Source organism: Glycomyces paridis, from assembly GCF_004912155.1.
GTDB classification, from domain to species: domain Bacteria; phylum Actinomycetota; class Actinomycetes; order Mycobacteriales; family Micromonosporaceae; genus Glycomyces; species Glycomyces paridis.
On the sequence record NZ_STGX01000013.1, the window covers coordinates 1 to 55,062 of the forward strand.

56 protein-coding genes and 1 tRNA gene are annotated in these 55,062 nt (G+C 72.1%); 28 read left to right on the forward strand and 29 right to left on the reverse strand.

All coding sequences use genetic code 11. The features are described 5' to 3' along the window. Nucleotides 1–331: 331 nt before the first annotated feature. The 4 genes from E9998_RS16855 to E9998_RS16870 are packed head-to-tail and all read right to left on the reverse strand — an operon-like array spanning nt 332 to nt 3,869. Nucleotides 332–898 carry a LutC/YkgG family protein gene (locus tag E9998_RS16855; RefSeq protein WP_136531030.1) on the reverse strand — a complete coding sequence of 189 codons (567 nt, stop codon included), beginning with the start codon at nt 896–898 and terminating at the stop codon, nt 332–334. A gap of 41 nt (nt 899–939) precedes the next feature. Next, a complete protein-coding gene (locus E9998_RS16860; RefSeq protein ID WP_136530866.1) occupies nt 940–2,385 on the reverse strand; it encodes a lactate utilization protein B in 1,446 nt (481 codons plus the stop codon). Then, on the reverse strand, nt 2,382–3,077 hold the full coding sequence (locus E9998_RS16865; protein ID WP_136530867.1) for a (Fe-S)-binding protein: 696 nt from the start codon (nt 3,075–3,077) through the stop codon (nt 2,382–2,384). Before E9998_RS16865 ends, E9998_RS16860 begins: the two co-directional genes overlap by 4 nt. Nucleotides 3,078–3,131: 54 nt before the next feature. Continuing rightward, complete coding sequence (locus E9998_RS16870; RefSeq protein WP_136530868.1) at nt 3,132–3,869, reverse strand: GntR family transcriptional regulator; 738 nt, start codon at nt 3,867–3,869, stop codon at nt 3,132–3,134. 186 nt (nt 3,870–4,055) lie between these two features. Here E9998_RS16870 and E9998_RS16875 point away from each other — a divergent pair, with 186 nt between their 5' ends. From E9998_RS16875 to E9998_RS16905, 7 genes are all read left to right on the forward strand, one after another. Then, entirely contained in the window at nt 4,056–5,036 is a 981-nt protein-coding gene (locus E9998_RS16875) for an aldo/keto reductase (protein ID WP_204745503.1), read from the forward strand. Then, nucleotides 5,033–5,884 (forward strand): amidohydrolase family protein, encoded by an 852-nt coding sequence (locus tag E9998_RS16880; protein ID WP_136530869.1) that lies wholly within the window; start codon nt 5,033–5,035, stop codon nt 5,882–5,884. The genes E9998_RS16875 and E9998_RS16880 overlap by 4 nt, the downstream gene beginning before the upstream one ends. Then, nucleotides 5,881–6,711, forward strand: a complete 831-nt coding sequence (locus tag E9998_RS16885; RefSeq protein WP_136530870.1) for a fumarylacetoacetate hydrolase family protein — start codon at nt 5,881–5,883, stop codon at nt 6,709–6,711. Before E9998_RS16880 ends, E9998_RS16885 begins: the two co-directional genes overlap by 4 nt. A 162-nt stretch (nt 6,712–6,873) precedes the next feature. Then, nucleotides 6,874–8,166, forward strand: a complete 1,293-nt coding sequence (locus E9998_RS16890) for an enolase C-terminal domain-like protein (RefSeq protein ID WP_240037654.1) — start codon at nt 6,874–6,876, stop codon at nt 8,164–8,166. Continuing rightward, complete coding sequence (locus tag E9998_RS16895) at nt 8,163–8,906, forward strand: SDR family NAD(P)-dependent oxidoreductase (RefSeq protein ID WP_136530871.1); 744 nt, start codon at nt 8,163–8,165, stop codon at nt 8,904–8,906. The genes E9998_RS16890 and E9998_RS16895 overlap by 4 nt, the downstream gene beginning before the upstream one ends. Before the next feature lie 122 nt (nt 8,907–9,028). Further along, nucleotides 9,029–9,385: a hypothetical protein gene (locus E9998_RS16900; RefSeq protein WP_136530872.1), complete on the forward strand. Its 357-nt coding sequence runs from the start codon at nt 9,029–9,031 to the stop codon at nt 9,383–9,385. A 205-nt stretch (nt 9,386–9,590) separates the two neighbouring features. Beyond that, a complete protein-coding gene (locus E9998_RS16905; protein WP_136530873.1) occupies nt 9,591–10,082 on the forward strand; it encodes a hypothetical protein in 492 nt (163 codons plus the stop codon). A 91-nt stretch (nt 10,083–10,173) separates the two neighbouring features. Here the strand turns inward: E9998_RS16905 and E9998_RS16910 are convergent, their stop codons facing one another. Further along, nucleotides 10,174–10,836: an NUDIX domain-containing protein gene (locus tag E9998_RS16910; RefSeq protein ID WP_136530874.1), complete on the reverse strand. Its 663-nt coding sequence runs from the start codon at nt 10,834–10,836 to the stop codon at nt 10,174–10,176. 370 nt (nt 10,837–11,206) lie between these two features. After that, nucleotides 11,207–11,992 (reverse strand): DeoR/GlpR family DNA-binding transcription regulator, encoded by a 786-nt coding sequence (locus E9998_RS16920; RefSeq protein WP_136530875.1) that lies wholly within the window; start codon nt 11,990–11,992, stop codon nt 11,207–11,209. Nucleotides 11,993–12,209: 217 nt separating this feature from the next. Here E9998_RS16920 and E9998_RS16925 point away from each other — a divergent pair, with 217 nt between their 5' ends. Then, nucleotides 12,210–12,920, forward strand: a complete 711-nt coding sequence (locus E9998_RS16925) for a maleylpyruvate isomerase mycothiol-dependent enzyme family protein (protein WP_158299847.1) — start codon at nt 12,210–12,212, stop codon at nt 12,918–12,920. A 20-nt stretch (nt 12,921–12,940) separates the two neighbouring features. Here E9998_RS16925 and E9998_RS16930 read toward each other — a convergent pair whose 3' ends face one another. Further along, nucleotides 12,941–13,744, reverse strand: a complete 804-nt coding sequence (locus tag E9998_RS16930; RefSeq protein WP_136530877.1) for an alpha/beta fold hydrolase — start codon at nt 13,742–13,744, stop codon at nt 12,941–12,943. 82 nt (nt 13,745–13,826) lie between these two features. Continuing rightward, nucleotides 13,827–14,564, reverse strand: coding sequence for an HAD family hydrolase (locus E9998_RS16935; protein WP_136530878.1), 738 nt, complete (start codon nt 14,562–14,564; stop codon nt 13,827–13,829). 128 nt (nt 14,565–14,692) lie between these two features. Here E9998_RS16935 and E9998_RS16940 point away from each other — a divergent pair, with 128 nt between their 5' ends. Next, nucleotides 14,693–15,238, forward strand: coding sequence for an NUDIX domain-containing protein (locus E9998_RS16940; RefSeq protein ID WP_136530879.1), 546 nt, complete (start codon nt 14,693–14,695; stop codon nt 15,236–15,238). On the opposite strand, the gene E9998_RS16945 is transcribed toward E9998_RS16940, so the two are convergent. Both E9998_RS16945 and E9998_RS16950 read right to left on the reverse strand, forming a co-directional pair. Further along, the gene (locus E9998_RS16945; RefSeq protein WP_158299848.1) at nt 15,235–16,233 is read right to left on the reverse strand and encodes an AraC family transcriptional regulator; all 999 of its coding nucleotides are present in this window, start codon (nt 16,231–16,233) and stop codon (nt 15,235–15,237) included. The two genes, E9998_RS16940 and E9998_RS16945, sit on opposite strands and share 4 nt — an antisense overlap. A gap of 85 nt (nt 16,234–16,318) precedes the next feature. Next, nucleotides 16,319–16,843, reverse strand: a complete 525-nt coding sequence (locus tag E9998_RS16950) for a 2'-5' RNA ligase family protein (protein WP_136530881.1) — start codon at nt 16,841–16,843, stop codon at nt 16,319–16,321. Between the two features lie 97 nt (nt 16,844–16,940). On the opposite strand from E9998_RS16950, the gene E9998_RS25435 reads away from it, so the two are divergent. Then, nucleotides 16,941–17,264, forward strand: coding sequence for a hypothetical protein (locus E9998_RS25435; RefSeq protein WP_158299849.1), 324 nt, complete (start codon nt 16,941–16,943; stop codon nt 17,262–17,264). Between the two features lie 86 nt (nt 17,265–17,350). Further along, on the forward strand, nt 17,351–18,148 hold the full coding sequence (locus E9998_RS16955; RefSeq protein ID WP_275669520.1) for a class I SAM-dependent methyltransferase: 798 nt from the start codon (nt 17,351–17,353) through the stop codon (nt 18,146–18,148). Nucleotides 18,149–18,171: 23 nt separating this feature from the next. On the opposite strand, the gene E9998_RS16960 is transcribed toward E9998_RS16955, so the two are convergent. Continuing rightward, nucleotides 18,172–18,579 carry a VOC family protein gene (locus tag E9998_RS16960; protein WP_136530883.1) on the reverse strand — a complete coding sequence of 136 codons (408 nt, stop codon included), beginning with the start codon at nt 18,577–18,579 and terminating at the stop codon, nt 18,172–18,174. A gap of 76 nt (nt 18,580–18,655) precedes the next feature. Next, nucleotides 18,656–19,168, reverse strand: a complete 513-nt coding sequence (locus E9998_RS16965; RefSeq protein WP_158299851.1) for an HAD domain-containing protein — start codon at nt 19,166–19,168, stop codon at nt 18,656–18,658. 64 nt (nt 19,169–19,232) lie between these two features. Between E9998_RS16965 and E9998_RS16970 the strand changes: the two genes are divergently transcribed. Further along, the gene (locus tag E9998_RS16970; protein ID WP_158299852.1) at nt 19,233–19,787 is read left to right on the forward strand and encodes a S1 RNA-binding domain-containing protein; all 555 of its coding nucleotides are present in this window, start codon (nt 19,233–19,235) and stop codon (nt 19,785–19,787) included. Here the strand turns inward: E9998_RS16970 and E9998_RS16975 are convergent. Continuing rightward, a complete protein-coding gene (locus E9998_RS16975) occupies nt 19,779–20,420 on the reverse strand; it encodes a dihydrofolate reductase family protein (protein WP_136530886.1) in 642 nt (213 codons plus the stop codon). The two genes, E9998_RS16970 and E9998_RS16975, sit on opposite strands and share 9 nt — an antisense overlap. 75 nt (nt 20,421–20,495) lie before the next feature. Between E9998_RS16975 and E9998_RS16980 the strand changes: the two genes are divergently transcribed. From E9998_RS16980 to E9998_RS16990, 3 genes are read left to right on the forward strand one after another with little or no spacing between them, the layout of a single operon-like run. Then, a complete protein-coding gene (locus E9998_RS16980; RefSeq protein WP_136530887.1) occupies nt 20,496–20,981 on the forward strand; it encodes a winged helix-turn-helix transcriptional regulator in 486 nt (161 codons plus the stop codon). Continuing rightward, nucleotides 20,978–21,679 (forward strand): sulfotransferase domain-containing protein, encoded by a 702-nt coding sequence (locus E9998_RS16985; RefSeq protein WP_136530888.1) that lies wholly within the window; start codon nt 20,978–20,980, stop codon nt 21,677–21,679. Before E9998_RS16980 ends, E9998_RS16985 begins: the two co-directional genes overlap by 4 nt. Nucleotides 21,680–21,727: 48 nt before the next feature. Next, nucleotides 21,728–22,549, forward strand: a complete 822-nt coding sequence (locus E9998_RS16990; RefSeq protein WP_136530889.1) for an HAD family hydrolase — start codon at nt 21,728–21,730, stop codon at nt 22,547–22,549. A gap of 7 nt (nt 22,550–22,556) precedes the next feature. On the opposite strand, the gene E9998_RS16995 is transcribed toward E9998_RS16990, so the two are convergent. Together E9998_RS16995 and E9998_RS17000 are read right to left on the reverse strand one after the other, a co-directional pair. Then, nucleotides 22,557–23,291 (reverse strand): hypothetical protein, encoded by a 735-nt coding sequence (locus E9998_RS16995; protein ID WP_136530890.1) that lies wholly within the window; start codon nt 23,289–23,291, stop codon nt 22,557–22,559. A gap of 40 nt (nt 23,292–23,331) precedes the next feature. Further along, a complete protein-coding gene (locus E9998_RS17000; protein WP_136530891.1) occupies nt 23,332–23,748 on the reverse strand; it encodes a nuclear transport factor 2 family protein in 417 nt (138 codons plus the stop codon). An 80-nt stretch (nt 23,749–23,828) separates the two neighbouring features. Here E9998_RS17000 and E9998_RS17005 point away from each other — a divergent pair, with 80 nt between their 5' ends. Next, the gene (locus E9998_RS17005; RefSeq protein ID WP_136530892.1) at nt 23,829–24,395 is read left to right on the forward strand and encodes a TetR/AcrR family transcriptional regulator; all 567 of its coding nucleotides are present in this window, start codon (nt 23,829–23,831) and stop codon (nt 24,393–24,395) included. 6 nt (nt 24,396–24,401) lie between these two features. Here E9998_RS17005 and E9998_RS17010 read toward each other — a convergent pair whose 3' ends face one another. The 3 genes from E9998_RS17010 to E9998_RS17020 form a co-directional block, all read right to left on the reverse strand. Beyond that, nucleotides 24,402–25,235 carry an HAD family hydrolase gene (locus E9998_RS17010; RefSeq protein WP_136530893.1) on the reverse strand — a complete coding sequence of 278 codons (834 nt, stop codon included), beginning with the start codon at nt 25,233–25,235 and terminating at the stop codon, nt 24,402–24,404. A 141-nt stretch (nt 25,236–25,376) separates the two neighbouring features. Then, on the reverse strand, nt 25,377–26,150 hold the full coding sequence (locus E9998_RS17015; RefSeq protein WP_136530894.1) for a sulfite exporter TauE/SafE family protein: 774 nt from the start codon (nt 26,148–26,150) through the stop codon (nt 25,377–25,379). A 173-nt stretch (nt 26,151–26,323) separates the two neighbouring features. Beyond that, the gene (locus E9998_RS17020; RefSeq protein ID WP_158299853.1) at nt 26,324–27,934 is read right to left on the reverse strand and encodes a carbohydrate-binding protein; all 1,611 of its coding nucleotides are present in this window, start codon (nt 27,932–27,934) and stop codon (nt 26,324–26,326) included. A gap of 446 nt (nt 27,935–28,380) precedes the next feature. On the opposite strand from E9998_RS17020, the gene E9998_RS17025 reads away from it, so the two are divergent. After that, a complete protein-coding gene (locus tag E9998_RS17025; RefSeq protein ID WP_136530896.1) occupies nt 28,381–29,481 on the forward strand; it encodes a phosphatase PAP2 family protein in 1,101 nt (366 codons plus the stop codon). Here E9998_RS17025 and purM read toward each other — a convergent pair. The 3 genes from purM to E9998_RS17040 all read right to left on the reverse strand — a co-directional run bounded on the left by purM (nt 29,453) and on the right by E9998_RS17040 (nt 33,848). Beyond that, complete coding sequence (purM, locus tag E9998_RS17030; RefSeq protein ID WP_136530897.1) at nt 29,453–30,544, reverse strand: phosphoribosylformylglycinamidine cyclo-ligase; 1,092 nt, start codon at nt 30,542–30,544, stop codon at nt 29,453–29,455. The two genes, E9998_RS17025 and purM, sit on opposite strands and share 29 nt — an antisense overlap. Beyond that, nucleotides 30,541–32,064 carry an amidophosphoribosyltransferase gene (gene purF / locus E9998_RS17035; protein WP_136530898.1) on the reverse strand — a complete coding sequence of 508 codons (1,524 nt, stop codon included), beginning with the start codon at nt 32,062–32,064 and terminating at the stop codon, nt 30,541–30,543. Before purF ends, purM begins: the two co-directional genes overlap by 4 nt. A 230-nt stretch (nt 32,065–32,294) precedes the next feature. Beyond that, nucleotides 32,295–33,848, reverse strand: coding sequence for a carboxypeptidase-like regulatory domain-containing protein (locus tag E9998_RS17040; protein ID WP_158299854.1), 1,554 nt, complete (start codon nt 33,846–33,848; stop codon nt 32,295–32,297). A gap of 683 nt (nt 33,849–34,531) precedes the next feature. Between E9998_RS17040 and E9998_RS17045 the strand changes: the two genes are divergently transcribed. After that, nucleotides 34,532–34,891, forward strand: a complete 360-nt coding sequence (locus E9998_RS17045; RefSeq protein ID WP_136531033.1) for a sterol carrier family protein — start codon at nt 34,532–34,534, stop codon at nt 34,889–34,891. Between the two features lie 314 nt (nt 34,892–35,205). On the opposite strand, the gene purL is transcribed toward E9998_RS17045, so the two are convergent. The 4 genes from purL to purB form a co-directional block, all read right to left on the reverse strand. Further along, the gene (gene purL / locus E9998_RS17050) at nt 35,206–37,485 is read right to left on the reverse strand and encodes a phosphoribosylformylglycinamidine synthase subunit PurL (protein WP_136530900.1); all 2,280 of its coding nucleotides are present in this window, start codon (nt 37,483–37,485) and stop codon (nt 35,206–35,208) included. Then, nucleotides 37,482–38,165 (reverse strand): phosphoribosylformylglycinamidine synthase subunit PurQ, encoded by a 684-nt coding sequence (purQ, locus tag E9998_RS17055; RefSeq protein WP_136530901.1) that lies wholly within the window; start codon nt 38,163–38,165, stop codon nt 37,482–37,484. The genes purL and purQ overlap by 4 nt, the downstream gene beginning before the upstream one ends. Beyond that, nucleotides 38,162–38,437, reverse strand: a complete 276-nt coding sequence (gene purS / locus E9998_RS17060; RefSeq protein WP_136530902.1) for a phosphoribosylformylglycinamidine synthase subunit PurS — start codon at nt 38,435–38,437, stop codon at nt 38,162–38,164. The genes purQ and purS overlap by 4 nt, the downstream gene beginning before the upstream one ends. 104 nt (nt 38,438–38,541) lie before the next feature. Next, nucleotides 38,542–39,960, reverse strand: coding sequence for an adenylosuccinate lyase (gene purB / locus E9998_RS17065; protein ID WP_240037655.1), 1,419 nt, complete (start codon nt 39,958–39,960; stop codon nt 38,542–38,544). 455 nt (nt 39,961–40,415) lie between these two features. Between purB and purD the strand changes: the two genes are divergently transcribed. Further along, nucleotides 40,416–41,636, forward strand: coding sequence for a phosphoribosylamine--glycine ligase (gene purD / locus E9998_RS17070; RefSeq protein WP_136530904.1), 1,221 nt, complete (start codon nt 40,416–40,418; stop codon nt 41,634–41,636). 210 nt (nt 41,637–41,846) lie between these two features. On the opposite strand, the gene E9998_RS17075 is transcribed toward purD, so the two are convergent. Further along, entirely contained in the window at nt 41,847–43,070 is a 1,224-nt protein-coding gene (locus E9998_RS17075; protein WP_192907111.1) for an arginine deiminase, read from the reverse strand. Between the two features lie 90 nt (nt 43,071–43,160). Between E9998_RS17075 and E9998_RS17080 the strand changes: the two genes are divergently transcribed. Beyond that, complete coding sequence (locus E9998_RS17080; protein ID WP_136530905.1) at nt 43,161–43,622, forward strand: hypothetical protein; 462 nt, start codon at nt 43,161–43,163, stop codon at nt 43,620–43,622. Nucleotides 43,623–43,717: 95 nt separating this feature from the next. On the opposite strand, the gene E9998_RS17085 is transcribed toward E9998_RS17080, so the two are convergent. Then, the gene (locus E9998_RS17085) at nt 43,718–45,613 is read right to left on the reverse strand and encodes a hypothetical protein (RefSeq protein WP_136530906.1); all 1,896 of its coding nucleotides are present in this window, start codon (nt 45,611–45,613) and stop codon (nt 43,718–43,720) included. Between the two features lie 214 nt (nt 45,614–45,827). On the opposite strand from E9998_RS17085, the gene E9998_RS17090 reads away from it, so the two are divergent. From E9998_RS17090 to E9998_RS17105, 4 genes are all read left to right on the forward strand, one after another. Then, nucleotides 45,828–46,769, forward strand: a complete 942-nt coding sequence (locus tag E9998_RS17090; protein ID WP_136530907.1) for a hypothetical protein — start codon at nt 45,828–45,830, stop codon at nt 46,767–46,769. 5 nt (nt 46,770–46,774) lie between these two features. Beyond that, on the forward strand, nt 46,775–47,320 hold the full coding sequence (locus tag E9998_RS17095; protein WP_136530908.1) for a hypothetical protein: 546 nt from the start codon (nt 46,775–46,777) through the stop codon (nt 47,318–47,320). Nucleotides 47,321–47,639: 319 nt separating this feature from the next. Then, nucleotides 47,640–48,623, forward strand: a complete 984-nt coding sequence (locus tag E9998_RS17100; RefSeq protein ID WP_136530909.1) for a serine hydrolase — start codon at nt 47,640–47,642, stop codon at nt 48,621–48,623. Nucleotides 48,624–48,837: 214 nt separating this feature from the next. After that, the gene (locus E9998_RS17105) at nt 48,838–50,199 is read left to right on the forward strand and encodes an FAD-binding oxidoreductase (protein ID WP_136530910.1); all 1,362 of its coding nucleotides are present in this window, start codon (nt 48,838–48,840) and stop codon (nt 50,197–50,199) included. A 414-nt stretch (nt 50,200–50,613) separates the two neighbouring features. Here E9998_RS17105 and E9998_RS17110 read toward each other — a convergent pair whose 3' ends face one another. Beyond that, nucleotides 50,614–51,468, reverse strand: a complete 855-nt coding sequence (locus tag E9998_RS17110) for an aminotransferase class IV (RefSeq protein ID WP_136530911.1) — start codon at nt 51,466–51,468, stop codon at nt 50,614–50,616. A 260-nt stretch (nt 51,469–51,728) separates the two neighbouring features. Between E9998_RS17110 and E9998_RS17115 the strand changes: the two genes are divergently transcribed. Then, nucleotides 51,729–52,169 (forward strand): Fur family transcriptional regulator, encoded by a 441-nt coding sequence (locus E9998_RS17115; RefSeq protein WP_136530912.1) that lies wholly within the window; start codon nt 51,729–51,731, stop codon nt 52,167–52,169. Further along, the gene (gene ygfZ, locus E9998_RS17120) at nt 52,166–53,230 is read left to right on the forward strand and encodes a CAF17-like 4Fe-4S cluster assembly/insertion protein YgfZ (protein WP_136530913.1); all 1,065 of its coding nucleotides are present in this window, start codon (nt 52,166–52,168) and stop codon (nt 53,228–53,230) included. The genes E9998_RS17115 and ygfZ overlap by 4 nt, the downstream gene beginning before the upstream one ends. 6 nt (nt 53,231–53,236) lie before the next feature. Here ygfZ and E9998_RS17125 read toward each other — a convergent pair whose 3' ends face one another. Further along, a complete protein-coding gene (locus E9998_RS17125) occupies nt 53,237–53,668 on the reverse strand; it encodes a DUF1877 family protein (RefSeq protein ID WP_136530914.1) in 432 nt (143 codons plus the stop codon). A gap of 122 nt (nt 53,669–53,790) precedes the next feature. Here E9998_RS17125 and E9998_RS17130 point away from each other — a divergent pair, with 122 nt between their 5' ends. Then, entirely contained in the window at nt 53,791–54,771 is a 981-nt protein-coding gene (locus E9998_RS17130; RefSeq protein WP_136530915.1) for an asparaginase, read from the forward strand. Between the two features lie 86 nt (nt 54,772–54,857). Continuing rightward, a tRNA-Leu gene (locus E9998_RS17135) sits at nt 54,858–54,940 on the forward strand. The last annotated feature ends 122 nt before the right edge of the window (nt 54,941–55,062 follow it).

The following is a 55,062-nucleotide window of genomic DNA, read 5'->3' on the forward strand; positions in this document are numbered from 1 at the left end:
GAAGGCGCGAAGGCGCGAAGGCGCGAAGGCGCGAAGGCGCGTCGTTTTACCTCACTGCTTTGGGTGAGTTCTGGTGCGACACGCCGGTTGCGGGGTCGTGTTCTGTCGTACCGGGCGGCGACGGTCGAGGCCGAGACTTCCTTCCCCTCTCGGGAGGGTGGGGGTTGAGGATGGCCGGGGGGTGGCAGCGATCGCCGGGGCTTCGCGTTGACTTGGATGAAGTGCGGCCGAGGGGGCCGTGCGCGTGTCGCCCTCGTTCGTCCGCCGGAGCTTCCGGATGGCCGGAGCCAGGGACGACAGAGCGAAGCCGCGCGTGCGCCTCCCTCGCTCGTCAGTCCTCGGCGAGGATCACCACTTCGAGTCGGCGCGGGCCGTGCACGCCCTCGACCCGCTGGAGTTCGATGTCGCTGGTCGCCGAAGGCCCCGAGATCCAGGTCTGCGGCGCGGTCGGGTCGACCATCGCGAGCGCCTGCGCCAGGTGCCCCACGATCTGGTCACGGCGCACCACCACCACATGGCGGTCGGGCACGAGCGTGATCGCGCGCCGGCCCTGGGCGGCGCCCGCGTCGAGCATGATCGTCCCGGAGACGGCCACGGCGGCGGCGCAGCCGGTCACGACCGCGTCCATCCCGTCGAGTTCCTCAGTGGACAGTCCGGCGTCGGGGACGTACTCGGGTCCGGCGGGGCGCCACTCGGCGGGCAGGTCGGCTGGGATCACGACGCGCGCCGCGCCGCCGAGGGCCGCGGCGATCGACTCGACGCCGTGGTGCACGACGGCCTTGTAGTCGACGAGCCGGTCGATGAGCATCGCGACGATGTCGGTCCCGTCGTCGAGCGCCCGCCGGTAGCCGCGCGGGACCGCAGGGGCGTCCCCGGCGCCCTCCAGGGCCCGGCGCATCCGCGCCAGGATCTCCTCGCGTGCGGTCTCGTTGCGCGCGTTCACCGCTGCCGCTCCTTCCACCAGGTCCGGAAGTCCTCCTCGGGCGGCACCGGCACGTCCCGGCTGGCCGTCCACTTCGCGAGCGCCGTCTTCGACAGCGGCCACGGCAGCCGCCGCAGGTATCCCTTGCGGCGCCAGGGCATCGAGCCGAGCCGGGCGGCGCGCAGCGCGGTGCGCCACAGGCGCGGGCGCGCCATGACCGCCTTCGCCGCGCCCATGACGGCCTTCTCGGCCGGCTCGTGCGGGCCCTGCTGGCGCAGGTGCACGAGCACTTCGGGGATGTTGATCTTGACGGGGCACACCTCGTAGCAGGCCCCGCACAGGCTCGAGGCGTACGGCAGGTCGTCGTGGCGGCCCGGTTCGAGCTGCGGCGCGAGGATCGCGCCGATCGGGCCGGGGTAGACGTGCCCGTAGGCGTGCCCGCCGGTGCGCTCGTACACCGGGCACACGTTGAGGCAGGCGGAGCAGCGGATGCACGAGAGGGCCTGGCGCCCTACCTCGTCGGCGAGGACGCCGGTGCGGCCGTTGTCGAGGAGGATGACGTGCACGTCGCGCGGCCCGTCGCCTTCGCGCGCTCCGGTCCACACCGAGGTGTAGGGGTTCATGCGCTCGCCGGTGGACGAGCGCGGCAGCAGCTGCATGAACACTTCGAGGTCGCCGAACGTCGGCAGGAGCTTCTCGATGCCGACGACGCTGATGAGGGTCTCGGGCATCGTCAGGCACATGCGGCCGTTGCCTTCGGACTCGACGACCACGAGCGACCCGGTCTCGGCCACGGCGAAGTTCGCGCCGGAGACGGCGACCTTCGCCGACAGGAAGCGGCGCCGCAGGTGGAGGCGCGCGGCCTCGGCGAGCGCCGCCGGGTCGTCGGTGAGTCCCACCGGCGCGTCGCCCATGCGCTGCGCGAAGATGTCGCGGATCTCGGTGCGGTTGTAGTGGATCGCGGGGACGAGGATGTGGCTGGGCTTGTCCTCGGCGAGCTGCACGATGAGTTCGGCGAGGTCGGTCTCGTAGGCCTTGAGCCCCTCGGCCTCGAAGTGCTCGTTGAGCTCGATCTCCTGGGTCGCCATGGACTTGACCTTGACGACCTCCTCGGCGCCCGCCTCGCGCACGATCCGGGCGGCGATCGCGTTGGCCTCGGCGGCGTCCCGCGCCCAGTGAACCGTCGCGCCTGCGGCGGTCGCGTTGCGCTCGAAGGCGAGGGCGAGTTCGGGGAGGCGGTGCTGGACGTCGGCCTTGATCGCGGCGGCGGCGTCGCGCAGCGCCTCCCAGTCGTCGAGTTCGCCCGCGACGTTGGCGCGCTTGGCGCGGATGGTCCCGGTGGCGTGCGCGAGGTTGCGTCGCAGCTGCGGCATCCCGAGGGCGACCTTCGCCGCCTCGGGGAAGGGCACGCCGGCGGGGATGAGGGAGGCGGCGGGGACGATCGGTGCGGCGTCGGTGCTCATGCGGTGCTCGCGAGGATCTCGGCGTAATGGATGGGGGTGGGCCCGCCGGAGCGGGTGATGCCGCCGCCGATGTGGGTGAGGCAGGAGTTGTCGGCGGCGGCGAGGTACTCGGCGCCGGTGTCGGCGGCGTTGCGGCACTTGTCGACCAGCATCGCGGAGGAGACCTCGCCGTTCTTGACGGCGAAGGTGCCGCCGAAGCCGCAGCACTGGTCGGCGGCGGGCAGGTCGACCAGTTCGATGCCGCCCACGGCCCGCAGGAGCCGCAGCGGCTTGTCGCCCAGGCCGAGTGCGCGGGTGCCGTGGCAGGTGGGGTGGTAGGTGACGGTGTGGGGGAAGCGGGCGCCGACGTCCTCGACGCCGGCGACGTCGATGAGGAACTCCGAGAGTTCGTGCACCCGTTCGCCGATGTCGGACCCGGTCAGGTGCGGGTACTGGTCGCGGGCCATCGCGGCGCAGGACCCCGAGGGGGTGACGATCGCGTCGTACCCGCCGAAGACCCGCTCGAAGTCCTCGGCGAGCGCGGCGGCGTCGCGCTTGTACCCGGAGTTGGCGTGCATCTGCCCACAGCAGGTCTGTGCGGCGGGGAAGTCGACCTCGTAGCCGAGCCGTTCGAGGACCGCGACGACGGCCTTGGGCGTGCGCGGGTAGAGGGCGTCGTTGACGCACGTGATGAACAGGCCGACACGCCTCATCGCCGGACTCACCTCAGCTCTCCTGTCGCCGGTCCGGTCGCGCCGGGCCCGGTCTCAGCGCGCCGCCTTGGCGCGCTTGGGTTTCGCCGCCGGGGTGCCGGCGGCGGCCGCCGCGGCGAAGGCGGCGCGGTGGCGCACCCGCGAGTGTTCGAGGTGGCGGCGCATCGCCTCCTCGGCGGCAAGCGGTTTCACGGCAATGATAGCGGCTGCGACCGCCAGGTGCTCGGCCTCGGTCTCCCCGATCGCCTCGGGCTCGATGTAGGCCCGGTGGAGGTGCAGGTGGGCGTCGAGTCGCCGGATCGCCTTCGCCAGGACCGGGCTCAGACTGAATCGCGCGACCGCGGCGTGGAACCGCTCGTCGGCCTCGGTGAACGCGAGCCGGCTCAGCTTCGCGTCCGCACCGAAGTCGGGGGTCTCGGCGAGGCCCCGCAGGACCCCGAAGTCCCCCAGGCCGTGGTCGTGGCCGGTCCGCCCGGCCTGCTCGGCGGCCCTGGACGCCGCCAGCGGCTCCATGAGCAGCCGCAGCTCGAACAGGTCCTCGAACTCCGGGCCCGTCAGCAGCGGCGTCACGGTGTAGCCGCTCAGCGGGCGCCGCTCCACGAGGCCCTCGACCTCCAGGCGCGCCAGCGCCTCCCGGATCGGGGTCTGCGAGATCGCCATGTGCTTGGCGAGCCCGTCGATGCTGAGTTTCGCGCCCGGTTCGAGGATGCTCTGGATGATGCGCGACTTGAGTTCGGTGTACGCCTCGTCGGCCAGCGTCTGGCGCTCGGGCCACACCTGCATTTCTCCCATAGGATATATCCTATAGGATATTGGATCGAGGCCGTCGACGGCGCGCCCGCCCTCGACGCAATCGCCCCGAACGTTCGCATTGGAGACCCCCGTGGCCGCAGACCGCCGCACCGCGAACCGGCGCCCGAGCAGCGCCCGGCCCCCGCGGGTGCCGACCGTCCCCGCCCCGGTCCGCGGCGGTGTCGCATGAGCGGCGCACTGCCCCTGCGGACCCTGGGCCGCACCGAGGTCGCCGTCAGCGCCGTCGGGCTCGGGTGCGCGCCGCTGGCCGGGCTCTACGAACCCGTGGACCCGGCGGTCGCGACCGCGACGGTCGACGCCGCGTGGGCCGGGGGCGTCCGCCACTTCGACACCGCGCCCCACTACGGCGCCGGGCTCTCCGAGGAGCGCCTCGGCGACGCGCTGGCCGTGCGCGACCACAACTCGTTCGCCCTGTCCACCAAGATGGGCCGCGTCCTGGTCGACCACGAGGGGCCCTGGGACCTGTGGGGCGAGCCGAACGGCAAGGCCGCGGTCTTCGACTTCTCCTACCGGGCCGCGTTCGCGTCCCACCTCGCCAGCCTGGAGCGCCTCGACATCGACCGCGTCGACATCGGTCTCATCCACGACGCCGACGACCACCGGGACGCCGCGCTCGAAGGCACCTACCGGGCCCTCGCCGAGCTCAAGGCCGCCGGGCGGATCGGCGCGATCGGCGTGGGCATGAACTCGACCGCGGCGGCCGCCGACATGCTGGAGCGCGCCGACTTCGACGTAGCGCTCATCGCCGGGCGCTACACGCTGCTCGACCAGTCCGCGCTCGACCGCCTCTACCCGCTGTGCGCCGAGCGCGGCGTCTCGGTGATCGCCGCGGGGGTCTTCAACTCCGGCGTCCTCGCCGACCCCGCGCCCGGCGCGCGGTTCGACTACGCCCCGGCCGACCGCGCGCTCCTCGAACGCGCCCAAGCCATTTCGGCGGTCTGCGAGCGGCACGGCACGCCCCTGCGCGCCGCCGCGCTCCAGTTCACCGCCGCCCACCCCGCGGTCGCGTCGATCCTCGTCGGCGCCCGCAACCCCGAAGAGGTCGACGACGCCCTCGCGATGTACGCCCACCCGATCCCCGGCGCGCTGTGGCACGAGCTCAAGCGGTCGGGGCTCTTGGCCGAGGAGGCTCCCGTACCCGCATGAGCAGCGCACCCGTCATCGACGCGCACCACCACGTCTGGACCGCCGACTACCCCTGGCTCGCATCGAAACCCGAGTACGCGCCGATCCGCCGCGACTACGGCGTGGCCGACCTGCGCGCCAACCTCAAGGCCGCGGGCGTCGACCGGACCGTCCTGGTCGAGGCCGCCTGGGGCCACCCCTCCGAGACCGTCGAGTTCCTGCACCTGGCCGGGGCCGTGGACGAGGTCGCCGGGGTCGTCGGTCACGTCGACCTCCTCGACCCGGGCCTGTCGAACACCTTGGCGCGCTACGTGAACCACCCCCGCGCCCGCTACCTCGTGGGCGTGCGGGACCAGGTCCAGGCCCGCCCCGAGGCCGACTTCCTGGCCCGGCCCGAGACGATCGCGGCGCTGCGCACCGTGGCCGGCGCCGTGCCCGCCTTCGACCTTGTCGTGCGCGTCGACCAGCTCCCGGCCGCGGCGGTCGCCGCGGCGGCCGTGCCCGAGCTGCGCTTCGTCCTCGACCACCTCGGCAAGCCCGCGATCCGCGACGGGGACGCGGGACTGCGCGAGTGGTGGGAGGCCGTCGCCCCGCTCGCCAAGCAGCCCAACGTGACCGCGAAGCTCTCCGGGCTCGTCACCGAAGCGGACTGGCAGCGGTGGACGCCCGCGGACCTGCGCCCGTTCGTGCAGGCCGCGCTCGAACTGTTCGGCCCCGACCGGCTCATGTTCGGCTCCGACTGGCCCGTCTGCGAACTGGCCGCCACCTACACGCGGGTCAAGGACGCCCTCACCGACGTCCTCGGCCGCACCGATCCCGACGTGTTCGGCGGCACCGCCGCCCGGACCTACCAGCTTGGAGAGCAATGAAGTACCTGCGCATCGGCCGCCCCGGCTTCGAGACCCCCGTGGCCCTCCACGAGGGCAAGTACTACGACCTCTCCGGCCCGATCGGCGACATCGACGGCGAGTTCCTCTCGCGCGGCGGCATCCGGACCACGGCCGGGTTCCCCGAGATCGACATCGCCGGCGAGCGCGTCGCCCCGCCGATCGCCCGGCCCGGCGCGATCGTGTGCATCGGCATGAACTACGCCGCGCACTGCGCCGAGTCCGGCGCCGAGCCGCCCGCCGAGCCGGTCGTGTTCTACAAGCACCCCAACACCATCGTCGGCCCGTACGACGAGGTCGAGATCCCCCGCGGCTCGACCCGCACGGACTGGGAGGTCGAGCTCGGCGTGGTCTTCGCCAAGCGGGCGTCCTATCTGGAGTCCGAAGAGGCCGCGCTCGACTGCATCGCGGGTTTCCTCGTCGCCGACGACGTCTCCGAGCGCGAGTTCCAGATCGAGCGCTCGGGCGGCCAGTTCTCGAAGGGCAAGGCCTGCCCCACGTTCACGCCGCTCGGGCCCTGGCTCGTCACCCCCGACGAGGTCGCCGACCCCCAGGACCTTCACCTGTGGTCCAAAGTGAACGGTGAAGCGCGCCAGGACTCCAGCTCCGGCGACATGATCTTCTCGGTCGCGCGCATCATCCACCACATGTCGCAGTTCATGGCCTTCGACCCCGGCGACCTGCTGCTCACCGGCACCCCCGAGGGCGTCGCGCTCTCGGGCCGCTTCCCCTACCTCAAGGCCGGGGACGTGGTCGAGGTCGGCATCGACGGCCTCGGCGCCACCGCGAACCCGACCGTCCAGGCCTGACGCCCGCCATCGCCTCGGCGGCGGGGCCCCGGCCCCGCCGCCCGACCGCGCCTCCAAACCACGCCTCCAAACCGCGCCGCCCGACCGCGCCGCCCGACCGCGCCGCCCGACCGCGCCGTCCGACCGCGCCGCCAAACCGTCACCGATCCCGGAGCCCGCACCGTGACCATCACCGCCGTCGAGGTCCTCGACGTCCGCTTCCCCACCTCGCGCAGCCTCGACGGCTCCGACGCGATGAACCCCGACCCCGACTACTCGGCCGCCTACGTCGTGCTCCGCGCCGACGACGGGCACGAAGGCCACGGGTTCACCTTCACCATCGGGCGCGGCAACGACATCTGCTGCGCCGCGATCGAAGCGCTGAGCGAGCACGTGATCGGCACCGATGTGGACGGACCGGCCGGGCTCGGCGACCTCTACCGGCGCCTCACCCACGACTCCCAGATCCGCTGGCTCGGGCCCGAGAAGGGCGTCATGCACCTCGCCGCCGCCGCGATCGTCAACGCCGCCTGGGACCTCGCCTCCCGCCGCGCCGGACTCCCGCTGTGGAGGTACCTCTCGGCGCTCACCCCCGAGGAGGTCGTCGCCTGCGTCGACTGGCGCTACCTCTCCGACGCCCTCACCCCCGACGAGGCCCTCGCGATCCTGCGCGCCGCCGAACCCGGCAGGGCCGAGCGGGTCGCCGAGCTCGAACGCGACGGCTACCCCGCCTACACCACCTCCCCTGGCTGGCTCGGCTACAGCGACGAGAAGGTCGTGCGCCTCGCCCGCGAGGCCGTCGCCGAGGGCTACACCCAGATCAAGCTCAAGGTCGGCGCCGACCTCGAGGACGACCGCCGCCGCTTCGCCGCCGCCCGCGAGGCCGTGGGGCCGGACGTGCGCATCGCCGTGGACGCCAACCAGCGCTGGGACGTGGCCGAGGCGATCGCGTGGACGAGCGCCCTCGCCGAGTTCGACCCGTGGTGGATCGAGGAGCCGACGAGCCCGGACGACATCCTCGGCCACGCCGCGATCCGCAAGGCGCTCAGCCCGATCAAGGTCGCCACCGGCGAGCACGTCCACAACCGGGTCATGTTCAAGCAGCTCCTCCAGGCCGGCGCCGTCGACTTCGTGCAGATCGACAGCGCCCGCGTCGCCGGCGTCAACGAGAACCTCGCGATCCTCCTGCTGGCCGCGAAGTTCGGCGTCCCGGTGTGCCCGCACGCGGGCGGCGTGGGCCTGTGCGAACTCGTGCGCCATCTGTCCATGTTCGACTACACCTCGGTGAGCGCCTCGCTCGACGACCGCGTCATCGAGTTCGTCGACCACCTCCACGAGCACTTCCTCGACCCCGCGGTCGTGAAGGGCGGGCGCTACCTCGCGCCCGCCGCGCCCGGCTACTCCGCGGAGATGAAGCGCGAGAGCCTCCAGCGCTACGCCTACCCCGACGGACCCGAATGGAGCGGCAACGCATGAACGGCAACGGCTTCGAAGGACTCACGGTCGTGATCTCGGGGGGCTCCTCGGGCATCGGCGCGGCGGCGGCGGACGCGTTCGCCGCGCGCGGCGCGAACGTCGCGGTCCTCGACCTGAACGAGAGTCCCGACCACTGGTCGCACCGGTGCGACGTGGCCGACGACAACCAGGTGCGCCTGGCGGTCGCGGCCGTAGCCGACCACTTCGGACGGATCGACGTCGTGGTGAACAACGCCGGGATCGGCGCGGTCGGCACCGTGGAGGAGAACTCCGACAAGCAGTGGTTCCGCGTCCTGGACGTGAACCTGCTCGGCATGGTGCGCCTCGCGCGCGCCTGCCTGCCGCACCTGCGCGAGTCCGAGCACGCCGCCATCGTGAACACCTCCTCCATCGCCGCCACCGCGGGCCTGGTCAAGCGGGCGCTGTACTCGGCGTCGAAGGGCGCGGTGCAGTCGCTGACGATGGCGATGGCCGCCGACCACGTGGCCGAGGGCATCCGCGTCAACTGCGTCAACCCCGGCACCGCCGACACCCCGTGGGTCCAGCGCCTGCTCGACCAGGCCGACGACCCGGCGGCCGAGCGCGCCCGCCTGGAGGCCCGGCAGCCGACGGGCCGCCTCGTGAGCGCCGAGGAGGTCGCCACCGCGATCGTGTACCTCGCCGACCCGGTGAACAAGGCCCTCACCGGCACGGCCCTGGCCGTGGACGGCGGCATGTCCGGGCTGCGCCTGGTCAAATAGGGTGCGCTGTTCGGTAGGGCCCGTTCCGGAAAGGGCGTTTCGGGGCGGGCTTCGCGCGTCGAGCGCCTCGCGGGCTCGCATCGCGCCGTTATCCTCGGTGCACCCGGACCCCTGGAGCTCCCATGCCCTACCCCTGGCGCATCCTCATCGAGCAGCACACCGGCCTGACCGAGCACAAGGTCATGCACGCGCACCTGCACCCCGAGGTCTTCGACTCGCGGGACGAGGCGCGCGAGTTCGCCCGCACCGCCGCCGACGAGTTCGAGCCCGACCACCCGATCATGCTGCAGGGGCGCCTCGTCCTGCGCAAGGACGAGGACACCTACATCGTCCTCACCAAGGGCGCCACCACGATGTTCCACTTCAGCGTCCACGTCTGCCAGCAGACCTCCATGCGCGACACCGACGACTACGACGACCACCAGCAGTTCGCCCACTGCCGCGACGACGGCATCGAACCCTGGGCCTACCTCCAGTAGCCGCCTCGGCGAGGGGGCGGGCGGGACTCCGGCCGCCCCACCGTCAACGTTGGACCGATTCCGTCTCTGTTGTGGAATCCAGTTCATTACCGTTGAGTACCAACGTCATCCGTTCGGACGATTGCCGTGCGTGGCCGGATTGCAACAGACTTCTCGGGGACATCGTATCGACGATGTTCGATTGTTTCGTTTGCAAAGGAGCGCAATGAAGACGACTCTGCTGCGGCGGGCCCTCGTGGGCTTCGTCGCCGTCCTCGCCATGACGTTCGGCGCGGTCATGTCCTCCTCGCCGGCTCAGGCCGCCTGGGGTACGCAGTTCCCCGTGACCATCCAGGTGACCGGGGCCGGGCAGCAGCTCGGCTACGCCACCGGGTGGGTCCAGTTCGACACCGGGGGCACGACCTTCCAGTACTCGGTCACCGTGTGCCGCCAGTCGAGCTACACCACGCCCACCCTGACCGTGGCCGTCAACTCCACCGGCTCCAACCCCAACGGCACCGTCGTCGCCACCCACAACTCGTCCGCCTGGTCGCCCCCCGGCACGGCTCCCTGCTACGGCAGCAGCTGGACCTTCACCGGCGTCCAGGCCTACTCGCCCCTCTCGAACGTCTACTTCAAGCTGGCGGGCAACACGTTCGTCAACGGCAACAACTTCACGGTGTTCACGCAGGACCGCCTGGTCTACAAGCAGTACTAGCGCCCGCTGCGATCCCCTGACGGGTTCGGCCGGTTGGGAGGGAGTTCGGGACCCGCGGGTCCCGTCCCCTGGCCGGGCGCGGCGAGGCCCCTCACCGCAGCGCCCTGAACGGACCCTCCAGCGCCGCCCACTGGAGCAGCATCACGGTCTTGGCGTCGGCGATCTCGCCGGTGCCGATCATGCTGAGCGCCTTCACGAACGAGAGCTCCAGCACCTCGATGTCCTCGCCCTCCTCCGCGTTCCCGCCGCGCCCCTCGACGCCGCCGCGCGAGGCGTACGGCGCGGCGAAGCAGTGCAGCCGCTCGGTCACCGAACCCGGGCTCATGTACACCGCGAACACCGGTTCGGGCGCGCCGATCGCGCGTCCGGTCTCCTCGGCGGCCTCCCTGCGGATCGCCTCCTCGGGCGTCTCGCCGTCCAGCAGCCCCGCCGCGGCCTCGACCAGCATCCCGTCCGGATGCCCGTTCACGTACGCGGGCAGACGGAACTGGCGGGTCATCAGCACCGTTCCGCGCTCGGCGTCGTACAGCAGGACCGCCGCGCCGTCGCCGCGGTCGTAGGTCTCCCGCCGCTCGCGGCTCCAGTGCCCGTCGGCGTGGCGGAAGTCGAACGTGGTCTTGCGCAGCACGTACCAGTCGCTCGACAGCAGCTCGACGTCGCGGATCACCACGTTCGGGTTGCCGGTGAGGTCCCGCCCGTGCCGGTCGAGGCCGGTGCGCCCCCGGCCGTCGGGGGTGTCGACGCCCGCGGTCATCGGGCGGCCGGGACGTCGCCGAGCGCGGTGTAGACGGGCTTGCCGCCGTCTCGGGCGAGCGCGGTCATGCGGTCGGCGCCCGCGGAGGGCCCGCCGATGCGCAGCACCGCGTCGCAGCGGTCCAGAAGCCGTTCGGCGACGGGGTGGAAGAGCTCCTCGAACGCGTCCTCCCCCCGCGATCGCGATGAGCGGCAGGGCGATCGCCTCCCCGGTGACGCCGAGGTGCCCGGCCCGGAAGAGCGCCAGGGCGGCGGCGTCCATCGCCTTCGCGTTGGCCTCCATCAGGGTCCGGTCGCCGCCGGTGCCGGACCGGTAGGGCCCGGCGACGAGGATCATCAGCGGTCGCGTGTCGGTGCGCATGGTGCTCCGTTCAGATCAGGTGGGCGCGGACGCCCGCTTCGGTCAGGGCCGCGAGGGTCTCGGGCCCGCCGGGGTGGGTCTCGGGGTCGTCGGCGGCGGCGTCGGTGACGAAGGCGTCGACCGCGCCGAGCGGCGCGACCCGGCTGAACGCCCGCACGCCGAGCTTCGTGGCGTCGGCGATGGCGACGGTGCGCGTCGACTGGACGAGCCCGGCCCGCTTGACCGCGGCGTCGTCCAGCGAGAACTCCGACCAGCCGTGTTCGGCGTGGACGCCGCCGATGGACATCACGAAGCAGTCGAAGCGCAGCGAGGCGAGGGTCTGCAAGGCCAAGGGCCCCACCAGGGACCGCTCCCCGGGGCGGGAGCGCCCGCCGACGACCAGCAGGTCGATCCCCGGCGCGTCGGCGAGCGCGGCGGCGGTCTGGAGGCTGAGGACCGCGACGGTGAGCGGCGCCCGCTCGGCGAGGTGCGCCGCGACGTGGACCGTGGTGGTCCCGGCGTCGAGCAGCACGCGCGACCCGGGTTCGACCAGGGCGGCGGTGGCGGCGCCGAGCCGGTCCTTGGTGGCGGCCTGCCAGGCTTCGCGGGTCGCGAAGCCGTCGCGTTCGCCGGCGGGCGCGAGGGCCACGGCGCCGCCGTGCACGCGGCGCACGAGGCCCTTGTGTTCGAGCGCGTCGAGGTCGCGGCGAACGGTCATCTCCGAGACGCCGAGACGGCTCGCGAGTTCCGCGACCGTGACGCGCTCGGCGTTCTGGACGAGGCGGAGGGTCAGATCGAGGCGGTCGGCTACTCCCATGCCACATTTCTAACACAGTGCTGTTCGTTTTCACAATATGATGTGTGATTCGGTTCGGGCGGGGCCGGGTCCCTGGCGGCGGCGTCCCGATCGGCCCGAAGGGGCCGCGCTCGGCGCTCGGACGCAGTCCCTTGCGCCGCAGCGGCTCACGTCGCGGCGTGTCGAGTCCCCGACCTGGGCGGCGACCTGGTGCCGGGACGCGGATAGGCTGGGGTGCATGGATGCTGCGTCGTATTTGCGCCATTTCCGGCGCGAGCTTGATGCGTTCGCCGCCTGCCTCGCGGTCGGCGACCTCGACACGCCGATCGAGCACGGCGACTCGGCCGACGATCTGGCCGAACTGGCGGCCGTCGTCGGCTCCGCGAACCTGTTCGCCGCCGCGGCCGTCTCGGACTGGGACGGGCGCCCCGAGCCCCCGGACGGCACTCCGCCGGTGGTCCCCGAGGAGCGCGCCGAGCTCATCCGCTGGATCGACGGGACGGGCGAGGTGCTGCTCATGGCCCTCGACACCGACGCGACCTCCCCGGCCTGGGGCTTCTACACGCCGCCGAACGTGGGCCACTGGCAGCGCTCGTGCTCGGTGTCGATGATGCTGTGGCGCTGGGACGCCGAGCGGGCCACGGGCGTCGCGGCGCCGATGGACCCGCAACTGGCGGGCGCGGGGATCGCGGAGGTCTTCGAAGTGCTGGCGCCCAGGCAGATCGGTCGCGGCAAGGCCTGGCCGCCGGACGCGTGCGTCCGCTTGGACGCCACCGACACCGGCGACTGGTGGGTCTTCGGCCCCGGCGACCCGGTCGCCGAGATCGCCGGCAGCGCCGAGGACCTGCTGCTCCTGCTGCGGGGCAGGCGGACCCCGCACGACCCGGTCTTCGCGTGGACGGGCGACCGCGACTCGGCCCTATCGGTCCTCAAGGGACCGTTGGCCTGAGTCGCGGCCGCCCATGCCGCTCATGCGGCGTCGCGGTCGAGGCCCTCGACCTCGCGGACCGCGTCGGCGATGGCGCGGAAGTCCTTCTTGAGGAGCGCGCCGTGGTTGCTGGCGACCTTCGCGCTCACCTTGATGTGCGCGTTGCGGACGGTCACCTGGTCGAGGCTCTCGCGGATGACCTCCTGCTCGCCGCCGCGGCTGCCGAGGGAGGTCCCGGAGGCGACCACGTACCGGGTCGGGACGCCGATCCGGTCGAGCACCGGCCCGAGTTCGGCGGCGCGGGAGAGCCTGCCGAGCTCGATGTTGCTCTCGGCCTGCTGGGAGGCGTTCAGGCGCGGGGTCAGACCGGTGGGGCGCAGCAGCGTCGTCACCGGGCCCATCCGCTTGAACAGCTTGCGGATTCGCGCCTCCATCGCGTCGTCGAGCCAGTCGTGGGGGAACGCCCCGTCGACCAGGACCGCGCCGACGGCCCGCTCGGGGTTCCGGTCGGCCCAGTGGGCGGCCACGACCGCGCCGTAGGACCAGCCGACGATGAGCGCCCGCTCCACGCCGCGAGCGGCGAGGACGGCGTCCACGTCCCGCACGCAGGCCTCGAACGAGTAGTCCGCGGAGGTCTTCGAGAGCCTGCCGCGGGCGCGCTCGTCGTAGGTGATGTGGCGGAAGCCGTCGCCGAGTTCGGCGATCACGTGCTTCCAGTAGCCCTGGGTGGCGAACTGGCCGTTGCAGTAGATCACCGGGACGCCGGCGCCGCCGGTGTCGGTGACCGCGAGGGCGGTGTCCTCGACGGAGAGGAGTCCGGTCCAAGGCGTTGCGGTGGCGTTCATGGTTCAGTCCCTTTGTTCGGTGTGCTCCGGCGGTCGTTTCCGCCGTGCCACCAGACTGCGCGACCGCGCTGACACGCCCCTGTCACGGACCTGACGCGCCGCCGGGCCGGGCCGCCAAGAGCGCCGGGAGCTCGTCCAGGGAGGTCACGACGCGGATGCCTGCTTCGGTCGGGGTGCCGCCGCCGGAACGGTCGAGCCAGTACGCGTGCAGGCCCGCGCGGTGCGAGCCGAGGGCGTCCAGGTCGTACTTGTCGCCGACGTAGGCGACCTCGTGCGGGGCGAGGGCGAGCGCGGCACACCCGGCGAGGAAGATGCTCGGCGCGGGCTTCGCCGCCCCGTGCCGGTCCGAGCAGACGATCCGGTCGCCGAAGAACCCCAGCAGGCCCACGGCGTCGAGCTTGCGGCGCTGGTGGTCCTCGGCGGAGTTCGAGACGACGCCGAGGCGGTGGTCGGCGGCGAGTTTGCGCAGCACGGGCCCGGCGTCGGGGAACGCCGCCCGCATCCCTGCGCGCCGCGCCCGGTACCCGTCGAACCACGCCGACGCCTCCTCATCGGACAGACCGTGCGGTGCGGCACCGATGCGGCCGAGGAACTCCCGAGCCCGCTCACGCTGCTGCTCGCTGAAGGTGAGTTCGCCGCTCAGGAACCGCGCGTAGTGGCGCTCCATGACCTCCCGCCAAAGCGTCACGGCCGCAGCGGGGTCAGTGAACCGGTCCGCCAGGCCCTCGGCCTCGACGTGGGCGAGCACGCCTGCGGCCTCCGAACCCGAGTAGTCGACCAGGGTGTCGTCGATGTCGAAGAGCACGCCGAGGATCGGCATGGTCGCTCCTTCCGATGGCGGGACGTGACCGGACACCGATGCTGCCACGGCCCCGCCGCACCGGCCACCGGCGGCGCCCGCCCGTCGAAGGCATCGGCGTTCGCCTGGCGCGCTTCTATACTCGGGCCATGAGCGAGGAAACGGGTCCGCGGCGCTGCGCGCGGGTGATCGTCGTCGACGAGCACGACCGTGTGCTCCTGCTGCACAGTTCGGGCTTCGTCACGCCCGAGTCGGAGTTCTTCGTGTCGGTCGGCGGCGGCATCGACCCGGGCGAGACGGCCGCCGAGGCCGCGGCCCGGGAGCTGTTCGAGGAGACCGGGCTGCGCGTCGAGCCCGACGCGCTCGTCGGGCCGATCGGGCACACGGTCGGCACCTGGTGGCTCGGCCACGAGGACCACGTGTTCTTCCTGCTGCGCACCAACCGCTTCGAGGTTCGCTTCGACTGGCTGGAGGCCTGCGAGATCGGCGAGCTCACCGGTTCGGCCTGGCTCACCGTCGACGAGCTTCGGGCGGTCGACGCGGGAGTCTTCCCCGTCCCGATCGCCGACCTCGCCGAACGCGTCGTCGGCGGCGACATCCCGAGTGCGCCGGTCGAACTCGCGTGGGTGAACTGGCGCGGCGACAACAAGCGCTACCCGCTGTCCACACCAGACACTATAGAGGGCACGGCCTAGGGCGACTTCAAGGTCCGGGACGGCGGGTCGCCGTACTTCCGGCCGTAGGCCTCGGCGAACCGGCCCAGGTGCATGAACCCCCAGCGGTGCGCCACCTCGGTGACCGTGGTGCGGGTCGGATCGGCCGCCGCGAGTTCGGCGTGGACGCCTTCGAGGCGCACGTTCCGCAGGTAGGCCATCGGCGAGACGTCGAGGTGGCGCTGGAACGCGGCCTGGAGCGTCCGGATGCTCACCCCCGCTATCTCGGCGAGATCCGCTGCGGTGAAGGGCGTCTGAGGTGCCGCGCGCATCGCCTCCACGGCCCGGTCGACCGCGGGCGCCCGGCACGGCGGCCCGGGGGCGAGCAGCTCGTCGCGGTGCTCGTGGTCGGCCGCGGCGAGGAGGAGGTCGAGCAGGCTGTGCCACAGGGGCGCGCCGATGATCTCCTGCCTCGCCAGCGGCTCCTCCTGCCGGATCTGCCCGGCGAGCAGGCGCGCGAGGTCGCGCAGCATCCGCCCGTAACCGCCGGTCAGTTCGAGCGAGGAGGCGAGCCTGATCGGCGAGCGCACCGACCGTTGCAAGAGGCGCTCCAGCTCCGCTTCGAGCGCGTCGCGCCGGATCTTGACGCACAGGATGCGACTGCGAGCGCCCCACCGGCGCAGCCGGATGTCGCCGGTCGGCCCGTAGAGCACGGCCCGCTCGGTGGTCGCGGTGACCGCGTTCCGCAGGTTCGTGGAGTCCAGGTGGCCCGACAGTGGGACGTTCAGGTGGTAGAAGTTGCGCAGCTCGGCGAAGTCCATCGTGATGTCGGCGTCGAACCGGCAGTCCCCCAACAGGACCGGGCCCAGCTGCATCGCGTCGATCGCCATCTTGAACCGGCCGGTGCCGCGCAGGAGCCCCATGCGGAGCGGATAGTACGTCTCCGCGCCCTGCTCGCTGGCCTCGTCGAGGTCGAACGTGCGCGTGCTGAACCGCCAGGGGAGTGCGGGCACCGCTGCCGCGGGGGAGACGACCATGCTCCAGCCAACCTGTCCGAGTCGGCGCCGCTGCCCGGCGCCGGCGTTCCCCCCGCTCAACCGCATTGTCCCATATCGGGACCACTCAACCGTCGAGCCGGAACTCGGCACTCCGGTGCCACCGGCGGCCCTCGTGGACGAACAGGCTCACGCTGGACACCTCCGCCGCGATCGACAGCCCGGCCCGCATGGCGGCCTCGACCGCTTCGAAGACCTCCGGCGGCTGCCCGTTCGCCACGGTCAGATGCGGATTGACCTCGTCATGCACGCCCCCGTACGGCGGCGCCTCGGGCCACCTCGCCACCACGGCACCGGTGAGCTCCCGGAACCGGTCCACCGCGCTCGGCGCGAGATACCGGACCCCGGGAAACCCCCCGACCCGCTCGAACACGACCCCGAACGGCTCCTGACCCGCGAACAGCGACGCCAACTCGGCCGACACCGCCGCGTCGATCCGCTCGATGTCCAAAAAGGGCACTATCACCGTGACATGCGCGGGCAGCCCCGCCGCCGCAGAGGCGTTGTACCGCCGCCGCCAAGGCCCCACGAGACCCTCGACCTCATCGACCACCACCAGCAGCGCCGTCTGTCCGTCCCGATACTTCGCCATCCCCCGATTCTCCCGAACGGCGACCGCGCACCCCCACTGGCGCCCTTGCCTTCGATGGCGGTCGCCGCGCACCGAACGGGGTGGCAGGATGAAGCCCATGACGTTCCCCGTCAGACTCGAGTGGTGGGCCAACCGGTCGATGTGCCTCGGCGCCTTCGACGCCCGTATCGAAGTGGTCGAGCGTCCGGAAGGGCTGTCGGCGGGGGGCGCGCTCACGGCCGCGGAGTGCGGTGATCCGCTGGCGATCGAGGCATGGAACCTCTTCCGCGCCGTCGAACCGGTCTTCAAGCTCGTCTTCGAAGACGGGTCCGACTTCGAAGTGGAAGTGGAACCCGGGCCGGGAGCCGGTGGGTTCCGGGCGACCGAGTACCTCGGGTCTCGCACCCGGCGGGTCGAGCTCTCCATCGACCTCACGGCCTGAGCCGGTTCGGAGGAACGGCTTCGGCGGTAGGGTGCGGGGATGGTGTGGTTGCGGGGCTTGGGATGAGCGGTGGGGCGGGGCGGCGGATGTCGTTCGACGGGGCGGCGGCGGCGTATCACCGCGGGCGGCCCGCGTATCCGCGGAAGGTGTTCGAGCTGCTCGCCGACCGGTGCGGGCTGGGGGCCGGGACGCGGGTGCTGGAGATCGGGGCCGGGAACGGCCTGGCGACCGGGCCGCTGCTCGAAGCGGGCGCGCGCGTGGTCGCGGTCGAACCGGGGGCGGCGCTGGCCGCGATCCTCGACGAGGAGCACGGCGGCGACCGGCTGGAGGTGGTGGTCACCGACTTCGAGGCCGCCGAGCTGACCGGCGGGTTCGACCTGGCCGTGGCGGCGACCTCGATGCACTGGCTCGACCCGGTCGCTTCAGTGCGAAAGCTGAGCGCACTGGTCGAACCGGGCGGGTGGCTGGCCGCCTGGTGGACCGAGTTCGGCGACGTCAAGCGGCCCAGCCGGTTCCGCGACCGGCTCGACGCCGTCTACGCCGACCTGCTGCCCGCCGAGCCCGGCTACCGGGCCTCGCGCTCGCACGTGCTCGACACCGACCGCTGGACCGACGTGCTCACCGCCGGCGGATGGTTCGGCGGCGTCGACGTCGCGGTCATCGCGTGGCAGCAAACGCTCACTCCGGCAGGCGCCCGCGACCTGTGGTCGACCTTCCCCAACATCGCCGAACTCGGTACGGCGCGGCAGGCTGCGTTCCTCGACCGGCTCGGCGCGCTCGTCGCGGACGAACCCGGCGGCGTGGTCGAGGACCCGCGGCTGACGGTCGTCTACACCGCCGAACGCACCCCGCTCGGTCCGTATTCCGGCGCCGCAGAGCGGTGACGCGGCCTCCTCGTCGGCGGGCGCTAGCGCTCGGGCCAGACGATCTGGCCGTCGCGCCAGGTCACGCCCTTGTTGCGGCACAGGCAGAAGGGGTGCCCGATCGGGTCGACGAAGACCTGCCAGCCGTAGCCTTCGGGGTTGATGAAGTCCTGCTTGAGGGTCGCGCCGAGCTCGACCACGCGGCGGTGCTCGGGCTCGATCTCGTCGACCTCGAAGTCGAGGTGGAACTGCTTGGGGTGCTCGCTGCCGGGCCAGGTCGGCGCGACGTACTCGTCCACGCGCTGGAAGGCGAGTTCGACTTCGCCGTACCGGATCCCCGCCCACTGGTCGGTGGCGCTCGCGAGGACTTCGCGGCCGGTGACCGCGGAGTAGAAGGCCGCCGACTTCATGGGGTCGGGGCAGTCGATGATGAAATCGGTGAGTTTCAGCATCAGCCGATCTTGCCACAGACCGCCTCCGCGCCGCTGCGAGCGGGAAGCGCGCCGCAACCGGCTCGACCCGCCGGCCTCAAGGCCCGCATCGGGCGATGAAGGACTCGACGGCGTCGAGGTCACGAGGGCTCAGCCCGTGCAGGGCCCGAGGGCGGATCTCCAGCCGGTCGGGGTCGGACAGGTCGTCGGCGAACTCGTCGTCGGTCCAGACGAGCGGTCGGCCCGCCAGCTCGACTTCCGTTGCGGCGCCGTACTTCGCCCCGGCCGCCGCCGAGCCGTAGAGGTCGGCCGTCCAAGCGCGCGCCAGCGGCGGGAAATCCCAGAGCCGTTCGAGCAGCGCGACGTCGGGGCACCAGGTGGTCGCCCAGACGACATCGACCGCTCCTGCGGCGATGAGCGCGCGGATGCGGTCGAGCAGCGGCGGCGACCAGGTCAGGCGCAGCGGTCCTGCGGCCGTGCTGTGCACGACACCGTGCTCGGCGGCCCCGGGCCAGCGCGGGCGGGCGGCGTTGAGGACGCCGTCGACGTCGAGCAGCCAGCAGGGGCGGTCGGAGGCTTCGAGGAGGTGCGCGAAGTCGGGACGGGGCATGGGCGCTCCGAGAGTCGGGCCCTGCGCGGGGCGGGGCTTCGGGTGTGGGTGGGATGCTCGGGGTGTGCACGAGTACTCCTGGCCCGGTTGGGGCGACTACCGCGCTCGCGAGGACCGGGCCGAGAGGGTCTGGGATGCAACGAAGCTCGGGCTTCCCGTCGGCGCGCCGCTCGGCGGCGAGGTGATCGGGCGCCAGCCGTTCGGGGCGTTCGTGGCGATCGCGGGGCACCCCGACGCGATCGGGCTCGCCCAGGTCAGCCTCATGCCGCGGGGGTGCCGTTGTCTGGTGCTCCCCCGAGTCGGCGAGTACGTCGCCGGGGTCGTCCACGGCCATGCCGAGAACAACCACCAGGTGTGGATTCGTCTCGACTCGTGGGCCGATCATCCCGACGTGTGGCCCGGCCTCGCCGAGGCGGCCGGCACCATCCTCGACGGCACGGTCGACCGTTTCGTGCCGGTCGGCGTGTTCGTGCGCGTGCACCGGTGCGCGGTCGGCCTCGTGCCCCTGTCCGACCTGCCGCCCGGCGCGGTGTTCGAAGCGGGCCAGGCGGTCCGGGTCCGCGTGGCGGAGGTGGACCTGGCCCGGCGGCAGTTGGCGCTCGGCTTCGCCTCAGCGTGAGAAGGTCAGGTGGACCACGCCGCTCGGGGCGGTCTCGGAGAACACCTCGTAGCCCGCTTCGAGGCCGCGGAGGTCCTGCCACAGGCTCTCGCCGCGGCCCAGGAGGATCGGCGTGATCCCCACGTGCAGCCGGTCGACCAGGCCCGCGGCCAGGTACGCCCGCGCGGTGCGGATGCCGCCGCCCACGCGCACGTCGAGGTCCCCCGCGGCCTCCTTGGCCTTCGCTAGAACGTCCTCAATGGAGTCCTGGGCGAAGTGGAAGACGGTGCCGCCCTCCATCTCCAGGGACGGGCGCACCTCGTGGGTGAGCACCCACACCGGATAGCCGAAGGGCGGGTTGGGACCCCACCAGCCCTGCCAGTCGGGGTCGCCGGGGTGCTCGTGGAGGCCGAACATGCCCGCGCCCATGACCTCGGCGCCTATGCCCTCGAAGTACGCCTTCGCGTAGTCGTCGTCCATGCCCGTGGTGCCCTTGCCCGGCTGGCCGAGCACGCGCTCGCGGAAGGTCCGCGTGGCGACGTACGGCCCGGTCAGGCGGGTCCAGTCCTGCCCGAAGGGATCCTCGGGGGTCTGGTCGGTGGTGGTCGCGTAGCCGTCGAGTGAGACGTTGAGGTCGACTCGTACCTTGCCCATTGCCCGCTCCTTCAAGTGGTTGTAGAATGCAATCACTAACCTAGTCCGGGGTACCGACACTGTCAAGGAGATCCGATGGAGCCGAGGTCCGGATGCCCGATCAACGCCGCCGTGGAGGCCCTCGGCGACCACTGGTCGTTCCTGGTCCTGCGGGACGTGATCTTCGGCGACCGCCGATACTTCCGCGAACTCCTGCACGGCTCCATCGAGGGCATCGCCTCGAACATCCTCAGCAGCAGACTCAAGAAGCTCGTCGCCGCAGGCATCCTCACCAGGGAGGACGCCTCGCGCGGCCGACGCGCCCGGTACTCCCTCACCGAGGCCGGCGTCCAGACCCTGCCGATCATCGTCGCGCTCGGCAACTGGGGCCTCGACTGGCGAACGGGCACCACCGAACTGCGCGTCCGCCAAGAGCTCATGCGCGCTGAGGGCCCGGCCTTCGTCGCCGAGTTCATGGACGAGCTGCGCGTGCGCCACCTCGGCGCCCCGCCCCCCGAACGCGACGGCCCCGGCCCCCTGGAGCGCCTCGCGGCCGCCTACGAGGCGGCGACGGCCGAGTGATCGTCTGGCTCGCCTCCTACCCCAGGTCGGGCAACACCTTCTTCCGCATCGCCCTCCACCGCCGGTACGGCGTGCCGACCTACACGGTCTACGACGTGGACGGCGTGGCCGAGCAGATCGGCGCCGAGCCGATGGGCGCCCGCGACCGGCCGACCTCCCTGGACGACATGCGGAACGCCCCCGACCCGTACTTCGTGAAGACCCACCGCCGCCGCGACGACCCGGCCGTCGCCGAGCGCGACCGCGCGATCTGCCTCGTGCGCGACGGCCGCGACTGCACGGTCTCCTGGGCGCACCTGCGCACCCGGTCCCTTGCAGGAGAAGCGGCCCGAACCGCGTTCGCGGCCGAGGCGCGCGCCATGATCGTGCGGCGCACCGGCGGCACCGGCGGCTGGGGCCAGAACGTTCGCTCCTGGCAGGCCTCGACCGCGCCCGCGCCGGTCTGGGTCCGCTTCGACGACCTCGTCACCGACCCGGCCCGAGCGGTCGGCGAGGCCGTCGCCGCCACCGCCCCCGGCCTGCGGCCCGTCACCGACGCGCCGATCCCCTCGTTCGCGGAGCTCCACGCCCGCGACCCCGGGTTCTTCCGGTCCGGCGCGACCGGCGCGCACCGCACCGAGCTCCCGCCCGACCTGCACGACCTGTTCTGGAGGCAACCGGGCAACGCCGCGGCCATGACCGCCCTGGGCTTCGACTGAGCAGGGAAGTCCGTTGCCCGCCGCGCCGCGGGCCGCGATACTGGGCGCGTGCTCGAATGCAGCGTCATCGCCACCGATCTCGACGGAACGCTCCTCGGCCGGGGCCGCCTCCTGACCGAACGCACCCGCAAAGCCCTCATCGCCGCGCGCGAACGCGGCATCGCCGTCGTCGCGGCCACCGCCCGGACGCCCCGCGGCCTCGCCGCCGTCCCCGGACTCGCCGAGACGGTCGACGCCGCGATCTGCAACAACGGCGCGATCCTCTACGAGCCGTCCACCGGCGCGGTCGACGTGCGCCGCACCATCGACGCCGACGCCGTCCGGCTCCTGCACGAACGCCTCCTCACCGCACTCCCCGACGCGTCCTTCGCGATCGAGTCGGGCACGGCCGTCTACGCCCAAGCCGCCCACATACCCTCCCGCCCGGACTACGACGACCCGTGGCACCGCGTCGACACCCTCGACGCGGCGCTGGCCGCGGCCGGGCGGGTGGTCGAGTACCGCCTGCTCGACCGCGAGACGGGCCCGGCCGGGATGCTCGCCGCCGCCGGGCACGTCACCGTTCCCGGTGTGGTGCAGTGGACCTGGCGGGACTACCCGGTGTTCGAGTACAACGCCGAAGGCGTGAGCAAGGGCGGCGCGCTGGCCGAGTGGTGCGCCGAGCGAGGTATCGGGCCGGCGTCGGTGACGGCGTTCGGGGACGCGGCGAACGACGTGCCGATGCTCGCGTGGGCGGGCCGCTCCTATGCGATGGCGGGCGCGCCGCCGGAGGTCGCGGCCGCCGCGGACCTGCGGGCCCCCGCGAACACCGAAGACGGTGTGGCCCAGGTGATCGAGGCGCTGCTGGAGCCGTTCGCGCCGCCGGTGTGAACGGGCGCTAGGCCCCGCGCAGGACGGCGAGCTCCTCGTCCCAGGAGTCGACCGCGTCGCCGAGCCCGGCGGCCCGCGCCTTCGCCGCGACCTGCGCGTACATCCGCCGCTGGAGGGCCATGTCGCCGTGGGCGGTCAGGTCGCCGACCGCCGTGAGGAGCTCGGCGGTGTCCCAGCCCGGGAGCGGGTACCGGTCGAGCTCCCATTCGAGGTGCTTGTTGTACGGGCGCGGGCGCCGGTCCAGGGTGAAGATCAGGTCGAGCAGAGGGGCGACGCTCTCGGCCGCGTCGAGGCGGGCCGCGAGCGCGCGGCCGTCGCGGGGGTTCTTCGCGGGGCGGTAGAGCAGTCCGAGGTAGTCGTCCAGCAGCCCGGCGGCGCGGTCGCGGGCCTCGCGTTCGCCCAGGCGCCGTTTCGATGCGATGAGCGCGGCGATCCCGCCGTCGAGGCGGTCGAGGACGACCCGGCTCCGCGCGAGCGCGTACCGCGCGTGGCCGGGCCGCCCGGCGGCCGTGAACTGGGCGAGGGTGATGACAACGAGGTCGAGTTCCCCGCCGCGGTACCCGTGCAGCGCGAGGAGGTCGCTCGGCGCGCCGTCGGCGAGGACGACCCAGAGGTCGTGGTCGGAGTGCTCGGTGGCGAGGCCCTCGTGGGCCTGCGACCCGGTGAGCACGAGCCCGACCACGGCGGGGTCGGCGGTCGCGGTGCGGACGAACTCGCCGTAGTCGCCGGGTGCGTACGTCATGCCCGCCAACGTAACAGGGTTCGACCGTCCGGGGCCTCCCTCACGGGCGCGCGGTCAGCGCCGCGGTGATCGCCGGGAGGTCCTGGTACTCGCGCCAGAGCGCGATCCGGCCCTCGCGGACGCGCAGCACGGCGATGCAAGTGACCGAGGCGCGCACGCCGGTGGCGAGGACGGTGCCGGTGAGCTCGTATTCGACGACGAGGACCTCGGGGTCGTCGGTGCGGTGGGTGGCGAGTTCGCGGAGGGGGTCGAAGCGCACGGCCAGGCCCGCGCCGGCGGTGCGGTAGTACGCGAGCCAGGCCTCGCGGCCTTCGAAGCGGCGCAGGCCTTCCGGTGCGAACGGGGTCTCCACGAGGACGTCCTCGGCGAGCAGGTCGGCGGGCAGGAGGGTCGCCTCGTCGGCGGTGAGGCCCTCCTGCATGAGCCGGTAGACGGCGAGGGTGTCGGCGGGTGCCATGTCGGCCTCCTGAACTAAGATGAGTGGGACTCGACATCACGATAATGAGTGCGACTCATTTTGTCAACGGAGGAGGCCCGATGGGCACCGACCCGCGTCCGGTGCGCGCCGACGCGCGCCGCAACCGGCTGCGCATCCTGGAAGCGGCCGAGGCGGTCTTCGCCGAGCAGGGGGCCTCGGCGTCCACGGAGGCGGTCGCCGCGCGGGCGGGGATCGCCGTCGGCACCGTGTTCCGGCACTTCCCGACCAAGCCCGACCTGCTCAAGGCGGTCGTGATGAACCTTCAGGACGGGCTCGTGGCAGACGCCGACGCCCTGGTGGGCGACGCCGGGGACGTGGAGGCGCTGTTCGCGTTCTGCTCGCGAGTCCTGGCGATCGGCGCGGGGAACCGCGAGGTGTTCGCGCGTCTGGCCGAAACCGGGACGCGCGTGCACGTCGGCGACGCGCTCGGGCGGCTGCGCCCGGCCGTGGACCTGCTGCTCGAACGCGCGCAGGGGGCCGGTGCGGTCAGGGGCGACCTGCGGCCCGAGGAGCTCGTGGCGCTGCTGGCGGCCGTGTGCCAGGAGGCGATGACCGCCGGGTGGGACGAGCCGTTCCGCCTGCGCGCCTTGGAGGTCCTGTTCGACGGGATTCGCGCGCGGGCGTAGGGACCCTCAGAGGGCGACGCGGGTGAACAGCTCGTCGAGGGACCTGACCTCGGCGACGAACGGGGTCCCGTCGCCGGGACCCGCGCCGCGGTTGACCCAGCAGAAGTCGACGCCGGCCGCCTGCGCGCAGCGCCCGTCCCGCTCCAGGGAGTCGCCGATGTACAGGGCGCCTTCGGGGGAGCCGGAGATGGAGCGCAGGGCCTGGTGGAGCAGGCGCGGGCCGGGCTTGCGGAACGCGGGGTCGCCGGAGACGGTGATGGCGTCGAAGAAGCGCGAGATGTCGGTGACGTCGAGCTTCGTGCGCTGCACGGAGGCGATCCCGTTGCTCACCAGTCCCATCCGGTACTTGGAGGAGCGGTGGAGGCGTTCGAGCGCGGGAAAGGCGTCGGTGTACAGGGTCGCATTCGCGCCGAGTCGGGACTCGTAATGCCGGGCGACCTCCGCGGGGTCGATGCGCGCCTTCGGCACTTCGGCGAGGAATGCGAAACGGGCGGTCCGCATATGGTCGAGTTCGATCTCTCCGCGGAGAAAGCGATTGCGCAGGAGTGCGTCGTCCTGGGCGAACCGGAGTTGGAACGTCGCATAGTCGGCGCCGGTCGCTTTGCGCACCAGTGCGTCCCAGGTGTCGCGTAGTGCCCGGTCCTCGGTCCGCTCGGCGTCCACGAGGGTCCGGTCGAGGTCGAAGAGCACGGTGCCGTAGACCCCGATCCGGGGCGAGGGAGCCGGTTCCCGACGGTCCGTCTCAAATTGCGAGATGAATTTCGCGTCCATTTCGGAGGAGAAGGCGATGGAGGTCGCGATCGGGTCGCGGGAGTCGAATTCCCGGGGCTCTGGGCTCATGCGGGCGATTCTCGCAGGGGCGCAACACTATGACAAGTCCACCGATATTCGCGATGGCATCAGCGCGCCCAAAGTAGACCCTTGGTGCGGCTGTGACGAAATGTTGGCGCATTGCGACGGCCGCGATTCCACGATCCGGGATCAGGAGAGGCCCTGCGCGAGGTAGAGGCAGGCGAGCCCGGCGGCGAGGGCCCCGAGGAGGGCGCGGAGCAGGCGCTCGGGCAGGCGCGGCTGGATCGCGGCGCCGAGGTGGCCGCCGACGAGTCCGCCGATGCCGCAGGCGATGCCGAGGGACCAGTCCGGGGCGACGCTGCCGGGCGCGGTGAGGCTGAGCGCGGCGTACGTCAGGCAGCCGACGAGGGAGGTCACGAAGGTCGACAGGAGCGTGGCGGGCGCCACGAGGACCACCGACATGCCCGCGCCGACGAGGATCGGGCCGAGGAGGGAGCCGCCGCCGATGCCGTAGACGCCGCCGACGAACCCGGCGCCGAGCGCTAGGAGGAGCACCGTGCGGCGCCGCAGGTCGCGGGCGGGCGCGGCGCGCTCCCGGCGGGGCAGTAGCAACCAGACTCCCAAGGGGCCCAGGATCATCGCCGCGCACAGGCGGAAGACGTCGGGGTCGGCGACGAGGTAGACGCGGGCGAGGGCGCCGGCGACGACGCCGGGGCAGGTGCCCAGGATCATGACCGTCGCCAGCGGGGAGCGCAGCGGGCGCCGCCGCCGGTAGCGCAGGAGCGCGCCGGGGCCGGCGATCACGTTGAACAGCAGGTTGGTCGGGGTGACCGCCGGGTTCGGGACGTGGAGGACGCTGAGCTGGACCGGGAGGAGGAACACCGCGCCGGAGACGCCCGCGGGCGCGGTGACGACGGAGATGAGCAGGGCCGCAAGGAGTCCGATGAGGTCGGTCCACTGCACCGCGGTCGTCCCTTCGGGGAGGTCGGGAGCCGGGCGGCGTCGCTGCGGCGCGGGTTCCGGTCGGAGCTCGGTCGACTCCGACGATACCGGACCCCGCCTCCCTCGCGGTCGGGCCGACGAGGGGAGCCGAGGCGTGCCGGACGCCTCGGCCCCGTGCCGGATCTACCGGCGGGTCAGCTCCTGGCCCACAGGGCCGGCGTCACGTCCGGCGTCCAGTCGGCCTGGGAGGTGTGCGGGATGACGCACCGGTAGCCGGTGCCGTTGTAGACGACCTGTGCGCCGGCGGTGTAGGCGACGCCGGAGCGCCATGTGGTCTCGCCGCCGCCCCCGCCGTCGCCGACGACGAGCGTGAAGGTGGCCGTCCTGGTGACCGAGCCCTGGCCGGTGACCGTGAGCGTGTAGGTGCCCTCGGTCGCGGTGGCCGCGACGTTGACGGACAGGGTCGCCGAGCTCCCCGAGGAGACCTGCGTCGGGCTCACCGACGCCTGCACTCCCGTGGGCGCGCCGCTCACCGACAGGTTCACCGTCTGCGAGCCGCCCGAGGTGGTCTGCGTGGCGACCGTGACCGTGGTCGACTGCCCGGGCTGGACGGTGGCCGTGGTCGGGGCGACGGTCAGGTTGAAGCCCGGCTGCGTGCCGCCCGTGGTGGTCAGCGTCGCGCCCGTGCGCTGGAGCGCCCGGTTGAGCGGCTCGAACACGGTCCAGCCGCTCGGGCAGTCGCCCGCGCCGCCGGAGGTGATGCCCTGGGCGGAGTTCCCGGAGATGTAGGAGCCGCCCGAGTCGCCCGGTTCGGCGCACACGGTCGTGCGGGTCATGCCCGACAGTGAGCCCTCGGGGTAGGAGATGCCCACGCCCTTGGCCTCGATGACGCCGCAGTACCAGCCGGTGGTGGAGCCGGAGCGGCACACCGAGGCGCCGACGACGGCCTCGTTGCCGTTGGCGACCTGGACGTTGGTGCCGTCGTAGCGGTTGACGTTGGGAGAGGTCTGCCAGCCGGAGCCGGCCTGGACGAACGCCCAGTCCTCGCCGGGGAACTGGGAGAGGCGGAACTGGCCGCCCGCCCCGGTGCCGCCGGTGATCTGGCCCGAGCCGATGTCGCAGTGCCCGGCGGTCACGAAGCCCGCCCCGGAGGTGGGGTGGGTGGCCGAGAAGCCGACGGAGCAGCGGGACTGGCCGCCGATGTTGTAGGCGTCGCCGCCGCGGATCGAGCCCTGGTAGGCGGTCGGGGCCTCGGCCTCGACCGAGAGGTCCCAGACCCCGGCGTCCAGGCCCGCCTCGTCCGCGACGCGTTGGGCCGCTTCGGCACTGCCCGCGACGATGGCGACGGCGTTGGCGGGGAGGTCGACGTACCAGCTGTAGACGTCGTCGGCGCCGAGGCGGTTGACGGCGGCGGCCACGTCGGCCGCGTAGGTGTCGAGTTCGGCGAGGGAGTGCTCGACGAGGACCGGTTCGTAGCCGGCGGCGTCGAGGGTCGAGGCGAACGGGGCGGTGGCGGCGACGACGATGCCGTCATCGCCGATCCAGGTGCCGGCGTACTCGTCGCCGAGGGACGCGGCGGCGGTGCGCTCGACGCCGAGGGCGGCGTCTTCGGCGGCGAGGCGCAGGAGCGCCTCATCGGTGGTGAGGCCCAGGTCGCGCTCCATCGCGTCGAGGACGGCGGGGTCGATGTCGGTCGAGGTGAGGGGGTCGGGTTCTTGAGCGGAGGCCTGGGCGCCGAGGATGAGCGCCACGCCTCCGGTCAGCACCGCGGCCGATACGGCGGCGATGCTCCTTCGAGGACTCATGTGCTGGCCTTTCTCGCAGGTCATGCGAAAGGTGAGATGAGAACTGTGGTGTGACCACCGCCTCAGCCTAGGGCCAGATTAATTGATTGTAAAGTTTCTATATAGAAAAATCTGATGCTATTTCGTCCCTTGTGCCCAGATGGTTCCACACAGGATCGGCCGCCGCAGCCGCCAGGACCGCCCCACCCGGCACACCGAGCCGCACCCGCAACCATCGCGCCCGCACCCACCGCGCCCCCCAACCCGCCGTGAGACCGGTTACAGTCGATGGAGCGGATGGCAGCCGCGAACGGACCACGTTGGAACGTGACCAGAATCGCGGAGTATCGGAGCAGCTCATTCGGGTTGCGTCGCAAACCACACCATATATACCGGCCTGATAACAAATTCGGTCCAGTTCGGGTGTGGCGGCATGAAAATTCACTTTCACCGGCGAACATCCATCTATGCCTTCTGAATCGAGTCGGCCTGCGACCGCGCGCAGGAGCGCCGGCATCACCGACCGCGGCGTCACCGTCGGTGACAACGCGGTGGTCGGCCAGATCATCACCCCGCTGCGCCGGTACATACCCGTGGGCTGGTTCGACTGGGAGCCCTTCGCCAAGCGCCCGAAGAGCTGGTGGCCCGACCTCCTCATGTTCCTCGGCTTCCTCACCCTCGCCTTCCTGGTGAGCTACCCCTCCTGGCTCGTCCGCCTCGACTGGACCGTGCGCGTCTGGTCCGTCGACGCCAACGACGTCACCTGGCTCCGCGACCTCGCCAAGGCCGGCGCCGAACTCGGCCAGGCCCGCACCGTCGCCACCGTCACCCTCTTCATCGCCATCTGGTGCGCCCTCCGCTCCCGCTCCATCCGCCCCCTCCTCATGTACGTCATCTCCTTCATCACCCTCGCCAGCATCCTGGGCATGAAGCACCTCCTCGGCCGACCCCTCTCCCAGCACCCCTTCGCCCTCGAGAAGGTCTCCCCCGAAGGCCCCCTCCTCTTCACCTACCACCCCGAAGGCGGCGGCCCCAACATCCCCGACGCCACCGCCTTCCCCTCCGGGCACGCCGTCAACTCGATCCTGCTCTTCGGCCTCATCGTCATGCTCATCGGCGGCGTCATCCCCGTCTGGGCCCGCTGGACCCTCCTCCTGGCCCCCCCGGTCATCGTCATGTGCTCCCAGGTCTTCCTCGGCCAGCACTGGCTCTCCGACGAACCCGCCGGCTTCCTGCTCGGCCTCATCATCATCCGCAGCGCCAAACGCGTCGCCTGGCACCGCATACCCCTCGGCCCCCTCAAGGTCTTCGACCCCGCGACACGCCGCACCATCCTCATATCGACCCTGCTCATCGTCGGCGTCATGATCACCCCGACCCTCCACCTCGTCCCCGCCCTCATCTCCGCCGCCGTCCTCCCGACCCTCGGCCTCATCTGGCTGTGGCTGAGCACCAAGGCCAAACAGCACCGCGAAGCCCTGGAGACGACAGAACCCGCATCCGAAGCGGATGCGGGTCCCGACGACGATCCGGACATACCTAGCCAGCCGACGCGTACTCCCCGCTGAGGCGCACACCCGCGTCGCCCTCGACGACCTCGCCGATCGTCCACGACTCCACGTGGCGGGCCGTGAGCACCGCCAGCGACCGGTCCACCTGGTCGGGCGCGACGATCGCGACCATGCCGATCCCCATGTTGAACGTCCGCTCCATCTCCTCGCGGCCGATCCCGCCCACGCGCTGCACCACGTCGAACACCGGGTTCGGCGTCCAGGTGCCGCGGTCGACCTCGATCTGGAGGCCCTCGGGCAGCGACCGCACCAGGTTCCCCGCGATCCCGCCGCCGGTGATGTGCGCGAACGCGTGCACGTCGCACTCCTTCGCCAGCTCCAGGCAGTCCTTCGCATAGATGTGCGTCGGGGTCAGCAGCTCCTGGCCCAGGGTCTTCTGCGGGAAGTCGGCGCTGGCGAACTCGGGGATGACCGTGTCCAGCTCCATGTCGCCGACGTTGAACAGCGCCTCGCGCACGAGCGAGAAGCCGTTGGAGTGGACGCCGGAGGCGCGCATGGCGATGGCGACGTCGCCGGGCTTGACCCGCTCGGGGCCGAGCAGCTCGTCGGCCTCCACGACGCCCACGCCGGTGGCGGAGATGTCGTAATCGTCGGCCTTCATGACGCCGGGGTGCTCGGCGATCTCGCCGCCGATGAGCGAGCAGCCGGCGAGGCGGCAGCCGTCGGCGATGCCGCCGACGATCTCGGCGATCTTCTCGGGCACGACCTGCCCGGTGGCGACGTAGTCGAGGAGGAACAGCGGCTCGGCGCCGCAGACGACGAGGTCGTCGACGACCATCGCGACCAGGTCGATGCCCACGGTGTCGTGGATGCCGAGCTTCTGGGCGATGACTAGCTTGGTGCCGACGCCGTCGGTGGAGGAGGCCAGCAGCGGCTTCTTGTACTTCTCGGTGTCGAGGGCGAACAGGCCGGCGAAGCCGCCGATGCCGCCGACGACCTCGGGCCGGGTGGTCTTGCGGACCGAGTGCTTGAGCGCCTCGACCGCCCGGTCGCCGGCCTCGATGTCGACGCCGGCGGACTGGTAGGAGATGGTCCTCTGAGTGGTGGAGCCGCTGCTCACGCTGTGGTCCCTTCCCGCACTGACGTGCTCGCTTCGGTGGTTCGCGCTGACTGGGGTTCGGGGCGGGGTTCGGGGCGGGGCTCCATGAGGTGCTTGCCGATGAGGTCGGCGGCTGGCAGCTCGATCGGGTACTTCCCGTCGAAGCAGGCCATGCACAGGCGCGAGGCGGGCTGCTCGGTGGCGCGCACGAGGCCGTCCATCGAGACGTAGCCGAGCGAGTCGGCGCCGATCTGGGCGCGGATGCCGTCCACGTCGAGGGAGCCGGCGATGAGCTCGGCCCTGGTGGCGAAGTCGATGCCGTAGAAGCAGGGCCACTCGACGGGCGGCGCGGAGATGCGGATGTGGACCTCGACGGCCCCGGCCTCGCGCAGCATCCGCACGAGCGCGCGCTGGGTGTTGCCGCGCACGATCGTGTCGTCGACGATGACCAGGCGCTTGCCCTTGATCTGGTCGACCAGGGGGTTGAGCTTGAGGCGGATGCCGAGCTGGCGCAGCGACTGCGAGGGCTGGATGAAGGTGCGGCCCACGTACTGGTTCTTGGTGAAGCCCTGCCCGTAGGGGATGCCCGACTCCTCGGCGTAGCCGATCGCGGCCGGGATGCCGGATTCGGGGACGCCGATGACGAGGTCGGCCTCCACGGGGTGCTCGCGGGCGAGGGTGCGGCCGACTTCGACGCGGGTGGCGTAGACGTTGCGCCCGGCCAGCTTCGTGTCGGGGCGGGCGAGGTACACGTACTCGAACAGGCAGCCCTTGGGCTCGGGGTTCGCGAAGCGCGTCGAGCGCAGGCCGTGCTCGTCGATGGTGAGCAGCTCGCCGGGCTCGACCTCGCGCACGAAGGTGGCGCCGATGGTGTCGAGGGCGGCGGTCTCGGAGGCCACGGCCCACCCGGAGGCGAGGCGGCCGAGGACGAGCGGGTGCACGCCCTGCGGGTCGCGGGCGGCGTACAGCGTGTTCTCGTCCATGAACACCAGGCAGAACGCGCCGCGCAGCTGCGGGAGGACGCGCACGGCGGCGGCCTCGACGGACTCGTCGGGGCGCGCCGCGAGGAGCGCGGTCACCAGGTGCGTGTCGGAGGTGGTGGCGCCCATGTCGATGCCGAGGCGGTCGACCTCCTTGAGGAGGTCGGCCGTGTTCACCAGGTTCCCGTTGTGGGCCAAGGCGATCGCCGTGCCCGTGGTGGTGGACCTGATGGTGGGCTGAGAGTTCTCCCAGGTGGGGGCGCCGGTGGTGGAGTAGCGGGCGTGGCCGATGGCCAGGTGCCCTTGGAGGGGCGCGAGCGTGGACTCGTCGAAGACCTGCGCGACCAGGCCGAGGTCCTTGTAGACGACGGTGCGCGCGCCGTCCGAGACGGCGATCCCGGCGGCCTCCTGACCGCGGTGCTGCAACGCGTAGAGCCCGAAGTAGGTGAGTTTCGAGACCTCTTCCCCAGGGGCCCAGATGCCGACGACGCCGCAGGCGTCGCGAGGACCAGGGTTGTCGGGATCGAGTTCCGTGGTGAGTCGACCGTCACCTCGGGCCACTGCAACTCCTCGGTTGGCTGGACTGGGTCGCGGCTCGACCGAGCCACGGGTGGCGGTGCCTCGCAGCGAGCGGTCGCTCCGGGGCCGATTCGTCGGAACCGCCATGCACAGTCTATCGGACCTGCGGGAAGTCGCCACCCGCCAAAACCGCGGGTGTGGGCCGTACCGCCCCCGGAAACGCGACGCCGCGACGGGCCGGGGCCCGTCGCGGCGTCATGCGCGTCCCGCCGCTACCAGGAGCGGGGTCGATCGTCCCATTCGCCCCAGCCGCGGCGGTCGGTGCGCTTGGAGTCGGGGTCCTCGCCCTCGCGGTTCGGCTCGCTCCCGTAGGGGGCGGCCGGGGGCTGGGACTGGTCGCCGTACTGCGGCATGGCGCGGGTCGCCCCGAACTCGCCGGTGGGCGGCGGCGCGGGCTGCTCGGGCGGCGCGTACGGGTCGCGGCGCATCGACTGGCTCGGGTACGGGTCGCCCTGCGGCGCGGGAGGCGCCGAGTGCGAGCCGAAGCCGCTCGCGGGCTGGCCGCCCTGTGGGCTGTAGCTCTGCGAGCCGGGGCCGTACTGGGGCGCGCTGGGCTGGCCGCCGTGCGCGCCGTAGCGCGGCTCGGAGGGCCCGCCGGGCGCGTTCGCCGGGTTGTGCGGGTCGAACATCGAGCCGGTCGCCGGCGGCGGGGTCGGCGCGGGGTGCGGCCGCGTGCCGGCCGGGTCGGCGCCGTACGGGCTCGGCCCTGGGTGGGGCCGGGTCGCGCCGGGGTCGGAGTACGGGTGCTGCGGCGCCGAGGGGCCCGGGTGCGGGCGAGTGGCGCCGGGGTCGGCGTACGGGCTCGCCGGGGGCGCGGCGGGCGGCGGGCCGCTCAGGTTCGCCTGCGGCATGATCTGCGTCGCGTCGCCGCCGGGGCCGCCGGGCTGCTTGACGACCGGGAGGATCGTCGTCCCGTCCGGGCCGATCGGCGGGGCGGGCGGCGGGGGCGGGGCGCCGAAGCCGGACTGCGGCATGACCTGCGTCGAGTCGGCGCCGCCGTAGGCCGGGCCGAACTGGGTCGCGGCGGCGGGGCCGCCGTCGCCGACGAGGCCGCCGGGGTGGAGCATGGTCGGCGCCTCGGAGCCGGGCGCGGGGCCGGCCTGGTAGACGCCGGGCGCGCCGACCTGGGCCGCGGTGGGCTTGTGGTCGGGCGGGCCGTCAGGAGTGAAGCTCTCGGCCTCGTCGTCCTTGTCGTCCTTGCCGCCGCGCAGCAGGAACACGATGCCGACGACGCCGCCGACGACGAGCAGGCCGCCGATGACGATGAGGAAGACAAGGGTGCCGGAGATGCCGTCCTTCTCCTCTTCCTCCTCCTTCGGCGGGGCCGCCTCGGTGGTGGCCGCCTCGCTCGTGGCCGCCTCGGTGGTCTCCTCCTCCTTGGCGACCTGTTTGAGCGTCATGTTGGAGTTGAAGGTCTGGTTCCCCGAGACGCTGATGTTCTGGCTGGCCTCTTCAAAGCCCTCCTTGGTGACCGTGAGCACCAGGTCGCCGGGCGCGATGGGGTTGCCGGCGCCGCCCTCGAACCTGAAGGTGCCGTCGGAGCCGGTGGTCGTCTCGTGGTCGGTGCCCTCGGCGTCGGTGAGGACGACCTTGGCGCCCTCGACGGGCTCGGCGTCGGAGGTGACGGTCCCGGTGATCGTGGAGGTGGTCTGGGTGGAGGCGTGGCCGACGACGGTGACGGATGTGGATTGATCCGCGCCACCCGAGTATTTGACCTTGAACTCTCCGACCTTCTGTTCCCCTTCGGGTAGGTCGGATTCGGTCATCGGCGTGACGGTAAAGCTGAAGGTGCGGGTCTGTCCGGAAGGAACCAACCCACATCCGAAGGAGGCATCCCCCGTTACCGCGCAGCCGCTGGAGCCATCGTCGACCGCGTTCACATACGCGAAGTTGTCGAGCTGCTTGAGCACGCCTTCAACATTCAGGTCCTTGCCAGCCGGGTCGGCGTGGTTCGCCGTGACAGACACGGAAATGGTCACCGGTGCGCCACCGATGTCAATCCACGGATTCTGCGTGTTGATCACAGCACCGAACTGGTCCTGCGCCAGCGCCGCCTGCGGGAACGCGAGGACGCCGAGTGCGACGCCGATCGCGGCGGCGAGGCCGGCCAGGCGCGCGCGCCCGCCACCCCCTCGCCTGCGAGAGGACCCCGGGACGTTAGTCTGGGTCCCGCTCGGTTCGGCCGCTACGGTCATCTACATCCCCTCCTGGGCATGTGCCATCCAGCGCTCGCACGCGGCGCTTCGCCACGGGCAGGCACGACGAACCCACGGAAGCGGGCCGTCGTCGCCACTATGCCTGGTCTCAATTCGGTTACGGGACCGGGGTGCGGACGCTGCGGCGCACGGCCGCGGTTCGCGGTCGGGCGCCCGGTGCGTCCGGGCACGCCGTTCGGCGACGTGCCGTAACGGGCAGTCTAACGTGGTTCGGAGGTTTCCCCGTGGACGCTGTGGCCGACGCCATCGCCGCCATCGACAACGGCGAGGTCCCCGACCGGGAGACCCTCAAGGCCGCGGTCCGGGCACTCCTGGAGGTGCTCGCGGAGCGAGCGCCTGGTCACACGGTGGAGGTGCGGGTGCCGTTGTACGGTGCGGTGCAATGCGTCGAGGGCCCCCGGCACCGCCGCGGCACGCCCCCGAACGTCATCGAGTGCGCTCCGTTGGTCTTCCTCGAACTGGCCGTCGGCCGCCGGTCCTTCGCGGACGCCGCCGCCACCGGCCGCCTCGCGGCCTCGGGCCAACGCGCCGACCTCACCGACCACCTCCCACTCGCGGGCCCCCACGGCGAACCCCTCGACGAGGACGAGTAGCCCGCTCCTCTGCCACCGCCCGCCGCTTCAGGCTGGCTTCAGGTTCCCCCCGCTACCTTGGAAACCGGGGGCCCTTTCCCAGCGCCGCAAGGCGTCATCGTCGTGCCCGAAATCCCGTCGCGTTCCGCTGCGGGAGAAACCCGCTTCAGGCTGGCTTCAAGTTCGTCCGGCTACTTTGGAAACCGGGGGCCCTTACCCAGAGGCGCGGCGCGTTCTCGTCGTGCGCCGAAACGGCTCGGCGAGAACGCGAACCGCCCCGGTGCGGTGCACCGGGGCGGTCGTGTCGCTCGGTCCTGCTTCGGATCGGGCCGGGGCTACTCGCCCAGGCGGGCGCCGATGCGGCCCTTCCAGGCCGCTTCGAGTTCGGCGCGGCCGATGTCGAAGTGGTCCCTCAGGTGCAGGCCGTCGGTGTTCGCGTCGGTCACGCCCAGGGGCGTGATCGGCAGGCCCCGCTGCTCGCACGCGGTGCGCACGGCGAGTTCCTGGCCGCGCGGGATCACCACGAGGACGCGCCCGGAGGACTCCGAGAACAGGTAGGTGAACGGGTCGGCGCCCTCGGGCAGGAGGATCTGCGCGCCGAGGCCGGAGTGGCAGATGGCCTCCACCATGGCCTGCGCGAGCCCGCCTTCGGAGAGGTCGTGCGCGGCCGCGAGCTGCTCGGTCCCGGCCAGGCGCGCCAGGAGCTCCGCCAGTTTCATCTCGTGGTCGAGGTCGACCTTCGGCGGGACCCCGCCGAGGTGGCCGTGCACGACGTTCGCCCACTCCGAGCCGGAGAGCTCGTCGAGGGTGGTGCCGATGAGGGCGATGGTGTCGCCGGTCTTGCCCAGCCCCAGCGGGATGCGGCGCGCGACGTCGTCGATCACGCCGAGGACGCCGAGGACGGGCGTCGGGTGGATCGCGTCGCGGCCGGTCTGGTTGTAGAACGACACGTTGCCGCCGGTCACCGGGATGCCGAGCTTCTGCGCTCCGTCGGCGATGCCGGTGACGGCCCGCTCGAACTGCCACATGACGTGCGGGTCCTCGGGCGAGCCGAAGTTGAGGCAGTCGCTGATGGCGATCGGGGTGGCGCCGGTGACGGCGACGTTCCGGTACGCCTCGGCGAGCGAGAGCTGCGCGCCGACGTACGGGTCGAGCCGCGCGAAGCGGCCGTTGCCGTCCAGGGAGATCGCGATGCCCACGCCGGTGCGCTCGTCGAGGCGGACGACGCCCGCGTCGTGCGGCGTGGCGAGCACGGTGTTGCCGAAGACCGACGAGTCGTACTGCTCGGTGATCCAGGACTTGTCGCACAGGTTCGGGCTCGCGGCCATGTCGAGGACGGTCTGGCGGATCTCCTCGTCGGTGGCCGGGCGCGGGAGCGTCTCGGCGCGGTCGACGCTGATGAGGCCCAGGTCGTTCGGTTCGGCCAGGGGCCGGTGGTAGACCGGGCCCTCGTCGGCGAGCGACTTCGGCGGGACGTCGACGACGGTCTGGCCGTGGAAGTCGACGACGAGCCGGCCGGAGCCGGTGACCGTGCCGATCGCGGTCGCCAGGAGGCCCCAGCGGTGCGAGCGGGCGAGGACCTCTTCGGCCTTGGCGGGGTCGACGATGAGGAGCATCCGCTCCTGCGACTCCGAGGCGAGGATGTCGTGCGGCTCCATGCCCTCGGCCCGCAGGGGGACGAGTTCGAGGTCGACGTGCATGCCGCCGTCCCCGGCCGCCGCGGTCTCGCTGAGGGCGCAGGTCAGGCCTGCGCCGCCGAGGTCCTGGACGCCGACGACGAGGCCGGCGTCGAACAGTTCGAGGCACACCTCGATGAGGAGCTTCTCGGTGAACGGGTCGCCGACCTGCACCGCGGGGCGCGCGTCGTCTTCGGCGTTCTCGGAGAAGGAGGCGCTGCCGAGGACGGAGACGCCCCCGATGCCGTCGAGTCCGGTCTTGGCGCCCAGGAGGATCACGACGTTGCCGGTGCCGCTGGCCTGCATGGACTGGAGGCGCGCGCGGGGCAGGACGCCCACGGCGAGCGCGTTGACCAGCGGGTTGCCCTGGTAGGACGGGTCGAAGTAGGTCTCGCCGCCGATGTTGGGCAGTCCGACGCAGTTGCCGTAGTGGCCGATGCCGTCGACGACGCCCGGGAGGACCCGGGCGGTGTCGGGATGGTCGATGGCGCCGAACCGCAGCGAGTCCATGACCGCGATCGGGCGGGCGCCCATGGCGATGATGTCGCGGATGATCCCGCCGACGCCGGTCGCCGCGCCCTGCTTCGGCTCCACGAAGGACGGGTGGTTGTGCGACTCGACCTTGAAGGTGACCGCGATGTTCTCGTCGATGGCGACGACGCCCGCGTTCTCCCCGATGCCCGCGAGCAGGCGCGGGGTCTTGGGGTTCTTCTGGCCGAACTGGCGCAGGTGCACCCGGCTCGACTTGTACGAGCAGTGCTCGGACCACATGATCGAGTACATGGCGAGCTCGGACTGGGTGGGGCGGCGGCCGAGGATCTCGCGGATCCGCTGGTACTCGTCGTCCTTGAGGCCCAGTTCGGCCCACGGCTGCTTCTCGTCGGGGGTCGCGTCGGCGACACCCACGGTGTCCACGGCGACGTTGAGGTCCCGTGTCATCGGCTCACTCCCTCGCTGAGGTGGGTCAGCACGGAGGCGACCACGCCGAGGCCGTCGGTGGACGGCCCGGTGAGCGCCTCGACGGCGTGCTCGGGGTGGGGCATGAGCCCCACGACGTTCCCGGCCTCGTTGGTCACCCCGGCGATGTCGCGCATCGACCCGTTCGGATTGTCGAGGTAGCGGAAGACGACGCGGCCGGTGCGTTCGAGTTCGTCGAGGGTCGCCTCGTCGGCGACGTACCGGCCCTCGCCGTGCTTGGCGGGGAAGACCACTTCGGTACCGGGCTCGTAGAGCCGGGTCCAGGCGGTCCGGTCGGTCTCCACTCGCAGGCGCGCGGGCCGGTTGCGGTAGCGCAGGTGGGCGTTGCGGACCAGCGCGCCGGGCAGCAGGTGCGACTCGCACAGCACCTGGAAGCCGTTGCAGACGCCCACGACGGGCATCCCGGCGCCGGCGGCGCGCTTGATCGAGTCCATCACCTGCGAGAACCGGGCGATGGCGCCGCAGCGCAGCGCGTCGCCGTAGGAGAACCCGCCGGGGAGGAACACGGCGTCGACGCCCGCGAGGGCGGTGTCGTCGTGCCACAGGCCCACCGGCTCGGCGCCGGCCAGGTGCACCGCGCGGGCGGCGTCCCGGTCGTCGAGCGAGCCGGGGAACGTCACGATCCCGATGCGGGCGCTCATGGGGCCCCGACCGGGCCGGTCTCGGTCGAGCCCTGCTCGATCGACACCGTGAAGTTCTCGATGACGGGGTTCGCCAGGAGCTGGTCGGCGATCACCCGCGACTGTTCTTCGATGTTCTGGGCGTGCTCGTCGAACTCGATCTCGACGCGCTTGCCGATGCGCACCGACGCCACATCGCCTACGCCGAGGCGGGGCAGCGCCCCCAGGACGGCCTCGCCCTGGGGGTCGAGGATTTCTGACTTCAGCATCACGTCGACCACTACACGGGCCACGGTCGCACTCCTGTCGGTCACATGGACGGGACAGGCCTAGCATATTCACGCCCCGTGACCTGGGCCAGCGCCGCGCTGCGGGGACGGTGCCAGGTCACAGCCCGTCAGAGGATGTCGCCGGGGCGGTAAGCGGCCGCCTCAGGGTGCGATTTCGCCGCCGAAGCCACTCTTTCGGCGACACGGTCGACCTGATCGCCTGCGGCGCCGATGAATTCACCCGTATTCGCGACGAGCGCATCCAGGCCGGCGCGGTCCATGGGGAGCCTGGGGTCGGCGGCGAGGCGGTCGAAGAGGTCGTTCTCGCGCAAGCCCTCTTCGCGCATGGCGCGGGCGACGGCGACGGCGTGTTCCTTGATGGCCTCGTGGGCGTCCTCGCGGCCCGCGCCCTGCTTGACGGCCTCCATGAGGACCTTCGTGGAGGTCAGGAAGGGGAGGGAGCGGTCGAGTTCGGCGCCGATGACGGCCGGGTAGGCCCCGAAGTTGTCGAGAATGGTGAGGAAGGTCTCATAGAGGCCGTCGACTGCGTAGAACAGGTCGGGCAGGGCGACCCGGCGGACCACCGAGCAGGACACGTCGCCCTCGTTCCACTGGTCTCCGGCGAGTTCGCCGAGCATCGCGGCGTACCCGCGGGCGACGACGGCGAGGCCGTTGACGCGCTCGGAGGAGCGGGTGTTCATCTTGTGCGGCATGGCGGACGAGCCGACCTGGCCGGGCATGAAGCCCTCGGTGGCGAGTTCGGCGCCGGCCATGAGCCGGATGGTGAGCGCGGTCGAGGAGGGCGCGGCGACGGCCTGCACGAGCGCGGAGCCGACCTCGTAGTCGAGCGAGCGCGGGTAGACCTGGCCGACGGAGTCGAAGACGCGCTCGAAGCCGAGGTGGGCGGCGACGCGGCGTTCGAGTTCGGCGAGCTTGGCGGTGTCGCCGTCGAAGAGGTCGAGCATGTCCTGGGCGGTGCCGACGGGGCCCTTGATGCCGCGCAGCGGGTAGCGGCGCAGCAGGTCCTCGATGCGGTCGTAGGCGGCCAGGAGCTCCTCGGCCCAGGTCGCGAAGCGCTTCCCGAGGGTGGTGGCCTGGGCGGGGACGTTGTGGCTGCGGCCGGTCATGACGAGGTCGCGGTACTGCTCGGCGCGGGCGGCGAGGCGCACGAGCGCGGACACGATCCGGTCGCGGACGAGTTCGAGGGACTGCCTGACCTGCATCTGCTCGACGTTCTCGGTGAGGTCGCGGCTGGTCATGCCCTTGTGGACGTGCTGGTGGCCGGCGAGGTCGGAGAACTCCTCGATGCGGGCCTTGACGTCGTGCTTGGTGACGCGCTCGCGCTCCGCGATCGAGGCGAGGTCGACCTGGTCGACGACGCGTTCGTAGGCGTCGACGACGCCTTCGGGGACGGTGACGCCGAGCTCGTGCTGGGCCTTGAGGACCGCGATCCACAGGCGGCGCTCGGCCTTGATCTTCCCGACGGGGTCCCAGATGTCGCGGATCTGGGCGGAGGCGTAACGCTCGGCGAGCACATTGGCAGTCACGCGCCCAATCATGGCACTACACGCGCCCGGGCCCGCAGGGTCGGCGCCCGACGGTGACCTGCGAGGCGGCGGGAGGTGTGATCTGCGCCCGCTCGCTCCGGAGCGCCCTCCCATCCCTTCGAGAGTTCGGTCAGGCCCGCGCCCGCCAGGAGCGCCCTGGTCGCAGCGGCGGGTGACGAGCGACGGCAAATCCTGGGACCGCTGTCGTAGGGGCGGCGCCGACCCGCCCTGTAAGGGTGGGTCACGGTTAGAGACCATCCCTATCCCCCACCCACCCTGGGGACCGTAGCGCCCACGATGCCGCCGAGGTCCGACAAGAACCCGGTCCCGCGCGCCTCATGTCACCCGAAAGAGGGAGGCCGGGCCCGCGGCGCGCGCCCGCGGGCGGTCCCGAGTGCCGGGAACCACTCGGCGTGGCGGTTAACCTGCACGTATCCGCACCGTAAACTGGCGGGGTGCGAGTACTCCTGATCGGCTCCGGCGGCCGCGAGCACGCCCTCGCGGCGGCCCTGGCCGAGGACGAATCCGTCACCAAGCTCATCTGCGCCCCGGGCAACCCCGGTATGGCCTCGCTGGGCGAGTGCGTCCCGGTGAACCAGACCGACCCGGCCGCCGTCGCCTCGCTGGCGGTGACCGCCGCGGCCGACCTCGTCATCGTCGGCCCCGAGGCGCCGCTCGTCGCGGGCGTCGCCGACGCGGTCCGCGCGAAGGGTATTCCGGTCTACGGGCCCAGCGGCGCGGCCGCCCGAATTGAGGGCTCGAAGGCCTTCGCGAAAGAGATCATGGCCGCCGCGGGCGTGCCGACCGCCGCCGCCCGGGTCTGCAAGACCCGCGAGGAGGCAGAGGCCGCGCTCGACGAGTTCGGCGCCCCTTACGTCGTCAAGGACGACGGCCTCGCCGCAGGCAAGGGCGTCGTCGTCACCGAGGACCGCGAGCAGGCCCTGGCCCACGCACTCGAATGCGAACGGGTCGTCATCGAGGAGTACCTCGACGGCCCCGAGGTCTCGCTGTTCGTCATCAGCGACGGCACCACCGCGAGGGCGATGCTGCCCGCGCAGGACTTCAAGCGCATCGGCGACGGCGGCACCGGCCCGAACACCGGCGGCATGGGCGCCTACACGCCGCTGCCGTGGGCCCCGGACGACCTGGTCGCCGAGGTCATGGAGCGCGTCGCGGAGCCGACCCTGGCCGAGCTGGCCGGGCGCGGCATCCCGTTCGTCGGCACCCTGTACTGCGGCCTGGCACTGACCTCCAAGGGCCTCAAGGTGGTCGAGTTCAACGCCCGCTTCGGCGACCCGGAGATCCAGGCGGTGCTCGCGCTCCTGGAGACCCCGCTCGGCGGGCTCCTGCACGCCGCCGCGACCGGGAAGCTCGACTCGGTCGGCTCCCTGTGGTGGCGCGAGGGCGCGGCGGTGTGCGTCGTGGTCTCGAACGAGGGCTACCCGGGCGACACCGTCACCGGCCGCCCGCTGTACGGCGCGGACGCCGACGGCGTCCTCCACGCGGGCACCGCGATCGACGCCTCGGGCCAGCTCATCGCCACCGGCGGCCGGGTCCTCGGCTGCGTGGGCACCGGCAAGTCCGTGGCCCAGGCCCGCCAGGAGGCCTATGCGATCACCGAGGGCGTCAAGCTCGAAGGCGGCTACTACCGCACGGACATCGCCGCGAACCTCTAAGCGACACAAGCAGAACGCGAGGCCGCGCCCCGTCGGGGCGCGGCCTCGCGGCGTGTCAGCGGCCGATCCTCCGGCGCAGGTCGTTGAGGTAATGGTTGCCGTGCAACTGCGGATGCGCCTCGTACAGCAGGGCGAACGCGCCGGCCACGATCTGCTCGACCAGGTCGGCGAACTCGATCTCGGAGAGGCGGCCCCTGCGGGCCGCTCTCCTCAGGCACTGACGAGGAGGTCCCGGGAGATCGGGCAGGACATGCAGCGGGGGCCGCCGCGGCCGGAGCCGAGTTCGGAGCCGGCGATGGTCATGACCTTGACGCCTTCGCGTTCGAGGCGGGCGTTGGTGACCGTGTTGCGCTCGTAGGCGACCGCGATGCCGGGGGCGAGGGCGAGGGTGTTGTTGCCGTCGTCCCACTGCTCGCGTTCGGCGGTGACCATGTCCCGCTCGCCGGTGTGGATGATCTCGACGGCGTCGACGCCGATCGCGTCGGCCGCGGCTTCCAGGAAGCGCCTGGGGCCCTTGATGTCGAGGCTCTCGCCGCCGTCGGCGCTGGTGAGCGTGTACGCGTTGAGGCGGCGCTCGGCCGGGGCGTACATGACCATGCGGTCGCGGTCGACCATGGTGCAGACGGTGTCGAGGTGCATCGTGGCGCGCCGCTGCGCGATCGGCACCACCAGTACCGTGTGGACGGTGCCGCGTTCAAAGGCCCTGCGAGCCAGGCGCTCCGCCCCGGCGGGAGTGGTGCGCTCGCCCACGCCGACTGCGAGCACGCCGGGGGCGAGGGCGAGGACGTCGCCGCCTTCGAGGTGCTCCAGGGACGGGTCGTACAGCTTCGGGACGGCGGCGAAGCGCGGGTGGTGGTGGTAGATGATGCCGGTGAGCGTGGTCTCGCGGCGGCGGGCGGGCATCGCGAGGCTGGTCACGGCCACCGCGTCGCCGACCCACACCGAGGAATCCCGGGTGAACATCATGTTCGGCAGCGGGTCGATGACGAAGTCGGTTGGGCCCATCATCTTGTGCCGCAGGCTCCGCGAAGTGCCGAACTCCTCTGTGGTCAGTCCTTCGATGAGGACGGCGGCGAGCCGTTCGGGTTCGAGGTCGGCGAGGCGGCCGACGAGCTCGGAGCGGAGGGTCTGGCCCAGGCGCGGGTCGGCGGCGACCGAGACCGTCACGGCTTCACGGGCTTCGGGCGTCTCGAAGCACTCGGCGAGCAGTTCGGCGACGTAGAGGACCTCGACGCCCTGATCGCGGAGCGTGCCGGCGAAGCGGTCGTGTTCGGCCTGTGCGCGTTCGACCCACGGGATGCCGTCGAAGAGCAGTGCGCCGGTGTTGCGAGGGGTGAGGCGGCGCAGTTCGCCTCCGGGCCGGTGGAGCATGACGCTGCGAAGGCGCCCCACCTCGGAATCGACTCCGTATGCGGGCACGTCGTTGGCACTCATGACCCGAGGGTAGACGCGCGGGGGACGAAGATCAACTTTTCTCTGTTAACGTGGATCGACTGAGCGTTACGACTACCCCCGGGACGCCCATTGACGCAACTCGAACTCGTCATCCCGCTCCGCGCCAAAACGGCAGGGGCCGATGGCAGGTGGCTGGACCCGGCGCTGTCCGCCTGGCGCAGCGCCGTGCTCGCGAGCGCCGACCCGTGCCTGCTGCTGGCGGCGGACACGCGGATCGTCGCGATCTCGCGCGAGGCGCGGCACGCCCTCGGCTTCAGCCCCGAGGTGGACGCGGCGATGCCGCGCTTTCTCGATGCGGGCCTTCGGTTCCTGGACTTCACCGCGGGCGGCCACCCGCTCGTGGACGCCGAGCTCGCGCGGCTCGCGCCGGTGCAGGCGCTCCAGACGGACACGTTGGAGCGCAGCCTCATGCGGATCGACCACCGCGGCGTGCACCGCACCTTCGACATGACCGCCTCGCCGCTGCACTCGCCGCCGCGCCTGGACGCGGTCGGCTCCCTGACGTTCCTCAACCCGATGGGGCCCTCGTGAGCAAAGCTCGCAAAAGCTTAGATTGTCGCACTCCCCTGGTACTTTCGAACCAGGGGTCCCTTAGAGGACATATCCGGAATATGCGAAATATGGGCTTATAACGGGTTGAGGTCGTAGACGATCGCCGTCTCGGTCCGCTCCACTTCGACGCCGAACGGGTCGGTCGCGGTGTCCATGCCGGACCAGTCGCTGCCTGGGAGCGTGTTGAGCTGGACCACGACGGTCTCGATGCCCGCGTCCCGCAGGGCGTCGATCGCCGCCTGGTCCGGGAAGCCCATCGACATCGAGCGGATGCCCTCCTGCTCGTGCGGCGTGAACGCGGCGACGCCGTTGGCGACCTCCACGAACCCGTCGATGCTCCAGTACTGCACCTTCGTGTCGCCCCCGCCCGCGGGCAGGAACAGGACCGGGCCTTCCAGCGACGACATGTCGACCGGGGCCTGCGGCACCGGCACGTACGGCGCGACCGTCAGGCCCTCCCACAGCACCAGGCCGATCGGCAGGAACAGCAGCGCGTGCACCCGCTTGGGCGCCTTCACCTTCAGCCGCTTGTCGACGCGCGCCCTATGCGAGACCTCGTCGGCCTCGTCGGCGATCCGCGTCAGCGTCCCCGCCGCCAGCACCGCCATGATCAGCGTCAAGTACAGGACGAGGCGCCCCGGCGTGCGGATCGCGCTCCAGCCCGGCGCGTACTCGTACAGCAGCGCCCACGCCCACGACCCGTGGTCGAGGAAGTTCGGCCCCATGCTGATCGCGAACACCACCCCGCCGCCCAGGGCCAGCCAGAACCGCTGCCAACCCGACCAGCACGACCAGATGAGCCCCGCGACCGCCAGCGCGGTCAGCGTGAAGCCCACCAGGAGCGCCTGCTCGGGCGCCCACGTCAGGTCGGCGCGCGCCGCCTCGTGCGCCGCGCCCCACACGCGCGACTCCTGCGGCGCGATGATGAAGCTCTGCCATGTCGGGCTGAACCACGAGATGTACTCGGCGTCGCGCACCGACTCGGGGTAGTTCTGGGCGACGACCGCGTGCTTGTCGGCGATCCACAGGACGCCGAGGCTGAACACGGCGCCCCCGATGCCGTCGGCGGCCAACGTCTGCCAGCGCAGCCGCGGCCGGAGCACGAGCCAGTGGAGGCCGACGACCACACCGATGCCGAGCAGGAGGTAGACGAAGGGGATGCCGAGTCCGGCGCCGATGGCGAACTGCCACAGGGCGGTGAGCCATCCGGCGATGATCCAGCCGGGGCGCTGGCGTTCGGCCTTGAAGCCGCCGCGCAGGGACCAGCCGTGGCCGCGGGCGAGCATCGCCAGGGCGAGTGCGATGCCGCCGCAGGAGAGCACCTGGAGGTGTCCGGCCTGGCCGAGTTTCCAGGGGGCGTAGGCGAATGCGGCGGCGGCGACGGCGGAGCCGGCGACGCGGGCGCCGAGTTGGCGCAGGAGGGCGTACGCGCCGAGGAAGGCGAGGGCGAAGGTGCCGATGTAGAGGAGGTTGTAGACGACGAGCGCGCTGGCGGGGCTGGTGGCGAAGAGGGCGAGGGGCGCGTAGCCGAGGAGGGTGTCGGTGAAGAGGTAGGCGTCGGTGAGGGGCCAGAAGCTGTTGGTGTCCCAGATGCCCGCGGGGTTGTCGAGGAGGGCGTGGCCGACCCAGCCGAGGATGTAGGTGAGGAGGAGGGGGTCGCCGGTGTCGTGTGGGATGACCTCGTCGAGTTTCGTGGCGAGGGGCCAGGTCATGGCGACGGCGAGGAGGACGCTGAAGAGGGCGGCGAGGGTCCATTCGCTGCGTGCGGCGCGGGCGAGGGTGCGGCCGATTGCGCTCAGGCGTCCGGGGCGTGCGGGCGGGGCGGCCGGGTCGCCGTCGGCGAAGCGCCGCCAGCGGTCGGGGTCGTCGTCGGTGGCCGCCGGTGCGGCGTCCGCGGGCGCGGCGGGGTCCGGTGCCGGTGCGGCGTCGGGCTCGCGTTCGTCCTCGGACTCGGGTTTCGTGATCGCCATGGGGTACTCGCGGTCTCGCTCGGTGCTGTCTGGGCACATCCTACGGAGGCCGGCGGGGGCGGGTCCGGGCGCATGAGCGCGGCGGCGCGAATCGCGGGGGTGGAGGGCCGTCACCTTTCGGGCCCGGCCTCGTTGAAAGGGGTTGAGACCTGATTCGCGCGGCCGGTCGGTCGGCACGGCACCCACACCAAGACGCAGTTGGAGAGACGCAGGCATGGGAAGACACACCACGAAGCTCGGTCAGCAGTCCCGTGCTCAGACGCGTCCCCCACTGCCGTACCCGGTGAACGACGGCCGGGTGCCGCCGGTGATCCAGGAGGCGATGGACCGGCGGGCGCAGCGGCGCCGGTCGCGTCTGGCGGCGCTGTCTGCGGCGTCGATGCTGGCCATCGGCGGTGCGGCGGGGATGAGCATGGCGACGGCGGACGAGCCTGAGGCGGGCGGCGGCGGCGAGATCGTCTTCAGCGGCGACTGCGGCGCGCTGGGCCTGGTGTCGGCGACGTCGATCCCGGACTCCTCCGAGGTGACGGTGGAGCGGGGTTCGCAGGTCCGCTACAGCAACGACCTTGGCACGGACGCGCAGCTGCATGTGGGCGACGAGGTGTACGACATCGGCGCGGGCGCGACGCAGGTGTTCGAGATGAACCGGTCGGCCGAGGTGGCGATGGTGCCCTCCTGCCACGGCCTGTTCGCCGAGTACGAGTCGGCGCAGGTGAAGGTGGTCGAGCCGCAGGCCGAGGAGGCGCCGTCGACTGACGGGGACGGGTCGGGCACGGAGGTCCACGAGCTGCCCGCGCCGGACGAGGACGACGCGCCGCAGGACTCGGGCGAGGGCGAGGACGCCGGCGTGGACGACGCCGCGGGCCGCCAGGGCCAGGAGGGCGGTCTCGAAGCGGAGGGCACCGCGGAGGCCGAGGCTTCCGAGCCGGCCGCCGACGAGGAGGTCAACGCGTTCGGTCCGCCGCCGGGCTCGGAGGAGGACACGGCCGCGGGCGACGACTACGCGATCGACGCGGAGGAGATCGTGGCGGTGGACCCGAAGGCGGTGGCCGACGGCGCGAACGGCCTGCTGGCGCTGGTCGCGATCATCTGCCTGGTGGGTGTGGCCGCGGCGGTGGCGCGCACCCTGCTGAAGCAGCGGGCGGCGGCGGCGTGAGGGCCGTGCTCGAAAGCACCATGCCCGAGAGGGCGACGGTCGTGAAGGCGACGGTTGAAAGGGCCACGGTCGAGAAGGTGCCGGTCGACCGGGCCGCGTTCGCAAGGGCCACAGCCGAAGGAACGACGGTCGTGCGGGTGCCTTCGGCGCGCGGCGCCGTCGCGGTGTCGCACCGGGCCGAACCGCTCGCCCCGCCTGCGCTGCCGCGGGTGCAGATCTGCGGTTCGCAGGCGGCGGTCCAGGCCCACGGCCCGCAGGCCTCGCCGTGGGTGCCGTCCGGGCGGGTGCGCAATCGCCGCGACCGGCAGCGGGCGGTGCGGGCCGGGGTGCACGGCGCAGAGCCGCGTCCGGCGCGCGAGGCGCGTGGGCGCAGGCCCGAGCCGAAGCCGGTGTCGCCGACGGTGCTGGCCCCGTGGACCAGGTCGTTCGCGGCAACCTCGCTCGGACCGCTGCCGTTCGCGGCGGCGACCGGGCCCGCGCCCTTCGGGGCGCCCGAGCCGTCGGGGCCGCAGCGGTGCGGCCCGGGGAGCGGCGCGGTGGAGTCTCCGTGAGGCGCCGGGCGTCGGGCGCTCGTTGATGGCAATTCCTCCCCAGGTCCCATTCCGAAGACCCGATCCGGTGCCTCACGGCCCCGCCTGAATACCGAGCTTTCGAAGCGCCCGCCGTGCGGTGGGCGCTTCGGCGTTTGCAGACCGGGGTGCGAAGGGGGATCATTGGGGCAGCAGGGGCGGGTGCCGGGTAACGGTGTGCGTTGTGCAACCGTTACGGAACTCTCCTTCAACCCTGCTTGTGGTCACTGACGTGACTGCTTTAGCGTGGGCCGCAGTACTTCGTCCGCGTCCCCCGCATTGAAGAGTCAGGTTCCCAGCTGTGTCCTCCAAGCCCACCACCTCGCGGCGGCTTTGGCCCTACCTCGCCGTCCCGGCCGTCGCCGTGCTCGCCGCCGGGGCGATCTACTTCACCGGCTTCTCCGGCGACGACGGCGGCTCGGGCGGCGCCGACCAGGAGACCCTGCCCGGTTCGCAGGCGAACGAGTCGGACCTGTCCGACTCGACGCTCCAGCCCACCGACGAGGAGCTGCGCGAGGCCGCCCAGGCGAAGTTGCAGGGCGCGCTCGACGAAGCGGTCGGCGAGTACGTCGCGGGCCTGGAGGACGAGAACTTCTACGCGTCGGTCGCGGTTGACGACGGGGAGTTCCAGCTCGACTACGACGGCGAGGTCCAGTACGACACGGCCTCGATCGTCAAGGTCGAGATCCTCACGATGGTGCTGGAGGAGTACGGCACGCTCGACCAGGTCCCGGACTGGCTCCTGGACCGCGCCGAGCTGATGATCCGCAACTCCGACAACGACGCCACCAACGACATGCTCTACGGCGGGACCTTCGACGACGGCCACGCGGCGATCGCCCAGGCGCACATCGACTTCGGCCTGGAGCACACGAACCCGAACGAGACCGAGCAGTGGGGCAAGACCCAGACGACCGCCGTCGACCAGCTGCGGGTGCTCGAGCTCGCGCTGTTCGAGGACGGCGGGGTGCTCGACGCCGAGCAGGTCGAGTTCGCGCGGTCGCTCATGGGCGACCTGGCCGGCTTCCAGCAGTGGGGCGTCTCGGCGGCGGCGCACGAGGGCGAGACCGTGTGGATGAAGAACGGCTGGGACACGCGCGACGTCATGGGCGGCGAATGGGTCGTCAACTCGATCGGCGTCATCGCCGGCGACACCGAGACCCCGATCTCGGTCTCCATCCTCACCGGCGGCTCCGCCTCCGACGGCGAGGGCATCGAGCGGGTCGAAGAGCTCGCGAAGATCATCCGCGAGGTCGTCGACACCGACCCGTACGCGGAGGAGTAGACGCCGCCCGGCCCTTCCGGGTCGCTTCCCCGACCGCCTGAAACGCGAGTGCCGTCGGGCGGGGTTCACACGATCGGTCGACTTGCGGGCGTGCGCAGGCGCGCGGGCCCGCGAATTGTCGTACCCGCGCGCGACGGTGGAGGCACTTCCCAGGGTGGGCGGGGACTGCGGGGGCTGCGGGCCGAGGGGCGGCACGCGGCCTTACCCTTCCGGGATGAGCGATCCCATCACCGCGCTGGCCGCGGCGGGCCTGGCGCCGGTCACCGATCCGGACGTCCTGGCCGCCCACTCGCAGGACCACGCGGGCCTCGTGCCGCCCGGGGCGGCGCTGGCGCTCGTGCGCGCACGCGCCACCGAGGACGTGTCCGCGGTCCTGCGGATCGTCTCCGAGTACGGCGTTCCCGTGGTGCCGCAAGGGGCCCGGACCGGGCTCGCCGGGGCGGCGACCGCCGTTGACGGCGCGGTGCTCCTCGACCTCTCCGGGATGGACCGCATCCTGTCGATCGACCCGGTCGACCGGCTCGCGGTCTGCCAGCCGGGGGTCCTCAACGCCGCGGTCTCGGCCGCCGCCGCCGAGCACGGCCTGCGCTACAGCCCCGACCCCGGCTCGTGGCAGATCTCCACGGTCGGCGGGAACATCGCCACCGCCGCGGGCGGCATGTGCTGCGTCAAGTACGGGACGACCCCCGAATACGTGCTCGGCCTCGAAGTCGTGCTCGCCTCCGGCGAGGTCATGCGCTGCGGCCGGCGCACCGCCAAAGGCGTCGCCGGGTACGACCTGGTGCGCCTGTTCTGCGGGTCCGAGGGGACGCTCGGGGTCGTCACCGAGGCGACGCTGAAGCTCTCGCCGATTCCGGCGCAGCGGCTCACCCTCGCCGCGGTCTTCGCGACCACCGCCGACGCCGGGCGCGCCGTCACCGCGATCATGGCCTCGGGCGCGCAGCCGAGCCTGCTCGAACTCATCGACAACACCCACCTGCGGGCCCTGGAGGACCTGCGGCCCATGGGACTGCCGACCGAGGCCGCCGCGCTCCTGCTGGTGTGCGCCGACGCCGACCCCGCCGCCGAGCTCGCGGCCATCGAGGGCCTCTGCGAGGCCGCCGGCGCCACCGAGGTCTACCGGGCCACCGACGCCGCGGAGGCCGACGCGCTGCTCCAGTCGCGGCGGGACGCCTACCACGCCATGGAGAAGCTCGGGACCGTGCTCGTCGACGACGTGGCCGTGCCGCGCGCCCGCCTCGCCGAGGCCCTCGACGGCGTCCAGGCCGCGGCCGAACGCCACGGCGTCCTCATCGGCGTCATCGCCCACGCCGGGGACGGGAACCTGCACCCCAACATCATCGTCCACCCCGAGGACCCGGCCTCGCTCGCCGCCGGGAAGGCCGCGTTCGACGAGATCCTCGCGATGGCGCTCGCCATGGGCGGCACCATCACCGGCGAGCACGGCGTCGGGCTGCTCAAACGCGACTGGCTGGAACGGGAACTCGACCCCGTGAACCTCGCGGTGCAGCGGCGGCTGAAGCACGCGCTCGACCCGCTCGGCATCCTCAACCCCGGCAAGGTCATCGCGCACTGACCGGATCGGGGACGACGAAGCGGCGGCGCCCCGCACGGACCGCCGGGAACGCGATCGCATTGCGGGAGCGGGAATGCGGGAAAGGGAACGCGGAGATCGGAAGGGCCGCGGGGGATTCGCGGGCCGTTGCGGGTTCGTGTCGAACCCGTGACACGGTAATGGGGCCGCAGCGCTTGCCCATTCGCTGCGGCCCCGATAAAGTGGAGGAGCTCCACTTTTCATTGGCACCAGTAGGGCTGTGCCCGATTGCCCTTACTGGCTAGTGCCCCCGGATTGTTCCGTGCCTCCCGGAAGACTGCCCATGTCCGTCCGTTCGGCTTGTCGGCGTGACCGGAACACTCATTACTATGAGGACCGTCTCTGAACGTGGCCTGTGCCGAGCCTGGGAAGAACCTGGGAATCGATGCCGAACCGTTACGAAGGAACCTCGAAGCCCGCGAGTTTGTCCAGCTCAGCCGTGATGTCCGGGCGCTGAGCGACCGCCTCCCCATCAATCTGGGTGATGAAGGCCACACCTCGGACCGAGGAGCTCAGCCATGCGGCCTCGGCGTTCTTCAGATCGCTTGCGGCGATGAGCTTCTCGGCGGTCTTCAGCCCGGCCTTCGGGGCCTGCTCCAGCAGGTGGGCGCTGGTCGTGCCCGGCAGGATGCCCGCGGAGGTCGGTGTGGTGCAGAGCGTCTCGCCCTCCAGCCACAGCAGCGAGGAGGTCGGCCCCTCCAGCGCGAAGCCGTCGGCCGAGACCCACAGGGCGTCGTCGGCGCCCTGGGTCTTCGCCCAGCGCGTCACCGCCATCATCGACGCGTACGAGAGTGCTTTGACCCCGCCTAGAAGCCACGGGGCTTCGCCCCGCGCATCGGCATTCACCCCCAGGGTCGCCGTGGCGATCTTCAACCCGTCGCGGCGCGGCAGGATGCGCTCGCGCGGGACGGGGTCGACGGTGGCGTAGACGGTGGGCGGTCCGCCGTGCTCGCGGCCGCGGGTGGCGACCAGGCGCAGCGCGCCCTCGCCCTCGGCCCGCTCGCGCCAGGCCTCCAGGGCCTGCTCGGCGAGGCCCGCCATCTCGGCCTTCGCGGGCAGCTCGAACTCCATGCGGCGCGCGGAGTTCGCCATCCGGTCGAGGTGCTCCGACAGCAGGAAGGCCTGCCCGGCCCGCACGTTGACGGTCTCGAAGACGCCGTCGCCCCGGAGGACCCCGAGGTCGTCGGCGCACAGGAGCGGCTCGTCGGAGTCGACGACGCCGCGGTGCAGTACTGCGGTTACTAGTGCCATGCGGCCATTGTGCTCCCCTCCCGGCCCCGCCCGCCCCGGCACGCTCACCGGGGAAACACGCGCCCTGCCCCCGCCATCCCCAACCCCCACCCTCCCGAGAGGGGAAAGGTAGGTCCCAGATTCGCCGCCGGGTACGACGAAAACCCGCCGAACCGGCGCCGAAGTCACCCGAAAGTGTCACTGAGGGCGTATCGGGCGCCGCCGACCGGGGTGGGACGGACGACACGCGTGGCCGAAGGAGCGCGCAGTACGATGCACTCATGCCCACCGAAGCCGAGGCCGAGACCGAACTCGCCGCGGTGCTGCGCTCCAAGGGCCTGCGCATGACCGCGCAGCGCCAGCTCGTCCTGGAGGCCGTCCGCACCCTCGGGCACGCGACCCCCGAGCAGATCCACGAGCAGATCCGCGGCCAGGTCGAAGGCGTGAACATCACCACCGTCTACCGCACCCTCGACCTGCTCGAAGAGCTCCAGCTCGTCTCCCACACCCACCTCTCCCACGGCGCCCCCACCTACCACCTGTCCGGCGACAGAGGCCACGCCCACCTGGTGTGCCACCGCTGCGGCCGGATCACCGAAGTCGCGCCCACGCTGTTCGCGAACGCGCGCGACGACGTCGCCGATGCGACGGGTTTCGTCATCGACGTCGGCCACGTCGCCGTCTTCGGAACCTGCGCCGAATGCCTGGAGAAGCACACATGACCGAGTCCGCACCGTCCCCGCTCCTGGACCTCCCCGGAGCCGTCGCCACCGACGCCGGACGCACCGCCCGCCACTACGGCTCCCCCCTGGGCGAGCAGAAGAAGGCGATGACGACCGAGGCCGGCGCCCTCTTCGACCGCTCCGACCGCGACATCGTCACCGTCACGGGTGCGCCGCGCCTCGAATGGCTGCACTCCCTCACCACCCAACACCTCACGAGCCTCAAGCCGCACGAGGGCACCCAGACGCTCGTCCTCTCCCCCACCGGTCGCGTCGAGCACCACATGAACGTCTACGACGACGGCGCCACCACCTGGCTCGACACCGAGCCCGGCCGCGGCGAGGCCCTCCTGAAGTACCTCGAACTCATGAAGTTCCGCACCGAGGTCGACCTCGCCGACGCCACCGGCGAGTGGGCCCTGTTCACGTACACGTTCCCCGGCGCCGCCGAGGAGCCCGCGCCCGTCCTCCAGCCCGTCCCGGTCCCCAAGTTCGCCGCCAAGGACCTCCTCAAGGTCCCCACCGCCGTCTACCCCGGCTCCGAACTCGACCGCACCGAGGGCTGGACCCGCCGCACCGACGCCCTCGGCGTCTTCACCGCCGACCTCATGGTCCGCCGCGAGGACGCGGGCGCCGAACTGCTCTCCGGGGACGCCGCGCCCGCCGGCACCTGGGCCTGGGACGCCCTGCGCATCGCCGCGAACGTCCCCGCCTTCGGCATCGACACCGACGAGAAGACCGTCCCCCACGAGGTCGCCCCCTGGCTCGCCGCCGCCGTCCACCTCGACAAGGGCTGCTACCGCGGCCAGGAGACCGTCGCCAAGGTCCACCACCTCGGACAGCCGCCCCGCCGCCTCGTCCAACTCCACCTCGACGGCACCGACGAGCACCCGCCCGCCCACGGCACACCGGTCAGCCTGGGCGACAAAGAAGTCGGCACGATCGGCACCGCCGTCCAGCACTACGAGCTCGGCCAGATCGCCCTCGCGACCGTCAAACGCTCCGCAGCCGCCGACCCCGACGCCCGCTTCGACGTCGCGGGCCAGGCCGCGAGCCTGTGAACCGCCTCAGTAACTGAAGGTCATGATCGCGGCCGACCCGGAGTCGGCCGCGTCCGCGAAGAACGCCCTGAGGGTCGCGTAGCAGCCCTCCACGTACGCCAGCGCCGACTCGTCCGCGGCCGCCTCGGGGTCCAGGTGCGCCCGGAGCCGCTCGAACGTCGCCTCCCGCAACAGCGCCGCCGTCGCCGCGACCAGCCCGCTCGACCACGCGAAGTAGACGCCCTCCTCGTCGATGAAGTCGCCGTCGTCGCGCAGTTCGATGTCGACGTCGGCGGCGTCGAACAGCTCCTGGAGGTCGCGCCACCCCTTGTCGAGGTAGCCGTCCACCGCCTCCTCCCGCTCCCTGCCGAGGACGAAGTCCTCGACGTCGGCGGGGTTGTCCTCGGCCCACTTCAGCTCGTCGGAAGTCACCTTCGTGAAACTCATGACCGCGCCCATGACTGCTCCTCAACGATTGCAGGGTCGCCCGGCAAGGTACCTCCGCGCGTCCAGCACCGGACGCGCGTCTCATCGCGGGCGATCGGGCCGCGCGGCGGCGGCGACGGGATTAGCCTCGCGGTATGACTGCTACCTACCGCGGCGGCGAACTCGTCGCAGAGATCGTCCGGTCCGGATTCGCCGAGAGCCTCCACCGGGGCAGCGTGGCCGTGACCGACCCCGCCGGAGCCCTCGTCGCCGCGATCGGCGACGCCGACTCCCCGGTCTTCCCCCGCTCCTCCAACAAGCCCATGCAGGCCCTCGCCATGCTCCGCGCCGGATGGGAGCCCGACTCGGAGGCCGACCTCGCCATCGCCGCCGCCAGCCACCGCGGCGAACCCGTGCACCTCGCACGCGCCCGGTCGGTGCTCGCCCACGCCGGCCTCGGCGAGACGCACCTCCAATGCCCGCCCGACCTGCCCAGCGACCCGACGGCCCGCAACACCGTGATCGCCGCCGACGGCCCCGAGCCGCGCCGCGTCTACATGAACTGCTCGGGCAAACACTCGGGAATGCTCGCCGCCTGCGCCGCCGCCGGCTGGGACCTCGCGACCTACCGCGAACCCGACCACCCGCTCCAGGAACTCATCACCGCCACCGTCGAGGAGCTCACCGGCGAGACCGTCGGCGCGGTCGGCGTCGACGGCTGCGGGGCCCCGGTCCTGGCCGTGTCCCTCCGCGGAATCGCCACGGCCTTCTCCCGCCTCGTCGAAGCCCCCGAAGGCAGCCCGGAGCGCCGCGTCGCCGACGCCATGCGCGCCAACCCGATCCTCATCGACGGCACCCACGGGCCCGACCACCGCGCCATGTCCGCGATCCCCGGCCTCCTCGCCAAAGGCGGCGCCGAGGGCTTCCACGTCCTCGCCGTCCCCGGCGTCGGCGCCGCGGCCGTCAAGATCGACGACGGCGCCGGCCGCGCCTCCATGCCCGTGGCCCTGCGCGCCCTCACCCGCATCGGCGGACTCGCCATCCCCGAAGCCGCCAAACCTGAGGTCGAGAGCCTCTACTGGCCCGAGATCCTCGGCGGCGGCAAGCCGGTGGGACGCCTGCGCCCGCTCCTGTGAGTGGCCCCGGACTCAAGCGCCGCATACCCAGTTGAGCCACCGGCGCCGCCCAAGGTAGTATCGTCGCGTCGCAAGTACTGACACTCGCGCGAGTGGCGGAATGGCAGACGCGCTGGCTTCAGGTGCCAGTGTCCGCAAGGACGTGGGGGTTCAAGTCCCCCCTCGCGCACAGCGAAGGCCCGGTGATCATCACCGGGCCTTTTCCGTGCCCGCCCGCACACTCCCCCGAGCGGGAACACCCCCGCGCCCGGTCGCGTTAGGCTCGTGGAAGAGGAACGGAACGGGCACTGG

Coding starts and splice junctions, on each gene's coding strand:
- E9998_RS16855 (WP_136531030.1), bottom strand. CDS start 898: ATGCGCCGGGCCCTGGAGGGCGCCGGGGACGCCCCTGCGGTCCCGCGC.
- E9998_RS16860 (WP_136530866.1), bottom strand. CDS start 2,385: ATGAGCACCGACGCCGCACCGATCGTCCCCGCCGCCTCCCTCATCCCC.
- E9998_RS16865 (WP_136530867.1), bottom strand. CDS start 3,077: ATGAGGCGTGTCGGCCTGTTCATCACGTGCGTCAACGACGCCCTCTAC.
- E9998_RS16870 (WP_136530868.1), bottom strand. CDS start 3,869: ATGGGAGAAATGCAGGTGTGGCCCGAGCGCCAGACGCTGGCCGACGAG.
- E9998_RS16875 (WP_204745503.1), top strand. CDS start 4,056: ATGAGCGGCGCACTGCCCCTGCGGACCCTGGGCCGCACCGAGGTCGCC.
- E9998_RS16880 (WP_136530869.1), top strand. CDS start 5,033: ATGAGCAGCGCACCCGTCATCGACGCGCACCACCACGTCTGGACCGCC.
- E9998_RS16885 (WP_136530870.1), top strand. CDS start 5,881: ATGAAGTACCTGCGCATCGGCCGCCCCGGCTTCGAGACCCCCGTGGCC.
- E9998_RS16895 (WP_136530871.1), top strand. CDS start 8,163: ATGAACGGCAACGGCTTCGAAGGACTCACGGTCGTGATCTCGGGGGGC.
- E9998_RS16900 (WP_136530872.1), top strand. CDS start 9,029: ATGCCCTACCCCTGGCGCATCCTCATCGAGCAGCACACCGGCCTGACC.
- E9998_RS16905 (WP_136530873.1), top strand. CDS start 9,591: ATGAAGACGACTCTGCTGCGGCGGGCCCTCGTGGGCTTCGTCGCCGTC.
- E9998_RS16910 (WP_136530874.1), bottom strand. CDS start 10,836: ATGACCGCGGGCGTCGACACCCCCGACGGCCGGGGGCGCACCGGCCTC.
- E9998_RS16920 (WP_136530875.1), bottom strand. CDS start 11,992: ATGGGAGTAGCCGACCGCCTCGATCTGACCCTCCGCCTCGTCCAGAAC.
- E9998_RS16925 (WP_158299847.1), top strand. CDS start 12,210: ATGGATGCTGCGTCGTATTTGCGCCATTTCCGGCGCGAGCTTGATGCG.
- E9998_RS16930 (WP_136530877.1), bottom strand. CDS start 13,744: ATGAACGCCACCGCAACGCCTTGGACCGGACTCCTCTCCGTCGAGGAC.
- E9998_RS16935 (WP_136530878.1), bottom strand. CDS start 14,564: ATGCCGATCCTCGGCGTGCTCTTCGACATCGACGACACCCTGGTCGAC.
- E9998_RS16940 (WP_136530879.1), top strand. CDS start 14,693: ATGAGCGAGGAAACGGGTCCGCGGCGCTGCGCGCGGGTGATCGTCGTC.
- E9998_RS16945 (WP_158299848.1), bottom strand. CDS start 16,233: ATGGTCGTCTCCCCCGCGGCAGCGGTGCCCGCACTCCCCTGGCGGTTC.
- E9998_RS16950 (WP_136530881.1), bottom strand. CDS start 16,843: ATGGCGAAGTATCGGGACGGACAGACGGCGCTGCTGGTGGTGGTCGAT.
- E9998_RS25435 (WP_158299849.1), top strand. CDS start 16,941: ATGACGTTCCCCGTCAGACTCGAGTGGTGGGCCAACCGGTCGATGTGC.
- E9998_RS16955 (WP_275669520.1), top strand. CDS start 17,351: ATGTCGTTCGACGGGGCGGCGGCGGCGTATCACCGCGGGCGGCCCGCG.
- E9998_RS16960 (WP_136530883.1), bottom strand. CDS start 18,579: ATGCTGAAACTCACCGATTTCATCATCGACTGCCCCGACCCCATGAAG.
- E9998_RS16965 (WP_158299851.1), bottom strand. CDS start 19,168: ATGCCCCGTCCCGACTTCGCGCACCTCCTCGAAGCCTCCGACCGCCCC.
- E9998_RS16975 (WP_136530886.1), bottom strand. CDS start 20,420: ATGGGCAAGGTACGAGTCGACCTCAACGTCTCACTCGACGGCTACGCG.
- E9998_RS16980 (WP_136530887.1), top strand. CDS start 20,496: ATGGAGCCGAGGTCCGGATGCCCGATCAACGCCGCCGTGGAGGCCCTC.
- E9998_RS16995 (WP_136530890.1), bottom strand. CDS start 23,291: ATGACGTACGCACCCGGCGACTACGGCGAGTTCGTCCGCACCGCGACC.
- E9998_RS17000 (WP_136530891.1), bottom strand. CDS start 23,748: ATGGCACCCGCCGACACCCTCGCCGTCTACCGGCTCATGCAGGAGGGC.
- E9998_RS17005 (WP_136530892.1), top strand. CDS start 23,829: ATGGGCACCGACCCGCGTCCGGTGCGCGCCGACGCGCGCCGCAACCGG.
- E9998_RS17010 (WP_136530893.1), bottom strand. CDS start 25,235: ATGAGCCCAGAGCCCCGGGAATTCGACTCCCGCGACCCGATCGCGACC.
- E9998_RS17020 (WP_158299853.1), bottom strand. CDS start 27,934: ATGAGTCCTCGAAGGAGCATCGCCGCCGTATCGGCCGCGGTGCTGACC.
- E9998_RS17025 (WP_136530896.1), top strand. CDS start 28,381: ATGCCTTCTGAATCGAGTCGGCCTGCGACCGCGCGCAGGAGCGCCGGC.
- E9998_RS17040 (WP_158299854.1), bottom strand. CDS start 33,848: ATGACCGAATCCGACCTACCCGAAGGGGAACAGAAGGTCGGAGAGTTC.
- purL (WP_136530900.1), bottom strand. CDS start 37,485: ATGACACGGGACCTCAACGTCGCCGTGGACACCGTGGGTGTCGCCGAC.
- purQ (WP_136530901.1), bottom strand. CDS start 38,165: ATGAGCGCCCGCATCGGGATCGTGACGTTCCCCGGCTCGCTCGACGAC.
- E9998_RS17075 (WP_192907111.1), bottom strand. CDS start 43,070: ATGAGTGCCAACGACGTGCCCGCATACGGAGTCGATTCCGAGGTGGGG.
- E9998_RS17085 (WP_136530906.1), bottom strand. CDS start 45,613: ATGGCGATCACGAAACCCGAGTCCGAGGACGAACGCGAGCCCGACGCC.
- E9998_RS17090 (WP_136530907.1), top strand. CDS start 45,828: ATGGGAAGACACACCACGAAGCTCGGTCAGCAGTCCCGTGCTCAGACG.
- E9998_RS17105 (WP_136530910.1), top strand. CDS start 48,838: ATGAGCGATCCCATCACCGCGCTGGCCGCGGCGGGCCTGGCGCCGGTC.
- E9998_RS17110 (WP_136530911.1), bottom strand. CDS start 51,468: ATGGCACTAGTAACCGCAGTACTGCACCGCGGCGTCGTCGACTCCGAC.
- E9998_RS17115 (WP_136530912.1), top strand. CDS start 51,729: ATGCCCACCGAAGCCGAGGCCGAGACCGAACTCGCCGCGGTGCTGCGC.
- ygfZ (WP_136530913.1), top strand. CDS start 52,166: ATGACCGAGTCCGCACCGTCCCCGCTCCTGGACCTCCCCGGAGCCGTC.
- E9998_RS17125 (WP_136530914.1), bottom strand. CDS start 53,668: ATGGGCGCGGTCATGAGTTTCACGAAGGTGACTTCCGACGAGCTGAAG.
- E9998_RS17130 (WP_136530915.1), top strand. CDS start 53,791: ATGACTGCTACCTACCGCGGCGGCGAACTCGTCGCAGAGATCGTCCGG.